The sequence below is a fragment of the Marasmitruncus massiliensis genome, assembly GCF_900186535.1.
GTDB lineage: Bacteria > Bacillota > Clostridia > Oscillospirales > Ruminococcaceae > Anaerotruncus > Anaerotruncus massiliensis_A.
On record NZ_FYDE01000005.1, the window covers coordinates 571,690 to 629,360 of the forward strand.

Annotated in this window: 53 protein-coding genes, 1 tRNA gene and 1 pseudogene (2 of these 55 only partly in view); 32 read left to right on the top strand and 23 right to left on the bottom strand. The window is 48.5% G+C overall.

The genetic code is table 11. From position 1 onward, the window contains the following. Positions 1-2, top strand: partial view of an AbrB/MazE/SpoVT family DNA-binding domain-containing protein gene (locus C1A10_RS10810; RefSeq protein WP_101910273.1) — a 2-nt sliver only. The gene continues 310 nt to the left of window position 1, outside the view; just 2 of its 312 coding nucleotides fall inside the window; its start codon lies beyond the left edge, outside the window; the stop codon is cut by the window's left edge — 2 of its three bases fall inside, at positions 1-2. Between the two features lie 151 nt (positions 3-153). On the opposite strand, the gene C1A10_RS10815 is transcribed toward C1A10_RS10810, so the two are convergent. Then, positions 154-230, bottom strand: a tRNA-Arg gene (locus C1A10_RS10815). 240 nt (positions 231-470) lie between these two features. On the opposite strand from C1A10_RS10815, the gene C1A10_RS10820 reads away from it, so the two are divergent. Together C1A10_RS10820 and C1A10_RS10825 are read left to right on the top strand one after the other, a co-directional pair. Further along, positions 471-893: a bis(5'-nucleosyl)-tetraphosphatase gene (locus tag C1A10_RS10820; RefSeq protein ID WP_101910274.1), complete on the top strand. Its 423-nt coding sequence runs from the start codon at positions 471-473 to the stop codon at positions 891-893. A 33-nt stretch (positions 894-926) separates the two neighbouring features. After that, on the top strand, positions 927-2,300 hold the full coding sequence (locus tag C1A10_RS10825) for a TrkH family potassium uptake protein (protein ID WP_180951096.1): 1,374 nt from the start codon (positions 927-929) through the stop codon (positions 2,298-2,300). 48 nt (positions 2,301-2,348) lie between these two features. Here C1A10_RS10825 and C1A10_RS10830 read toward each other — a convergent pair whose 3' ends face one another. Beyond that, a complete protein-coding gene (locus C1A10_RS10830) occupies positions 2,349-2,531 on the bottom strand; it encodes a hypothetical protein (RefSeq protein WP_101910276.1) in 183 nt (60 codons plus the stop codon). Positions 2,532-2,680: 149 nt separating this feature from the next. On the opposite strand from C1A10_RS10830, the gene C1A10_RS10835 reads away from it, so the two are divergent. Next, positions 2,681-3,544 (top strand): pyridoxamine kinase, encoded by an 864-nt coding sequence (locus tag C1A10_RS10835; protein WP_101910277.1) that lies wholly within the window; start codon positions 2,681-2,683, stop codon positions 3,542-3,544. Between the two features lie 55 nt (positions 3,545-3,599). Here C1A10_RS10835 and C1A10_RS10840 read toward each other — a convergent pair whose 3' ends face one another. The 7 genes from C1A10_RS10840 to iolD form a co-directional block, all read right to left on the bottom strand. Beyond that, complete coding sequence (locus C1A10_RS10840) at positions 3,600-4,115, bottom strand: hypothetical protein (protein ID WP_145997728.1); 516 nt, start codon at positions 4,113-4,115, stop codon at positions 3,600-3,602. Further along, a complete protein-coding gene (locus C1A10_RS18495) occupies positions 4,102-4,266 on the bottom strand; it encodes a hypothetical protein (RefSeq protein ID WP_180951097.1) in 165 nt (54 codons plus the stop codon). Before C1A10_RS18495 ends, C1A10_RS10840 begins: the two co-directional genes overlap by 14 nt. 202 nt (positions 4,267-4,468) lie before the next feature. After that, the gene (locus C1A10_RS10845; RefSeq protein WP_101910279.1) at positions 4,469-5,464 is read right to left on the bottom strand and encodes an ABC transporter permease; all 996 of its coding nucleotides are present in this window, start codon (positions 5,462-5,464) and stop codon (positions 4,469-4,471) included. After that, entirely contained in the window at positions 5,446-6,963 is a 1,518-nt protein-coding gene (locus C1A10_RS10850) for a sugar ABC transporter ATP-binding protein (RefSeq protein WP_101910280.1), read from the bottom strand. The genes C1A10_RS10845 and C1A10_RS10850 overlap by 19 nt, the downstream gene beginning before the upstream one ends. Positions 6,964-7,053: 90 nt before the next feature. After that, positions 7,054-8,085: a sugar ABC transporter substrate-binding protein gene (locus C1A10_RS10855; protein ID WP_101910281.1), complete on the bottom strand. Its 1,032-nt coding sequence runs from the start codon at positions 8,083-8,085 to the stop codon at positions 7,054-7,056. A gap of 71 nt (positions 8,086-8,156) precedes the next feature. Continuing rightward, a complete protein-coding gene (gene iolE, locus C1A10_RS10860) occupies positions 8,157-9,053 on the bottom strand; it encodes a myo-inosose-2 dehydratase (RefSeq protein ID WP_101910282.1) in 897 nt (298 codons plus the stop codon). 28 nt (positions 9,054-9,081) lie between these two features. Continuing rightward, a complete protein-coding gene (iolD, locus tag C1A10_RS10865) occupies positions 9,082-11,013 on the bottom strand; it encodes a 3D-(3,5/4)-trihydroxycyclohexane-1,2-dione acylhydrolase (decyclizing) (RefSeq protein ID WP_101910283.1) in 1,932 nt (643 codons plus the stop codon). A 380-nt stretch (positions 11,014-11,393) separates the two neighbouring features. Between iolD and iolG the strand changes: the two genes are divergently transcribed. The 4 genes from iolG (at position 11,394) to C1A10_RS10885 (ending at position 15,185) form a co-directional block, all read left to right on the top strand. Further along, positions 11,394-12,407, top strand: a complete 1,014-nt coding sequence (gene iolG / locus C1A10_RS10870; RefSeq protein ID WP_101910284.1) for an inositol 2-dehydrogenase — start codon at positions 11,394-11,396, stop codon at positions 12,405-12,407. An 86-nt stretch (positions 12,408-12,493) separates the two neighbouring features. Then, entirely contained in the window at positions 12,494-13,354 is an 861-nt protein-coding gene (locus C1A10_RS10875) for a class II fructose-bisphosphate aldolase (protein ID WP_101910285.1), read from the top strand. Next, the gene (gene iolC / locus C1A10_RS10880; RefSeq protein ID WP_101910286.1) at positions 13,341-14,357 is read left to right on the top strand and encodes a 5-dehydro-2-deoxygluconokinase; all 1,017 of its coding nucleotides are present in this window, start codon (positions 13,341-13,343) and stop codon (positions 14,355-14,357) included. The genes C1A10_RS10875 and iolC overlap by 14 nt, the downstream gene beginning before the upstream one ends. Positions 14,358-14,402: 45 nt before the next feature. Further along, the gene (locus tag C1A10_RS10885; RefSeq protein WP_101910287.1) at positions 14,403-15,185 is read left to right on the top strand and encodes a 5-deoxy-glucuronate isomerase; all 783 of its coding nucleotides are present in this window, start codon (positions 14,403-14,405) and stop codon (positions 15,183-15,185) included. Positions 15,186-15,253: 68 nt separating this feature from the next. Here C1A10_RS10885 and C1A10_RS10890 read toward each other — a convergent pair whose 3' ends face one another. Continuing rightward, a complete protein-coding gene (locus C1A10_RS10890; RefSeq protein ID WP_101910288.1) occupies positions 15,254-16,015 on the bottom strand; it encodes a DeoR/GlpR family DNA-binding transcription regulator in 762 nt (253 codons plus the stop codon). 256 nt (positions 16,016-16,271) lie between these two features. Here C1A10_RS10890 and C1A10_RS10895 point away from each other — a divergent pair, with 256 nt between their 5' ends. Then, a complete protein-coding gene (locus tag C1A10_RS10895; protein WP_101910289.1) occupies positions 16,272-17,783 on the top strand; it encodes a CoA-acylating methylmalonate-semialdehyde dehydrogenase in 1,512 nt (503 codons plus the stop codon). A gap of 151 nt (positions 17,784-17,934) precedes the next feature. Here the strand turns inward: C1A10_RS10895 and C1A10_RS10900 are convergent, their stop codons facing one another. Together C1A10_RS10900 and C1A10_RS10905 are read right to left on the bottom strand one after the other, a co-directional pair. Next, a complete protein-coding gene (locus C1A10_RS10900; protein ID WP_101910290.1) occupies positions 17,935-18,693 on the bottom strand; it encodes a GntR family transcriptional regulator in 759 nt (252 codons plus the stop codon). Positions 18,694-18,840: 147 nt separating this feature from the next. Further along, positions 18,841-19,575: a sugar phosphate isomerase/epimerase family protein gene (locus C1A10_RS10905; protein WP_242968913.1), complete on the bottom strand. Its 735-nt coding sequence runs from the start codon at positions 19,573-19,575 to the stop codon at positions 18,841-18,843. A 338-nt stretch (positions 19,576-19,913) separates the two neighbouring features. Here C1A10_RS10905 and dctP (C1A10_RS10910) point away from each other — a divergent pair, with 338 nt between their 5' ends. The 3 genes from dctP (C1A10_RS10910) (at position 19,914) to C1A10_RS10920 (ending at position 22,996) form a co-directional block, all read left to right on the top strand. Then, entirely contained in the window at positions 19,914-21,026 is a 1,113-nt protein-coding gene (gene dctP / locus C1A10_RS10910; RefSeq protein ID WP_242968915.1) for a TRAP transporter substrate-binding protein DctP, read from the top strand. A 183-nt stretch (positions 21,027-21,209) separates the two neighbouring features. Then, entirely contained in the window at positions 21,210-21,698 is a 489-nt protein-coding gene (locus C1A10_RS10915; RefSeq protein ID WP_101910292.1) for a TRAP transporter small permease, read from the top strand. Positions 21,699-21,715: 17 nt separating this feature from the next. Next, positions 21,716-22,996, top strand: coding sequence for a TRAP transporter large permease (locus tag C1A10_RS10920; RefSeq protein WP_101910293.1), 1,281 nt, complete (start codon positions 21,716-21,718; stop codon positions 22,994-22,996). Between the two features lie 121 nt (positions 22,997-23,117). Here the strand turns inward: C1A10_RS10920 and C1A10_RS10925 are convergent, their stop codons facing one another. Further along, on the bottom strand, positions 23,118-23,516 hold the full coding sequence (locus C1A10_RS10925; RefSeq protein ID WP_101910294.1) for a sugar phosphate isomerase family: 399 nt from the start codon (positions 23,514-23,516) through the stop codon (positions 23,118-23,120). A 95-nt stretch (positions 23,517-23,611) separates the two neighbouring features. On the opposite strand from C1A10_RS10925, the gene C1A10_RS10930 reads away from it, so the two are divergent. Continuing rightward, positions 23,612-23,761, top strand: a complete 150-nt coding sequence (locus C1A10_RS10930; protein ID WP_423241419.1) for a sporulation transcriptional regulator SpoIIID — start codon at positions 23,612-23,614, stop codon at positions 23,759-23,761. Between the two features lie 288 nt (positions 23,762-24,049). Here the strand turns inward: C1A10_RS10930 and C1A10_RS10935 are convergent, their stop codons facing one another. After that, a complete protein-coding gene (locus C1A10_RS10935; protein WP_101910295.1) occupies positions 24,050-24,907 on the bottom strand; it encodes a damage-control phosphatase ARMT1 family protein in 858 nt (285 codons plus the stop codon). 57 nt (positions 24,908-24,964) lie between these two features. Further along, positions 24,965-26,224: a sn-glycerol-1-phosphate dehydrogenase gene (locus C1A10_RS10940; protein WP_207654726.1), complete on the bottom strand. Its 1,260-nt coding sequence runs from the start codon at positions 26,222-26,224 to the stop codon at positions 24,965-24,967. Positions 26,225-26,571: 347 nt separating this feature from the next. Between C1A10_RS10940 and C1A10_RS10945 the strand changes: the two genes are divergently transcribed. From C1A10_RS10945 to C1A10_RS10980, 8 genes are all read left to right on the top strand, one after another. Further along, positions 26,572-27,354: a DeoR/GlpR family DNA-binding transcription regulator gene (locus C1A10_RS10945; protein ID WP_101910296.1), complete on the top strand. Its 783-nt coding sequence runs from the start codon at positions 26,572-26,574 to the stop codon at positions 27,352-27,354. A gap of 363 nt (positions 27,355-27,717) precedes the next feature. Next, entirely contained in the window at positions 27,718-28,845 is a 1,128-nt protein-coding gene (locus C1A10_RS10950) for an ABC transporter ATP-binding protein (RefSeq protein ID WP_101910297.1), read from the top strand. A 4-nt stretch (positions 28,846-28,849) separates the two neighbouring features. After that, positions 28,850-30,508 (top strand): ABC transporter permease, encoded by a 1,659-nt coding sequence (locus C1A10_RS10955; protein ID WP_101910298.1) that lies wholly within the window; start codon positions 28,850-28,852, stop codon positions 30,506-30,508. A gap of 68 nt (positions 30,509-30,576) precedes the next feature. Continuing rightward, entirely contained in the window at positions 30,577-31,680 is a 1,104-nt protein-coding gene (locus tag C1A10_RS10960; protein WP_101910299.1) for an extracellular solute-binding protein, read from the top strand. A 277-nt stretch (positions 31,681-31,957) separates the two neighbouring features. Next, positions 31,958-32,644 (top strand): response regulator transcription factor, encoded by a 687-nt coding sequence (locus C1A10_RS10965; RefSeq protein ID WP_101910300.1) that lies wholly within the window; start codon positions 31,958-31,960, stop codon positions 32,642-32,644. 2 nt (positions 32,645-32,646) lie between these two features. Next, positions 32,647-34,080, top strand: coding sequence for a HAMP domain-containing sensor histidine kinase (locus tag C1A10_RS10970; RefSeq protein ID WP_101910301.1), 1,434 nt, complete (start codon positions 32,647-32,649; stop codon positions 34,078-34,080). A 16-nt stretch (positions 34,081-34,096) separates the two neighbouring features. Then, the gene (locus C1A10_RS10975) at positions 34,097-34,945 is read left to right on the top strand and encodes a DUF3919 family protein (protein WP_101910302.1); all 849 of its coding nucleotides are present in this window, start codon (positions 34,097-34,099) and stop codon (positions 34,943-34,945) included. 89 nt (positions 34,946-35,034) lie between these two features. After that, positions 35,035-36,114 (top strand): ABC transporter substrate-binding protein, encoded by a 1,080-nt coding sequence (locus C1A10_RS10980; protein WP_101910303.1) that lies wholly within the window; start codon positions 35,035-35,037, stop codon positions 36,112-36,114. A gap of 1,236 nt (positions 36,115-37,350) precedes the next feature. Here the strand turns inward: C1A10_RS10980 and C1A10_RS10995 are convergent. Further along, positions 37,351-39,492, bottom strand: a complete 2,142-nt coding sequence (locus tag C1A10_RS10995) for a helix-turn-helix domain-containing protein (RefSeq protein ID WP_180951098.1) — start codon at positions 39,490-39,492, stop codon at positions 37,351-37,353. A 314-nt stretch (positions 39,493-39,806) separates the two neighbouring features. On the opposite strand from C1A10_RS10995, the gene C1A10_RS11000 reads away from it, so the two are divergent. Next, entirely contained in the window at positions 39,807-40,676 is an 870-nt protein-coding gene (locus C1A10_RS11000) for an extracellular solute-binding protein (RefSeq protein ID WP_180951099.1), read from the top strand. A gap of 63 nt (positions 40,677-40,739) precedes the next feature. Here C1A10_RS11000 and C1A10_RS11005 read toward each other — a convergent pair whose 3' ends face one another. From C1A10_RS11005 to C1A10_RS18500, 5 genes are all read right to left on the bottom strand, one after another. Next, entirely contained in the window at positions 40,740-41,429 is a 690-nt protein-coding gene (locus C1A10_RS11005; protein WP_101910308.1) for an MgtC/SapB family protein, read from the bottom strand. Between the two features lie 35 nt (positions 41,430-41,464). After that, the gene (locus C1A10_RS11010; RefSeq protein WP_101910309.1) at positions 41,465-42,985 is read right to left on the bottom strand and encodes a tripartite tricarboxylate transporter permease; all 1,521 of its coding nucleotides are present in this window, start codon (positions 42,983-42,985) and stop codon (positions 41,465-41,467) included. 13 nt (positions 42,986-42,998) lie between these two features. Next, entirely contained in the window at positions 42,999-43,445 is a 447-nt protein-coding gene (locus C1A10_RS11015; protein WP_101910310.1) for a tripartite tricarboxylate transporter TctB family protein, read from the bottom strand. A gap of 84 nt (positions 43,446-43,529) precedes the next feature. Then, complete coding sequence (locus C1A10_RS11020) at positions 43,530-44,564, bottom strand: tripartite tricarboxylate transporter substrate binding protein (protein WP_101910311.1); 1,035 nt, start codon at positions 44,562-44,564, stop codon at positions 43,530-43,532. A 317-nt stretch (positions 44,565-44,881) separates the two neighbouring features. After that, positions 44,882-45,109, bottom strand: coding sequence for a hypothetical protein (locus tag C1A10_RS18500; RefSeq protein WP_180951231.1), 228 nt, complete (start codon positions 45,107-45,109; stop codon positions 44,882-44,884). Between C1A10_RS18500 and C1A10_RS18980 the strand changes: the two genes are divergently transcribed. Next, on the top strand, positions 45,046-45,243 hold the full coding sequence (locus C1A10_RS18980) for a helix-turn-helix domain-containing protein (RefSeq protein WP_101910312.1): 198 nt from the start codon (positions 45,046-45,048) through the stop codon (positions 45,241-45,243). The two genes, C1A10_RS18500 and C1A10_RS18980, sit on opposite strands and share 64 nt — an antisense overlap. Positions 45,244-45,348: 105 nt before the next feature. On the opposite strand, the pseudogene C1A10_RS11030 reads toward C1A10_RS18980, so the two are convergent. Together C1A10_RS11030 and C1A10_RS11035 are read right to left on the bottom strand one after the other, a co-directional pair. Further along, a pseudogene (locus C1A10_RS11030) lies at positions 45,349-45,963 on the bottom strand (IS5 family transposase). A 349-nt stretch (positions 45,964-46,312) separates the two neighbouring features. Further along, positions 46,313-48,232, bottom strand: a complete 1,920-nt coding sequence (locus C1A10_RS11035; RefSeq protein WP_101910313.1) for a sigma 54-interacting transcriptional regulator — start codon at positions 48,230-48,232, stop codon at positions 46,313-46,315. A 430-nt stretch (positions 48,233-48,662) separates the two neighbouring features. On the opposite strand from C1A10_RS11035, the gene C1A10_RS11040 reads away from it, so the two are divergent. From C1A10_RS11040 to C1A10_RS11080, 9 genes are all read left to right on the top strand, one after another. Then, positions 48,663-50,039: an MmgE/PrpD family protein gene (locus C1A10_RS11040; RefSeq protein ID WP_101910314.1), complete on the top strand. Its 1,377-nt coding sequence runs from the start codon at positions 48,663-48,665 to the stop codon at positions 50,037-50,039. Continuing rightward, complete coding sequence (locus tag C1A10_RS11045; protein WP_180951100.1) at positions 50,014-50,850, top strand: N-acyl homoserine lactonase family protein; 837 nt, start codon at positions 50,014-50,016, stop codon at positions 50,848-50,850. The genes C1A10_RS11040 and C1A10_RS11045 overlap by 26 nt, the downstream gene beginning before the upstream one ends. A 37-nt stretch (positions 50,851-50,887) precedes the next feature. After that, positions 50,888-51,994: a TRAP transporter substrate-binding protein DctP gene (gene dctP / locus C1A10_RS11050; RefSeq protein ID WP_180951101.1), complete on the top strand. Its 1,107-nt coding sequence runs from the start codon at positions 50,888-50,890 to the stop codon at positions 51,992-51,994. Positions 51,995-52,117: 123 nt separating this feature from the next. Next, entirely contained in the window at positions 52,118-52,645 is a 528-nt protein-coding gene (locus C1A10_RS11055; protein ID WP_101910317.1) for a TRAP transporter small permease, read from the top strand. After that, entirely contained in the window at positions 52,642-53,931 is a 1,290-nt protein-coding gene (locus C1A10_RS11060) for a TRAP transporter large permease (RefSeq protein WP_101910318.1), read from the top strand. Before C1A10_RS11055 ends, C1A10_RS11060 begins: the two co-directional genes overlap by 4 nt. A 38-nt stretch (positions 53,932-53,969) precedes the next feature. Further along, positions 53,970-55,118 carry a 2-methylaconitate cis-trans isomerase PrpF family protein gene (locus tag C1A10_RS11065; RefSeq protein ID WP_242968916.1) on the top strand — a complete coding sequence of 383 codons (1,149 nt, stop codon included), beginning with the start codon at positions 53,970-53,972 and terminating at the stop codon, positions 55,116-55,118. Between the two features lie 26 nt (positions 55,119-55,144). Then, entirely contained in the window at positions 55,145-56,047 is a 903-nt protein-coding gene (locus tag C1A10_RS11070) for an isocitrate lyase/PEP mutase family protein (RefSeq protein WP_101910319.1), read from the top strand. Between the two features lie 63 nt (positions 56,048-56,110). Then, positions 56,111-57,370 (top strand): 3-isopropylmalate dehydratase large subunit, encoded by a 1,260-nt coding sequence (leuC, locus tag C1A10_RS11075; protein WP_101911635.1) that lies wholly within the window; start codon positions 56,111-56,113, stop codon positions 57,368-57,370. A 1-nt stretch (position 57,371) separates the two neighbouring features. Beyond that, positions 57,372-57,671, top strand: partial view of a 3-isopropylmalate dehydratase small subunit gene (locus tag C1A10_RS11080; RefSeq protein ID WP_101910320.1) — the 5' portion only. It continues 195 nt past the right edge of the window; 300 of the gene's 495 nt are visible here — the first part of the coding sequence; its start codon is at positions 57,372-57,374; its stop codon lies off the right edge, out of view.

A 57,671-nucleotide genomic window follows, 5' to 3' on the forward strand; every position in this document is an offset into this window, starting at 1 on the left:
AATGTATCTCAGCCTGCAGAAAAAGAAGCCCTGTAACGCTTCGGTTACAGAGCTTCTTTTTTGACAAGTCAGGTGAATATAGGTGCCCCGTTATCGGGTGCAAAACAAAGAAAAAACGCTGAACCCAGATGCGAATTGGGTCCAGCGTCACGTTGGCGCGCCTGAGGGGATTTGAACCTCCGACCTACCGCTTAGGAGGCGGTCGCTCTATCCTGCTGAGCTACAGGCGCATAGCCTAATTATTATAGTGCAGGCCATGCAGTTTGTCAACCTGAACCCGATTTCCCATTATGAAATTATTATGAAAAAAATGGGTGGGTACTTTTAAAAGCATCCGCATCGTGGTATATTATTAATTGTGTATTCCGCGCTTATGGAGAGGCGGATGTGGTGCCGGAAGCGTGTTGGCAGGCACCGCCTGAAAAAGAGGGCGTCGTTTTGCGGCGTCCGCGAGAGGATTGTGAAACTGATTGATCAAAGAAAAATCATGCGGGGCGCTGGTTTTCCGAAAAAACGCCGGAAATACGGAGCTTCTGCTTATAAAGCACCGCTGCGGCGGGCACTGGTCTTTCCCGAAAGGACATGTGGAATCCGGTGAAAATGAGCTGCAGACCGCGCTGCGGGAAATTAAAGAGGAAACAGGGCTGGAAGTTTCGCTGATGGATGGGTTTCGCCAGAGTGTTGAATATTTTCCGAAGCCTCATGTAAAAAAACAGGTTGTATATTTTTTAGGAACACCGGATGGGGACGATACCGTCCGGCGGCAGGAGGAAGAGATCAGCGAATATCGCTGGTGCCTGTTAGAGGATGTCGAAGGGATGGTCACTTTTAAAAATGATAAAAAACTGGTAAACGAAGCCAAGCGTTATCTGGAACGGCGAGACGACCTGTAAGGCGAACACCACAATAAGGGAAGGCGATTCATTTTGAGCAACCCCGCGTCGGCCAAAAAGTTTTTGTTTTCGTCTCCCACCAGAACGATTACGTTAAGCTTTGCGGCGGTCATTTTATTGGGCACACTGCTTCTTATGCTGCCGGTATCCAGCCGGCAGCAGGCGGCGACGCCGTTTCTTGACTGCCTTTTCACCGCGACTTCCGCTACCTGTGTCACCGGGTTGGTTGTTTATGACACTTATATGCACTGGTCTTTATTCGGCCAGAGTGTGATTCTCTGTTTGATTCAGATCGGCGGGCTCGGATTGGTCACCTTTACCGTGTTTTTTCAGGTTCTGATCCGCAGAAAAATCGGGCTGCGGGGGATGCATCTGGCACAGGAGTCTGTGGCTTCAATCGACGCGGATATTGCTTTCCTGCTTAAAGTTGTCGTTTCAACGGCGCTGCTTGTGGAACTGGCCGGCGCGCTGGTTTTAATGACCGCATTTATTCCTGCTTATGGAGCGGACGGAATTTATATCTCCGTCTTTTTGGCGGTTTCCGCTTTCTGCAATGCAGGCTTTGATGTCCTGGGGCGCGAGGCGCCCTATGTTTCCCTGTCAAACTATAACAGTCACCCCGTTGTTCTGATTACGATCGGGCTGCTGATCATCATCGGGGGGATCGGCTTCATCGTGATTCATGATATGATTGCGGCGCATAAAAACCATCGTCAGCCGACATTGCATACCCGCATTGTGCTTGTGATTACAGGGATTTTGATTGTGCTGGGAATGCTGATGACCGCTTCGCTTGAATGGGAAAACCCCGCAACGCTGGGTGCTCTGCCGTCTACGGGGCAAAAGCTGCTTGCTTCCTGGTTTCATTCGGTGACCTGCCGGACGGCGGGCTTCAATACGATCCCCACCGACGCGCTCTATGATATTACAAAATTATTATCGAGTCTCCTGATGTTCATCGGCGCTGCGCCCGGTTCGACGGGCGGCGGCATCAAGTGTACTACCGCCGCGGTTATTTTTATGACCGTTTACTGTGTGATTCGCGGCGACGAGGATACAACTATTTTTCACCGCAGGGTGGGGAAAAGTGCTGTTTATAAATCGCTTGCCGTCGGAATCCTCGGCGGGCTTGCTGTCGCAGTCACTACCGGCTGTATGGTTGCCACAATGCGTGAAACCCATGCGGTAGGCGGGGTAGACGCATTGTTCGAGAGTGTGTCGGCATTTGCAACCGTTGGCCTTTCCACGGGGATCTCTGTGGTAGCAAATACCCTGTCAAAAATTTTGCTGATTTTCTTAATGTATATCGGCCGGCTTGGGCCGGTTACGTTTTTTCTTTCGCTGGCCATGCGCCCGACCGCAAAGCGGAGGGAAATTCTGCCCGAAGGCAAAATCCAAATCGGATAATTTATGTAAGAAACGCGGGAAGCCTTCCCGCGTGCAAAGGGTTGGCTGTCAGCGCATCATATACTCCACGCTGTCCAGCATGCTTCCGAGTGTTTTGATGGCTTTCGCTGCGTTTTTTTTGATTTTTCTGCCTGTGTTTGGTCCGCGGTGACCGGACATCATATAAGCCGCGGTGCCGGCTGCCATAGCTACGGCCAGTCCGGTAACGGCAGTGGTTGCTGTTTTGTTCATAATTTCCCACCTCCCGGTTTTTTAGCGATTGCTCGCTTTTCTATTGTAACCCGCGGCCAAAAAATCATTACGCAACTTTCTGGAAACGGGATTTCCTCACTCCTCCGATTTCTCAAAAAATTTCAAATTTTAAAAAAGCAGGTGAATTCATGCAAAACCGTCCGCCGCGCGTTGCCGCTATTCACGGCCTTGCTGGCTTTGGAAGAAGCTCACTGGCCGTCGTAATTCCCACGCTTTCTTCTATGGGGGTACAGGTCTGCCCGGTTCCGACCGCCGTCCTTTCCACCCACACAGGCGGCCTTGGGGATGTGGAATACCGCGACCTGACCGACTACATACGCCCGTGCGTGGAGCACTATAAGCGTCTGAATCTGGAATTTGAAGCGATCTATTCGGGGTTTCTGTCCAATCCGTCCCAGGCGGATGATATGAAAGCTTTTATCGCCGAGTATCCCCATGCGCTCGCGGTGGTGGACCCTGTTATGGGGGATCACGGGAAGCCCTATCGCACCTGCACTCCCGCGCTGAGGGAAAAGATGCGGGCGCTGGTACAGTCGGCGGATATCATTACCCCCAATCCAACCGAGGCCTATCTTCTGCTGGGCGAAACCTATCAGCATGAACCGTTTACAAGGCAGAAGCTGAAAAGTATGCTTGCACGCCTCTCGGAGCTCGGTCCGCGCTATGTCGTCATTACCGGCGTGGAGATGACTTCCGGCGAGTGCGCAAATGTTGGCTATGATAAAGGCCAGAACGCTTATTGGTATGTTGGTTATGACTACGTTCCCATTGCCTATCCCGGAACCGGGGATATTTATGCCAGCGTGCTGACCGGTTCAATGGTTACCGGCGACAGTTTCCCCATCGCGATGGACAGGGCAACCCGTTTTGTGGAGCTTGCTATTAAAATTACATTCAGCTACGGGACAGACACCCGTTACGGCGTTATGCTGGAAAAATGCCTTGAATGGCTGACGCACCGGGAAATTCTGAAAAATTACCAGCTTCTGTAAGACAAAAATAGCCGGCCGCTTCACGCGGCCGGCTATTTTCAAACCGGATATCATTTTAAACAGCTGAAAGGTGTTTTTTAAGTTCGGCTTCCGCCTCAGCCAATCCCGAGTAAAAGCTGGTGCGAAACCCCCAAACCCGGCCGTCGCTGAGAGACAGCGAAAGCGTCTGAACGGGAGCCGTCCTGCGGTACATGGAAAAGCCATAGCTGCCCGCGGAAAAACCCTGCCCTTCACCCAAATCGAACCGCACGGATTTTATTTCCGAATAAGGGGACTCCAGCTCAAAAAACGGCGTATGATAGCGTACGCCGTTTTCCAGCAGGACCAGCCGCTTGCCGGAGTTGAAAACAAGGTGCAGCCCGAACGCGATGCCGATAATCGGAAGGCAGACCGGAACCAGGATCCGATACCAGGGGGCCGTTCCTGAAAAGACGCCGAATTCTCCCCAGTAAAAAATAAACAGAGCGGAAACGGCAAAGCAGAGGAATGCTTTAAACAATAACAGGACGCGTTTCGCCCGCACAGTCATAATCGGGTTTCCCAAGTGCCCGGTGTCGTTATGCGAGTCCACAGTCGTTATAGTCCTTCCATCTTTCGTGGTAGGCGCGCTCGCTGGCATAACGATAAATGGAATAACCCGCCGTAATGCAGAGCACCAGAAGCGCGGCCGCATATGGAAGCATCATAGAAAACAGAGATTTATATTTGTGATTATAGTACATGATTAAGCCCTCCTTCGCGGGTGCGTGTTTTAGTTATCATACCGCAAAAACTTTAGTCCGTCAACCGGACAAGCGTTATTTGGAAGAATTAAATCATTCCCGGATGAGCGGGCAATTATTCAAACAAAGCAATGAGCCGGATACTTCAAAGAAATACCCGGCTCATTTGCGTTTAGCCATAAGAACTTGCAAAGAGGGACGATTACATTGCCGCCAGCCTGCGTGCTTTGGCTTCCATTCTGCCGCGGGAAACATCGATAAAGACCGCAAGGACAATGACGGCGCCGATGACGATATACTGGATATCATTCTGTGCACCCAGCAGGTTCAGGCCGTTGCGGATAGTGCCCATGATCAGCGCGCCGATCAGGGTTCCCCAAATGGTCCCCTTTCCGCCGTTGAAGGAGGCGCCACCGATGATACACGCGGCGATTGCATCGGTGTCAAAGGTGGTCCCGGCGGTCGCGTTGGCGGTTGAAACACGCCCGATTAAAACAATCGCAGCGATTCCGCACATAAAGCCGGACAGTCCGTATACAAAGGTGAGCACATTTTTGGACCTGATACCGGACAGGCGCGCGGCTTCCGGATTGCCGCCCACGCAGTAAATCTGGCGCCCAAGAGCGGTCTTGTTGAGGAAAATGTGGAATCCGGAAAACAGGATCACCACAACGATAAAGCTGATGGGGAAACCGGCGATTGTAGCGGAACCAAGATAGAGCACCGGATCAATGCCGGTATTGAAAAAGCCGACGGGAGTCGCGCTGGTGATCAGAAGCGCGAGCCCGAGGGTGATGTTTTTCATCCCCAGTGTGGAGATGAACGGGTGGGGAAGGTTCAGCCGTGTGAGCAGAAGCCCGTTGGCAACTCCCGCGAGCAGGCCTGTCACAAGAGCCGCGATAATCAGTACAAGGGGGTTCTTGACGCCGAAATTCTGCACCAGCACGCCGACCACACAGGCGGCGAGCACGCAGTTTGAGCCGACGGAGAGGTCAATGCCCGCAGTGATCAGTACGACCAGCATTCCGGAGGCGATCAGGCAGTTCACAGAGGTCTGCTTAAAGATGTTCATGAGATTGATGTAGGTTAAAAACCTTCCGGAAGTGACAGCCGTTAAGATGGCGCATAAAAAAAACAATGCCATCAGAGGCCCTAGTTTCATCATAAAGTCTTTCAGATTTATTTTTCTACGAGACATGGTATTGTTCCTCCCCAAGCAGCTTTCATAATGCCTTCCTGATTAAAATAGCCGCTGTTTTTCTCGATTTCTGCCATCATTCTGCCGGAGCGCATAACCAGTACGCGATCGCTCATACCCAGGATTTCCGGAAGTTCCGAAGAAATCATAATGACGCATTTTCCTTCTTTTACGAGGTTGTTCATGACGTGATAGACTTCTATTTTTGCCCCCACGTCGATACCGCGGGTAGGCTCATCGAATATGAACACTTCGGCGTCCGAATTCATCCATTTGCCGATGACCACTTTCTGCTGATTGCCGCCGGAGAGCTGGCCGGCGATTTCATCAATACTGGGCGTCTTAATGCGCAGAGCCTTCACATTTTTTTCTCCCAGTTCTTCGATCTTTTTATCATTCAGAAAAGGGCCGCTGCAAAACTCCCCTATATTGCTCAAAATCAGGTTGGTCTTGACGGACTGGGAAAGAATCAATCCCTGATTTTTTCTGTCCTCTGTTAAAAAAGCAATTTTATGCCTGATTGCGTCCGTGGGGCTTTTGATTACCACTTTTTTCCCTTTTACAAGCACCTCTCCGCTGTCGTACGGATCCGCTCCGAAAATTGCCCGGAAAGTTTCCGTTCTCCCCGAGCCGACAAGTCCGGCCACCCCGAGAATCTCTCCGCCATAGGCAGAAAAGCTGATATCGTGGAGCAGGCCGGCGGAATTCAGATTGCGCACTTCCAGATAAACGTCTCCTCTGGATGTACACTCCTTCGGGTAAAGGTTATCCAGAGTGCGTCCGACCATCGCTTCAATCAGCTTGTCATTATCCAGTTCACCGATGTCCCTGGTAATGATATGCTCGCCGTCCCGCATAACGGTTACCCGGTCGCAGATTTCAAAAAGCTCTTCCAGCTTATGCGATACGAACAGGACGGCAACCCCCTTTTCTTTCAGGGCGCGGATTGATTTGAAAAGCTGCTCTACTTCCTTTTCGCCGAGACTGGAGGTCGGTTCGTCCATGATGATCAGCCGGGCATCCAGGGAAACCGCCTTGCCAATCTCCACCATCTGTTGAAGCCCCATTCCGAGTTTGCCGCACTCCTGAGCGGGGTCGATGTCGTGCCCCAGTGAAAGCATCGCGTCATGCGCCTGTTTGTGCATCGCTTCATAATCCAGCAGACCCGATCTTTTTTTAACGCTTCTTCCCATAAAGATGTTATCCGTTATCGAAAGCAGCTTTACGATATTGAGTTCCTGATAGACACAGGCAATACCGGCCGAACGTGCGTCAACCGGATTATGAAAGACTACTTTTTGCCCGCCTGCCAGAATTTCCCCCTCATCCGCCAGATGTACACCGGTCAATACTTTAATCAGGGTGGATTTCCCTGCACCATTTTCGCCAACCAGCCCATGAATTTCGCCGGGCTTTATTGCAAGGGACATGTTTTTCAGCGCGATTACGCCCGGAAACCGCTTGGTGATATTTCTCAGTTCTACCACATATTCGCTCATTTTGTTCCACCGCCTGTTTCTTACACTTAGCCTTTTTTAGAGAACGCGGGAGAAGGGGGTTTGTTCTTCTCCCGCGTTGTTCAGTGCCGATTATTTGTTCATGCTGGCCAGTTCATCTAAATATGCCTGTGCATTGTCTTTTGTAATCAGTTTTGCCGGAACAGGGATGACCGGGTCTATTTTTTCGCCGTTAATCGATTTTACCGCGGCCTCGACCGCCATATAGCCCATCTGGAACGGCTGCTGCGCGATGGTGCCTTCCAGTTTTCCGGCAAGGATTAGATCCACCGCGGATTTATTGCCGTCAAATCCGATGATCTTGATATTGTCGATGCCATTTTGCTCGCAGGCCTGCTGGGCGCCGATTGCGGTATCGTCGTTATGGCAGAGGACAGCCTGGATTTCGTTGGGGAAACGGGCGAGCAGGTCCTCCATGGTTGCCATGGATTTATCCGCGGTATTCTGCCCGGAAAGCGTATCCAGCACAGTAATTCCGCCGGCTTCCAAGGATTCTTTATAACCGCTCAGTCTGGATTCGCTGGTTGCCTCGCCGAGCTGGCCGCAGATGCAGACCGCTTTACCGCCTTTGCCCAGCTTGTCGGCAATGTATTTGCCGCCGAGAGCCGCGGCTTCTTTATTTCCCGTTCCGACGAAAGAGGTTTTCCCCTCCAGCTCGGCATCGGTGTCCACAAACAAAACCGGGATTTTTCCGATCGCCGGGGCCAGAGCGCCGGCTGCCGCACTGGATTCACAGGGCGCCACCACGATTGCGTCCACATTTGCGCTGAGCTGTTGCTCAATCTGTGCTACCTGTTCAGAAATTTCGCTTTCGGCCGCCGGTCCCAGTACATTTACGGTAATGCCGAAATCCTGAGCGGCCTTGTCGCAGCCGGCTTTGACATAGCCCCAGTATTCGCTGGAGAGGGTTTTGAGCACAACGCTTACGGTATAATCCTTTTCCGCCGGTTTCGGCGCGGGCTGCGAAGAGGAGGCAGGTTCACTGGAAGCAGGGACTGAAGAAGGCGCAGCCGAACTGGATGCCGGCGCGGGCTGGCTGGAACCGCAGGAAGCCAGAGAAATGGCCAGGATTCCCGCAAGGACAAGCGATATCAGTTTTTTCATGATTTTTCCCCTTTCAGATTATAAAATTTTTCGTAAATCCTATTCACCACAAATACTTGTGGAGAGAGCCGTTATACACCTGCCGCCTCGCGGATAAAGCGGCGCGCCTTTACCGCATACTCGAACGGATTTGCCACGGCGGGGTCCTGTTCTGCTTCGACAAGCAGCCAGCCTTCATATCCGCCCTCCGCCAGTTTTTTGAAGATCGGACAAAAATCGATTGCTCCGTCGCCCGGGACAGTAAAGGCGCCCTGCCGCACACCTTGCAGGAAGCTGCCTTTTTCCTCCTTGATTTTTTTTACCACGGCCGGGCGGATGTCCTTAAGATGCACATGCTTGATGCGGGGGAGGTAACGTGACAGAATATCCAGAGGGTCTTCGCCGGAATAGACCAAATGCCCCGTATCATACAGCAGAAAAACCAGCCTGGGATCGGTCATCCGCATGAAACGGTCAATTTCCGGCGTCGTCTGCACAACAGTCCCCATGTGGTGGTGGTAGACCAGTTTCATTCCTTTTTCCGCCGCCAGCCTGCCCAAACGGTTCAGCCCATCCGTAAGCAGCTGCCAGTCCTGTTCGTTCATTCTGTATTTTCCGTCAAATATCGGCGTTTCCATCTGCCCTTGGATGCTGTGCCCCTGCTCGGAAACGACAATCACTTTTGCCCCCATGGCATGCAGGAAATCGCGGTGTGCAAGGAAGGCCTTTTCTGTTTCCGCATACGGCTTCGTAGTCAGAAACGAGCTGAACCACGCGCTTGCGATCTCCAGGCCGCGGAGATCCAGATAATAGCTGAGCCGGCTTGTATCTCTTGGGTATTTGTTGCCCACCTCGCAGCCGGTATAACCGGCGAGCGCCATTTCGCTGATGCACTGCTCAAAGGTGTTTTCTTTGCCAAGGTCCGGCATATCGTCGTTCGTCCAGCCGATGGGCGCAATGCCGACTTTTACTTTGGATGAATCAAACATAGGTAATCCTCCTTTAATCTTCGGCATATCAGTACATTCTGGCGCTGTCCAAATGCTCCATGCGCCGGCGGTAGGCTTGTTCGACCGCCGGATTTTGGGACTGTCCGGCGATTCCCACATGCCACCAGGATTTATAGGAATCGGTCATTGTTTTCGGGAGCGCCTTAATATCGATCAGTACGGAAGTCTCCTGTTTCTTGGCGTCTTCCAGCGCGGTCTCCAGTTCCTGCATGTTTTTCGCCGTGTAAGTCTTCAGCCCGTAACCGCGTCCCACCATGGCATAATCAATGGGGATCAATTCCCCGTCCTGTGCGCCGGTCTGCGGGTTCCGGTAGCGGAACTCTGTCGCGAGGCTGCCCATACCGTTGCCCATCTGCAAATTGTTGATGCAGCCGAACCCGCAGTTGTCAAACAGCAGGATGGTAATCTTTTGGCGTTCCTGAAGGGAAGTTACCAATTCAGAATGCAGCATCAGGAAGGCTCCGTCGCCCACCATGCTGTAAACCGGCTGTCCGGGGCGCGCCAGCTTTGCACCCAGCGCGGCCGCAATTTCATAACCCATACAGGAGTAACCATATTCCATTAAATAAGTATCTTTTTCGTCGGTCGTCCACATGCGCTGCAAATCGCCGGGCAGGCTGCCTGATGCACCGACAATAATCGCATTTTCCTCGATATGTTCCCTGATGGAGGCAATTGCCGCTGTCTGGATAATGGTACCACCGGTCGTACGTACATAATCTTCAATCGCGTGCTCGCCTTTTGCCGCAATCAGTGGTGAAAAATCAGCGCCGTACCCAATATTGCGCAGATTGTCCATTTCCATTTTCCAGGCTTCACGCGCTTTTGCGATCTCATTTTGATAGCCGGACTGATACCCCTTTTCCTCTAACCCTTTCGTCAGAAGTTCAATCGAGGCTTTCGCGTCGCCAACAATCTGCCTGGCGTCCAGCTTATAGGCGTGGAAGCGGGATATGTTCACTGACAAAACGGAAACCGAGGGATTCCGGAACAGCTCCTTGGACCCTGTTGTGAAATCACTGTAGCGTGTACCGACCCCAATCACAAGGTCGGCCTGTTCCGCGAGCGCGTTGGCAGCCAGATTCCCCGTTACGCCGACACCGCCGACGTTCAGCGGCTCGGAGGATGGAACGGCGCTCTTTCCGGCCTGTGTTTCCAGAATCGGGAGGTTAAATTTCCGGCACATGACGCGCAGGGCCTCGCCCGCTTCGGAGTAGCGCACGCCGCCGCCGCAGATGACAACCGGTTTTTTCTTTGCGCAGATCAGCTCAATTCCCTCTTTGATTTCATCGGCCTCCGGTGCCGGACGGGCAATCCGGTGCACCCGTTTCTGGAAGAACTCGGCAGGGAAATCAAATACCTCTCCCTGCACATCCTGCGGAAGGGAGATGCATACGCCCCCTGTCTGTGAAGCGTCGGTCAGGACGCGCATAGCGCCGATCATGGCCGACATCAGCTGTTCGGGACGGCTGACCCTGTCCCAATAGCGGGTGATGGGTCTGAATGCATCGCTTGTAGTAACCGAAAGGTCATAGGGCTGTTCAAGCTGCTGAAGAACGGGGTCGGGCTGCCTGGTCGCAAAAGCGTCCCCGGTAAAAACAAGCAGCGGGATGTGATTGACAGTGGCATCTGCGACCGCGGTAACCATATTGGCTGCACCCGGGCCGATGGAGGACGCACAGGCGATGATTTTCCTCCGGTTGTTCTGCTTTGCAAATCCGGCTGCGGCATGGCACATTCCCTGCTCGTTGCGCCCCTGATATACTTTCAGGGAACCGGGGTTTTCATCCAGCGCCTGTCCCAGGCCGCAGACAATGCCGTGCCCGAAAATGGTAAAAATCCCGTCTACAAATTTTGATACCTGATTGTCGAAACTTACATACTGATTATCCAAGAATTTCACCAAAGCTTGCCCAACAGTCATGCGGCTTTTTATCATATGTATCCCCCTTGTTTTCTCCGGATTTGCACTTCCGTCGCCTTGGAAGCGGATTTAGGATAGTGGGATTTAAACTTAAGTTGTCATAAGAATACCATCACGTTTTTGTAAAGTCAACAATAATATCAGCAAAAATTGAATAATTTTATATTATTTTTCCTTTTGCATAAATATATGATGCAATTTACTATCATGTTGACAAAACGCAGGGGCGACAAAAATAAATTGTTTTTTATAATTGACAAAAAATAAAGATTGTTTCAGTGAATACTATGATTTTTTTAAATTTAACTTGAAAATGAGAAAATTCGATGTTATACTGTGAAAAAAGTTAACCAAGATATTATATTAACTTAATAAACTTTGAAAGGGCGTTATGTATGTTGAATCTGGGTATTATCGGAATCGGAAGAATCGGCAAAGTTCATGCGCAAAGCATTACATACCACTTAAAGAATGCGCACGTAAAAGCCATTGCCGACCCGCAGATGAACGACGGAAACCGCCAGTGGGCAAAGGAACTGGGGGTGGATGCCTGCTATGAGGATTACCGGCAGATTCTTGCCGATCCGCAGATTGATGCTGTTTTGGTATGTTCCTCAACGCCGACGCACGCAGATATCTCAATTGAAGCAATCCGGGCGGGAAAGCATGTGTTCTGCGAAAAGCCGGTTTCTCAGGATGCATCCAAAATTGTGGAGGTTATGCGTGCGCTGGAAGGTACCGGACTGAAGTTCCAGGTGGGATTCAACCGGCGCTTCGACCATAATTTTGAGGCTGTCAGGGGTGCGGTTGCTTCCGGAGCAATCGGCGATCTGCATATTGTAAAAATCACCTCCCGCGACCCGGATTCCCCGCCGATCGAATATGTGAAGGTATCGGGCGGGATGTTTTTAGATATGACAATCCATGATTTTGATATGGTTCGCTATCTGTCCGGCAGCGATGTCACAGAGGTTTACGTCAACGCGGCTGTTCTGGTGAATCCTGAAATCGGCAGGGCAGGCGATGTGGATACCGCAATTATTACCATGAAACTGGCCAGCGGAGCGCTAGCGGTGATTGATAACTCCAGGCGCGCGGCTTACGGATATGACCAGCGGGCGGAAGTGTTCGGTTCAAAAGGGCAGGCGGCGGTTTCCAACGATACCGCTTCCAGTGTTGTGATCAGTTCGGAAAACGGTGTGACGGGAGAAAAACCGCTCTATTTCTTTCTGGAGCGGTATATGGATTCATTTTCCAAAGAAGTGGGCATGTTTGTGGATGCAATCCTGAACCATACCGAGGTGCCTGTCAATGTCAATGATGGCCTCCAGCCGGTGCTGATTGCGCTGGCGGCGAAGAGGTCCATGCTGGAAAACCGCCCTGTGAAGCTTTCCGAAATTGCTTATTAAAAAGCGGACAGCGCCTGATCATTTTGAGGCCGGCGTGTCCGTAAAAAATCTGTGATGCTGAAAAACCAGAGAAAGCGGGTGAGGCAATGTCTTTATGTACGATGAAGGAACTTCTCGAATCTGCTCAACGGCAGAACCGGGCGGTCGGGGCCTTCAGTGTCGGAAATATGGAAATGGTGGCCGGGGCGGTAAAAGCGGCGGAACAGAGCAAAACCCCGATCATCCTGCAGATCGCGCAGGTGCGGTTCCCTTATTCGCCTCTGCACCTGATGGGTCCTATGATGATTGAAGCGGCCCAGAACGCATCAGTAAAGATTGCGGTTCATCTGGACCACGGAACCACAATGGATGCTGTTCAAGCCGCACTGGACTATGGCTTTACGTCGGTCATGTTTGATGGTTCTCTGCTGCCGTTTGAAGAAAACGTTATGAAAACCTCTCAAGTGAAAAAAATGGCCGACCGTTTCGGCGCAACGGTCGAAGCAGAGCTTGGCATTGTCGGGGGCAGTGAAGACGGCGGAAAATCCCACGGAATCCGCTGTACCGACCCTGCGGAGGTCCCGGAATTCTGCCGGAGAACAGGGGTGGATGCGCTTGCCGTGGCAATCGGAAACGCGCATGGAAACTATCCTGTCGCGCCCGTACTTTGCTTTGATGTGCTGGAAAAAATCCGTCAGGTCTCTCCGGCGTATCTTGTTTTGCATGGCGGCAGTGGTATTTCTGATCTGGATTTTCGTAAATCAATTGAGCACGGGATCCGAAAGATCAATATTGCAACCGCAAGTTTTCAGGCGTTGACCTGCAAAGCGGAAGCGTATTTTACTACCCAGTCAGGCTGCGACTATTTTGGACTCAATGAAAAAATGGTGGAGGGCGTCTACGAAAATGTGTTGCACCACATTATGGTGTTCAACAATAAGGAGGATTTACAGGATGCAGTATCTTAAGTTTGATGAGAGCAGGCCGTTTGACATGGTCCTGCTCGGCCGTGCAGCAATTGACCTGAACCCTTCCGATTACTATCAACCGCTTCCACAGTGCACCACTTTTAAAAAGTATCTCGGCGGTTCACCCGCCAATATTGCTGTCGGCCTTGCGAGGCTTGGTAAGAAAATCGGATTCATTGCAAAGGTATCCGACGATCAGTTCGGAGATTTTATTTACGAGCGGTTTGGGGAGGAAGGCATTGATACCTCGCATGTAACCCGCTGCACCGGGGGTCAGAAACTGGGGCTGACCTTTACGGAAATTTTATCGGAGCATGAAAGCAGCATCCTGATGTACCGCAACGATATTGCCGATCTGCAGCTGACGGTGGACGACGTCGATGAAGACTATATCAGGAACAGTAAGGCACTGCTGATTTCGGGAACCGCGCTGGCGGAAAGCCCATCGCGTGAGGCGGCTTTGAAAGCCGCCATCCTCGCCGAAAAAACAAATACACCGCTGATTTTTGATATTGACTACCGCAGCTACAATTGGAAAAACGCGCAGGAAACCGCAATTTACGATTCGATGGTTGCATGCCGAAGCAGTGTGATTCTCGGGTCGCGCGAAGAATTTAACCTCACAGAGTCGCTGATCAGGCCCGGCATGACCGACCAGGAAAGCGCGTCCTACTGGCATGGGCAAAAGGCCAGGGTGGTTGTCATTAAGCATGGGAGGGAGGGCTCTTCCGCTTATACCTGCGACGGGAACCACTATACCATTAAACCGTTTCCGATCAAGGCGCTGAAATCGTTCGGCGGCGGGGATGGCTATGCCTCCTCCTTCCTGCGCGGGTTGCTGGATGGCTGGGAGATTCCGGACTGCCTGGAATTTGGAAGCGCCTCCGCCTCTCTGCTTGTGGCGAGCCATGGCTGTTCGGAGTTTATGCCGACCGACGCCATGACCCGCGAATATATTGCAAGCTGCAAAGCGGAATACGGGGATATGGTTGCGCGCGGATAGGCGCCGGGATGATTGCGCCAGAAAGAATGGGGGAAATACATAAAAATGGAAAGCATGTTTGGCTATCCGGATTTTAACGAAGCCGGGGAAAAGGTTCTCACCGCAGCAGACGGCCTTTACCGTGATATGATGATGAATATTTCCGTATTCAGGTTCCAAAAGGGCGAGAAGCGGATTTTCCTGAAGCCATCGGAGGAGATGGCGCTTCTGCTCCTGCGCGGGAAGCTTTTGTTGAGCTGGGACGGGCAGAGCAGGGAGACAAACGAACGGAACGACCCGTTTGAGGACGGCGCGAGCTGTCTGCATCTGCCCTGCGGCAGCCCTGTGGAAGTCCGGGCGCTTGCCGATTCGGAGTTCCTTTTGCAGAGTACGGAGAACAGCCGAAAATTTGAGGCCCGCTTTTATGGGCCGGAAGATATTGCAGTAGAGACCTTTGGAAAAGGACTGTGCGCAGATACCGCCGTCCGGGAGGTGACAACCATTTTTGATTACGACTCGGCGCCGTATTCCAATATAGTGATGGGGGAAATCTTCAACCGTCAGGGTAGCTGGTCCAGCTATATCCCGCATTCCCATGAACAGCCGGAGGTCTATTACTACCGTTTCGACAGGCCGCAGGGCTTTGGCGGATGTTTTATCGGAGAGAATGTATTTCAGATTCGGGACGGCAGCTTTTGCGCCATCCCCGGGGGGCTGACCCACCCGCAGGTTGCCGCTCCCGGCTACCGGATGACATATGTTTGGATGATCCGTCATCTGGACGGCAATCCGTGGACCAGCCGGGAACAGGACCCTCAGCACACATGGATGACGGGCAAATCCTTCTGAGATCAATTAAAGAAACAGACCTCTCCCGGAATATGGGGAGAGGTCTGTGAAAATCGGATGTGGTCCAACTATTTGGCAAGAAGAATCTGATGTTTGCAGCCTGCAAAAAAGTCCGCATATTCTTTTGGCGGAGTGCTGTCGGTCACAAGAATATCGATTTCATCCAGTCCGCAGTAGGTCATGAGAGAGGTGGTGCCAAACTTTGAGCTGTCCGCCAGCAGGCAGACCAGCTGGCTTTTTCTCACGACTGTCCGTTTGATGTCATATTCCAGCGGGGAGGAATTGGTGGCACCGTTCTCAATTGACAGCCCGGTGCAGGCCATAAACGCTTTGCTGATGTTATAACTTTGCAGAACATTTGCGGCGCTCAGCCCTGTAAAAGAAAGCGTTTTGCGGTTCAGCGATCCGGAAAGGGAGATCACCTCGATGTTCCCGTAAGGTACTGCCTGATTAATTACATCGAGGCTGTTTGTCAAAATGGTCAGATTTTGCCGGTCTTTGATAGATTCAAGCAGGTGGCAGGTCGTTGTACCGGAATCAATAAAGATGATGTCTCCATCCTCCACGATTTCGGCTGCTTTCAGCGCAATCCGCTGTTTCAGAGGAAGATTCTTGATTTTGCGTTCGTCAAAGGAAATCAGCTCCTTCGCGCTCTGCCGGATACACACTCCGCCGTAGATCTTTTTGAAATTTCCACGGGATACAATTTCTTCCACGTCACGGCGCACAGTATTTTTTGAGACGTTGAATTCCGCGCATAACTGGTCCAGTGTAACGGATTTATGATTAAAAATATAGTCTTCCATCGACTCAATTCTTTTTGAACGCATAAGGATTACCCCATTTTCTGTATAACTCAGCCCGATAAAGGTCAAGTTATCTGTATTTTTGTGATTATTATACTATTTATTGTGGGTAAATGCAAATGTTATTTCAATATTTTAAGCGTTTCTTGATATTGTTTTTAAAATTTTTGTTCTGTTTGTGCTTGACTTATTCAAATAATACTCTTATTATAAATTATAAATGGTTAAGTTAATAATAAATTAACTTGTAAATTGATTTAGTTTATAGGAGGTTTGTCAGATGGCTAAAGTAAAAAAGCTCAAACCGTTTATCAATGGGCGGTTTGTGGAATCCGCAACCGAAAAATATACGAATGCGTATGACCCCAGTACCGGAGAGGTAATCGCGAAGGTACCCTGCTGCACGAAGGATGAAGTTCTTGCCGCGGTTGAAAGTGCAAAGGAAGCGTATCCTGCGTGGTCGGCCACACCTGTGCAAAAAAGAGTTCAAATTCTCTATAAAATGCGTGAACTGATCGTCGAGCACATGGATGAACTGACCTATCTGGTTGCGCTGGAAAACGGCAAAAACTGGGCAGAAGCGCAGGGGGATGTCCTCAAAGCCAAGGAAGGAACCGAACAGGCCATCTCCGCACCGTCCCTGATGATGGGGGAAAGCCTGATGGATGCCTCAAAAGGCTACGATACGGTTTTATACCGTGAGCCGCTTGGTGTGTTTGCAGGGATTGTTCCCTTTAACTTTCCATCCATGATTCCAATGGGCTGGATGACCCCGATTTGCATTGCCTGCGGCAACACCATTGTACTGAAAGCCGCAACCTTTACCCCGCAGAGCGCGCTGCGGTTTGCTGAGCTTTATCAGGAGGCAGGCTTGCCGGACGGTGTTATCAATATTGTAACCTGTTCGAGAAACGAATCGGAAATTTTACTCACACATCCCGATATCAAGGGGATCACCTTTGTCGGCTCCACTTCTGTCGGGTTACATATTTATTCGACGGCCGCAGCGGCCGGGAAACGGGTACAGGCGCTGTGCGAAGCGAAAAATCACGCGCTTGTGCTAAATGACGCGCCGGTAAAAAGAGTGGCGGCCGGAATCATCAATTCCGCATTCGGGTGCGCGGGGGAACGCTGCATGGCGCTGCCTGTCGTAGTTGCACAGGATGGGATTGCAGATGAACTGGCGGCGGAGATAGTGGAGCAGGCCAAGCTGCTTCGCATCGGGCCCGCGTATGAGAAAACAACCAAACTTGGTCCGGTGATCAACGCCGCTCATAAACAGTCGGTTTTAAACTGGATTCAAAAAGGCATTGACGAGGGAGCAACTGTCGCGCTGGATGGCAGAAATGTCGTAGTTCCCGGCTATGAGAACGGATTTTATCTCGGGCCGACAGTTCTTGACCACGTGCGGCCGGGTATGGCAGTCGGCGATCAGGAAATCTTCGGACCGGTGCTGTGCATGAAACGGGTAAAAACCTTTGAGGAAGGCCTTGCCCTGATGAACAAAAATCCGTTCGCCAATGGCTCTGTAATCTTTACACAGAACGGACATTATGCGCGTGAATTTGTACGCCATACGGATGGGGGAATGGTCGGCGTAAATGTAGGAATTCCGGTTCCGATCGGCATGTTCCCGTTTTCCGGGCATAAACACTCCTTCTTCGGAGATCTGCATTGTCTGGGCAAAGATGCCTATCGGTTTTTCACGGAAACCAAGGTGGTTACTACGCGCTGGTTTGATGAGGAGGAAAGCAAAGTCACTTCTGTTTCCACCTGGGATGGAACCATCTGAAATCAACTTTGTCAGTTTATCCGAGCATATAGGATCAGAATGGGCCGGATGTTTCATCTGAAACATCCGGCCCATTCTAAAATTTAATAACTTTTTAATAGCTTGCCTCGCGTATCAAAAGATATCCGCTTTTTCAGGGACATGAGGAGTATTATTCTTTTTTTACCGCTACATCTTGCTCCAATTCGTCATGGCTCAACACGCCGCTGTCTTTTACAAAGAAGTGCAGTGCGCGCATAGAGTTCATTGAAAAATCGTTTTTCAGCAACGCAATGTAATCATCACGCGACGTGCGGATATGACGAATAAGCACCTGTGTGCCGCGCTCACAGTCCCCCTGTTTAATAGCTTGCAGGAGTTCCTGATGGTCATTACAGGCCTTGCTCTGAAGTGAACGCTTTAAAAAAGTTAAAAACCGCATGCGCGTCAGCTGCAGCAGCAACTCGTCGTGTGCCTTGATGAGCCTGCGGTTGCCCGAAAGAGATACTAGGCTGTTGTGGAATTTCTGATCCCACACAAAATGCTCCGTTACCCGGTCATCATGATTCGTATCCACCATGGATTTATAGATCTGTTCCAGGGCTTGTACCTGCTGTGGTGGGATTGGGTTCGCTTTTTGAAATGCCAGCCTCAGCGCAGTAGCCTCAATGCCCTCGCGGAAATCAAACAGATCCCGGATTTCCTCAGCGGTGATATCGGCTACCCGGTAACTTGTTTTGCCGGACTCCAAAGGCTCCAGCAAACCGTCGCTGTGCAGACGCTGCAGGGCCTGACGGATAGGAGTTCGGCTCATTCCCAGTTCTTTGCTCAACAGGTAATCCGACACGACCTGACCCGGAAATAATTCAAAGGCGAAAATCTGTTGCTGAATAATGGAATAGGCTTTGTCTGCCAGGCCGCTTTTAACCATGCATACATCCTCCTACCGATGGCAGATGCCTCAGAGGCTGTATGCCTCCTTAAGGCCCTAAACTAGTTGACTGTTTACTTTATCATAAAGTATTTTTTATCAAAAGTAAAGTACACTTGACAGGTACGAGTATGTAGATTGAAAGGCCTATGATTGCTGCGCCTGCCGGCTGGCCTGATGCAGGTAGCGGGCAGAACGGATGGTATCTTCCAGCTGCGAGACCTGAATATTCCCCTCAATTCCTACCGTCCCGTGGAAATGGTCTTGAAGCAGTTGGCGGTATATCTCTGAAAAGTCCAGTGAGCCAAGCCCGGGAAACGCCCGGTTGTCATCCGACAGGTGCAGCCGGGAAAAGCGGCCTGCAAATTGCGCCAAAGTATGTACAACGGGTGCTTCTTCAATATTGATATGGTAGGTGTCTGCCAGTACCTGCACATAGGGGCATTGCAGCTGTTCGACCAGTCCAAGCGTTTCCGGTATCGTACAAGCTATGCTTGACTCTCTGTGATTGGTTGCTTCCAGAAGGATAGAAACTCGCAAAGATTCAATAGCAGGTTTCAACAATTGCAGCGAGGACAGGAGCAATTGTCTTGCCGACTGTTCGTTCTGGCCGGGCCCCCCTTTAAAAAATCCGATAATCACGCCGCAACCGGCTTGGGCAGCATATTCCAAATTCTTTATGCATCCGTCCACAGCGGCCAAACGGTGTTTTTCATCCGAGTCACTCAGAGAAAAACCATGGGCTTTCGCATATGCGCCTGTAGCCAGCATATCCAGCTTTAAGTCAAATTGAAACAGGAGTTCGGTCAGTTCCCGGGGAGTGAGGATATCCAATGCAGGCAAATTCAGCTCTACGCCATAAAAACCATATTCCTGCAGCACTGCAAGGAGTTGCTTGAATTGAGGTAATTGATCCCGGCTTTCCAAAGTACATTGTAAACAGGTATTGAGCGGGTACGAACGATATGTCTGGGAGTGCATCGCAGTTTATTCCTTTCTGTTGGCTGGTTTGTGCCATGTTGATCATTATGACTATGATAACATATCATTTATATGTATACAATCATTGAATTCAAAAATTGTATACAAATTTTGAATTCAATATTTGTTCCAATTTTCAATTGAAAGCCGTATACACATTTGCTATAATCTAGTTAACAAATTTGACAGTGGTTATTTATAACCATAGGAAATTGAAAATGGAAAGGAAATTTTAACTTATGAACACGATTACAAAACGTTTTGTGGCCGGGGGACTCGCAGCCGTCATGGCTATGATGACTTCCGCCTGCGGCGGCAGCTCCGCTGCAAATACTTCTTCCACAACTCCCTCCGCCACTGATTCTTCCAGTGTTTCCGCTTCCGGTACTGATTCTTCCGGCGCAGCTTCCAGCGGCAGCGCGGCCCCCACCTACACCTTGATGTATGGTCACGCACAAACGGAAACCCATCCTTATCAGGCGGCTTTCCAAAGCTGGGCAGATGCCGTAAAGGAACGTACCAACGGGGACCTGGTGATTGATCTGTACCCCAGCAATACCCTGGGTTCTGAAGAAGATATCATCAACTCCTTTAAAGATTCCGACACCAACTGGGGCTATAATACCGATTTTGCCCGCCTTGGTACCTATGTGCCCGAGCTTGCCCTGTTCAATTTACCTTATTTTGTAGAGGATATCGATGATATCGAAGCAGTCAAAGAACTGGACAGCGTGCAGGGTTGGCTGGAAAAACTGGAAAAGGATTTCGATGTAAAAGTTTTGTCCTTAAACCTGGTACAGGGCTACCGCAATGTTGTGTGCGGTAAAGAAGTCAAAAAACCGGAAGACCTGAATGGCCTGACCCTGCGCAGCCCCAATACCGATATCTGGCGTGCCGGCGTAAGCTCGCTGGGATGCAGCGTTCAGGGGATGGGCCGCGGCGACATCTATAACAATCTGGTTAACAAGGTTATTGACGGTTACGAGGATGTTTACCCCTGCATTGTATCGGAAAGCTACTATGAGATTGATAATGTGAATGTGATCAGCGAGACCAAGCATATCCTGCTCCTGAACCCCACCGTCGTGGATGCGGGCTGGTTCAACAGCCTGCCTGAGGACTATCAGAACATCCTCATGGAAGAATGCGATAACGCCAGCACCGCCTGCTCCGGACAGATGCTGGGCGCATACACGGAAGAGGCAAAACAAAAATGCATCGACGAAGGCATGACCGTGCTTTCCAACTCTGAAATTGATGTAAACGCGTTCAAAGAGGCTTCCATGAAAGCTTACGAACAGTTGGGCCTGACCGAAACTTATAATGAAGTAAAGGCCGCTCTCGGCAAATAAGCTGCCCTTTTACAATCCACAGGTGCATCATGCCGCATCATGCGCATGCCATGATGCACCAATTTTTATTGCCCGGCGACATAAAATGACCGGTGCCCTGAGGGGATGCAAAGAACCGGGCCGGATGTTCCTCTGATACAAAAAATAAAGAGATAAAATATAACTTGAAAGGAAGTAACACGCATGAAGACCTTCTTTGCCGCGTTGAACAAGGTGGAACTTGCCATCACGATGACGTGCGTTGCGGGATTTACCTCCGTGCTAATGTTGGGGGCGGTATTTCGCCTGTGCGGTCATCCCTTGAACTGGTGCAACGATGTGGCCCTGCTGATGCTGGCATGGACAGTATTCTTAGGCGGAGATGTAGCTTTCCGTGCCGGCCGCATGGTCAATGTGGGATTGATGATTCAAAGATTGCCAGTCAGGCTGCAAAAATGCATTGCTGTCCTGGTCTATTTGATATTGCTGGCTATGATGGGTGCCATGGTAGTTCAGGGGCTTAAGCTTTGTACGAATGTAGGCGCGCGCACATTGGAGGGGATTCCGGGTGTAAGCTATGTCTGGGTCGCGGCGGCCATTCCGGTGTGCTTTTCGCTGATGATCCTCACCGCTGTCAACCGCCTGATGGATCTGCTGAAAAGCAACGACCCGGTGTTTCTATCAAAAATGTAAAGGGGGCAGTTTAAACAATGATTGCGGTATTTATTACATTCCTGGTTTTGCTGGCTATTGGTGTGCCTGTTGCCTACGCCATCGGTGCCTCCGGTATGGTGTTCTTTTTTCTTAATACACAGTTTCCCTTTACCCATATTGCCCAGCTGCCCATTACGCAGACACAGAATATCACCATGCTGGCTATCCCGTTGTTCATCCTTGCCGGAAATCTTATGAATAACGGCGGTGTGACCAAACGTTTGGTCAGCCTGGCAACCATGCTCACCGGCCACATGCGGGGCGGCCTGGCCCAGACCAGTGTGGTTCTGAGCACCCTGATGGGCGGATGCTCCGGTTCGGCAACCGCGGACGCCGCGATGGAAGCCCGCCTGCTGGGCCCGGATATGCTCAAAAACGGCTATTCCAAGGGCTTTTCTGCCAACGTGCTTACCTTTACCTCGCTGATCACCGCTACGATCCCGCCCGGGGTCGGACTGATTATCTATGGTACCACCGGCAGCGTATCCATAGGGAAGCTGTTTGCCGCGGGTATCTTCGTGGGGCTGTTCATGATGATTGTGCTGATGGTCACCGTCGCAGTCACCGCACGAATGAGGGGATATAAGCCCGTACGTGAAACCCGTGCAACCATCAGGGAGATCATCTTAAACCTGAAAGAAACCATCTGGGCTGTCATGTTTCCCGTTATCCTGCTGGTGGGCATTCGTATGGGCCTTTTCTCTCCGTCGGAAGTAGGAGCTTTTGCCTGCTTTTATGCCGTGTTTGTCGGGATCTTCATCTACAAGGAGCTTACCTTTGAGACTTTTTTAGCTGCCCTGCGCGACAGCATTTATGATATCGGCTCCATTATGATGATCGTCTCTCTTACCGCGCTGTTTGGCTACGGTATTCCGGTGGATAAGATCCCTCAGAAAATGACTTCCTTTATGACCGGCATTACAAACAGCCCCGCGCTCATTCTACTTATGATTATTCTGCTGCTGGTATTTATAGGGATGTTTATGGAGGGCTCTGTGGTGATTCTGCTGCTCACTCCGATTCTGTTGCCGATGTGCAAAGCGGTCGGAATTGACCCGGTACATCTTGGCCTTTTGATGTGTACCATTGTTACTATGGGCGTCAATACTCCTCCTGTCGGCATGAGTATGTACACGGTGAATACGATTCTGGGTTGTTCTCTTGAAGAATATTCCAAATCGATGGTCCCGTTCCTTGCCGCGATTCTTCTGGCAATGGGCTTACTGGCGTTCTTCCCCAATGTAGTGCTGTTCCTGCCCAATTTGCTGTATAGATGAATACCCAGTACGATAAAGTCCTGTTGTAAGCAAAAAACAAGGAGCGATATAGGCGGTTACGCCTATATCGCTCCTTGTTGTATTTTGTCTGCTTTTTAACTCCATATAACTGTGAACCGATTTATTTTAATAGTGTGCTGCTGTCCGGGTCAAGATAAAGCACAGCATTTTGGGCGCGGCGGAGGATTGATGCGGGACAATGCTCGCCAATCGAACCGTGGATTGTGTCATGAACCGCCTGTGCTTTTGTTTTGGCGGGAACCATGCAGAAATGATAATCCGCATGAAACAGAGTCGGTACCGTTAGGGTCAGCGCCTGGGTGGGTACATCAGCGAGGGAAGAAAAGCATCCGTCATGCACCTGCTGCCTGCGGCAGATTTCCTCAAGAGTTACGGCTTTGATGATTTTTTGATCTGAGAAATCGGCGGCGGAAGGGTCGTTCGGACTATGGTCATGGGGAACACGGTGTTTGAACAGGAAAATAGCCTCTTCTGCGCACCGCAGATAAATAGGAAGCAACTACTCTATGCTCCTGAAAGATAGGTATAAGCCGTTCTTTTAACTACCCCCTCTGCATATAGATGAATAGACAGAATAGCAGGGGAGGCTTTGTCTTGAAAGGATTGCCGGAGGAACGCGCCATTACGTTCGCACATTATATCATTGACCATAACACCACTGTTCGGGCCGCCGCTAAGGAATTTCATATCAGCAAAAGTACAGTACATATGGATGTAACAAAATGGGCCGGATATTTCAGATGAAATATCCGGCCCATTTTGTTTGGTTTGTTAGACTATTTACAAATTCATATATTGCTGTAACCGTCCAATGGAATAATATGCTGGATAAAAGAGGCTCACATTTGCTACTTTGTCAACAGGTCCATCTCGGGATACACCCTTTCTTTGATTCGTTTAAATTGACAATAGGAGCATAACGCTTGTTAAAGCGTTATGCTCCTATTGTCTTTCTACTGCTTTATCTTATTTGCATGTTTGGACACTTTTTGCTAAAAATTAAGAATCTGCACAACTGTTGCCATATGGGTATCACAAAGCAATAAAGACAAGGTCGTTCAGAGCTACTCCGGTTTCCGCAGCTACTAAATCACATTTTGCTTTGAGAATACAGAAGGTTTTCCCCCTAGCTTCCGTCTGGTTGCCAAGGGTTTCAAAGTTTGCCATTCCCTTGGCAATCACAAGCGGGGCCGCATCGAAAACACTGATCGCTTGGGGAGACACCACATGCCGCTCAAAGCCGATCAGCTTTGCGCCGGTTGTTACTACCTCGGTGAGCTGCGTCAGCCCTGTTTCAACGGCATCCTTCATAACCGCGTCATTCAGGATCGGTTCACCCTTTACCATATAGGTGACTTTTTTCCCGAGGGCTAAGAGTTCTTTTACCAACAGCTTATCAAACACGATTTCGCCGGAATTGTCCGCAAGGATTAACACGCTGCCCACCTTTTGCAGTTTTTTCCGAAAGTCTGGGTAATCACTGCGGGAAAATCCGGTATTTATGCCAAGCTGAAGCTCCTGCTTGATGTTATAGCTGTCACGAATTCCAAGGTCGATAATATTGCCTGCCACCGAGGCCTGAAAAGACATCAAAAGATTGTCGGATGCTTCATTAACAATCCTTTCCAAATAAGGGTAGTAAACCTGCGCTTCCCGGTTGGAAATTTCCTTCACTTCATAGAAAGGGTCGTCATTTTCGATCAATCTGTAGATTTCGCACAATGCCAGCGAGGAGTTGTAGGCCGGCGAATCTTCTTTGCTGTATGTTCTAATGCTGTCAAGAAGTCTGCATGTATTCCCGTAAATCAGATCTTCATCGTATTTTCCAAAGCGCATGGCGTTCACAACCTGTGTGACCATACAAGACAAGCACTGTGCGTGGGTTTTCATGCGATGTACCTCCGTCTGTACGAATTGTTTGACTTCGCGCGTATCCCCTGACACTGCTCAACGCATGGAGCCGATCATCCGGCGAACACGCATCAGCGTCAGCCGGTTGCGCACAAAGGGGGAGTAGTCCAGAAGCTGCGGCAACACCGATGGGTCCAGGTTCAGCTCCTCCAATGTGCTTTTCGCGCCGATTTCCCGGAACAATTTTTCCAGTTCCTCCTGCGTTGGCAATTCCTGAATCAGCTTACGGATGGCCGGCCAGCATTCCGTAACCTTTTCCGGCGAAAGTCCTGTCATGCAGTCGTCTTGGTTCTCTTTTGAGACAGAGGGCTGCAAGCGGACGCCGAAGATTTGGGAAAAGAAGGCATCGGACGCAGGCACGCAGGCATGCAGCAAAGGACGGATATCTTCCGCTTCGGCGAGTTTGTGATAGACTCCCGCGGCAATTGCGGTCCCGACACCCACTTTTTCGCCGTGGAGTGCCATGGTATGCAGCGGGAGACTTTCCGGTTCCATTTCAATAAAATGGGAGATATGGTGCTCCGCACCGGAGGCAGGGCGGGAATTCCCCATCATCTGCATCGCCAGACCGGACAGCAGCAGCCCGTAGGTAAGCCGCTCAAAAGCTTCGGGATCGTGTTTTGCTACCTGATGGCAGGAGTCGTGCACCGCGACGACAGCCTGACGGGTCATATCCTCGATGACCGGGCAGATAAATTCATCTGTGAGCAGGTGGGCAATGTTCCAGTCCAGAAGAGCCGTGTATTTGCCGAGAATGTCCCCGACGCCGCTCAACGCCAGATGAAGCGGAGCCTGACGAATGACCTCAGTGTCGGCTAACACCATTACGGGAGCAACACCGGGCATCGTTTTTTTGAACCCTTCCCATGTCATCGCGGAAACCGTGGAACAGAAGCCGTCGACACTCGCGGCGGTGGGGCAGGATATGAATGGGATGCCGCGCTCCTTCGCACAATAGCGGATGGTATCATGGATTGTGCCGCTGCCTACGGCAATCAGCACCTTGACGTCTTCCTCCAGCTGCGCTAAGACCATACCGGTCGCACGTTCGTTGGCATGAAGATTTTTTGGCGGCAGAACAATTTCCTGCTGCGCGGCCGGCCGCCTTAGCCCCTTGGCAGCATACGTGTTTTCGTCATATACTGCAGCGCGTTTTCCGGTCAGTCCAGCCTGGTTCATCCATTCGTCGAACCGTTGCAGGCAACCGCTTTCAATCCTCACCAGCCTGGTAAACATCTTGTGGTTATGCCCGCAGCGGCAGGGGCCACTAAGTTTCTTGCTATCGATCGATATCATCTGTATAACCTCCTTTAGCACCCGTAGAATAATTTTCTAATCAAATATTATTTAATTAAATCGAAACTTAATTCAAAAATAAAAACTTCGATTTGTTTCATATTATACAGCCGAATTTTTCCGAAGTCCAGTAGATATTGCAAAAAATTACAGCAATTCAACAGTACAGACTTACCGATAGTATATTATTTTCATTATATCAACCAATTGTAATATGGTCGAACTGTTGACTCAATCATAAATGGAGAGTAAAATATTAATATAGAATCGTAATTTACGAGTATTTTTTGAATTGCCGATAGGCGAAAATGATTTGAAAGATAGTTGACAGAGAAAGGTGAACGCCCATGCGGATTGAGGAAAGAAAGGATTATATTTTACACCAACTGGATAAAAAATCAGTGGTGACGGTTGCGGAACTGAGCAATGCCCTGGCGCTTTCCGAGGTAAGTGTCCGTAAGCTTTTGGCGGCCATGGAAGCGGATGGACGATTGAAGCGGACTTGGGGTGGCGCCATTTCCGCCTACGGGTCTTTGCGGGAATTCTCCCATAAGGAAAAAGAACCCCTGCATCTGCCGGAGAAAATGGCCATCGCGAAAGCCGCCTATGAACGCATCAACGACGGAGAAGCAATTTTTCTGGATGTGGGCACTACGACGCTGGAACTTGCGCGGCTGATTGTTGCAGGCCCGCTGCGCAATCTTCTGGTCAGCACGAATTCTATCCATCTGGCGATGGAATTGAGCAAGGCGTCTGATATCCACGTAATCGTCATCGGGGGCGAACTGCGCAGCAACATCTATTCCTGCGTGGGGTCTATTGCCGACTGGTCGCTGAAGCAGCTCTTTTTCGATAAATGCTTTATCAGCGGCAACCGCTTCTCCTTAGAGCACGGCGTTACAACGCCCATCTTTCAAGAAGCGGATGTGAAGCGCCTGGTACTTTCCGTATCGAAAGAAAAATGCTTCCTGCTTGACAGCAGTAAGTTCGGGGACGATTCGCTGGTACTGGTGGCCGCTCCCTCCCAGATGGATTTGCTGATCACGGACTGGAAAGCGCCGCAGGAACTGGCGGATGGTTTTATGGAAAAAGGCGTAGAGGTAGTTACCGCCAAACCGTCGGAAGAATAACCGCCGGGAACCCTGACAGGATCAATACCGCCAAAACAGAAGGCCGGGATATGCACCATTATGGTGCATATCCCGGCCTTCTGTTTTTATGGTTTGTTCTCGGATTCACAATTGAAAGAATCGAAATAAATCGCGCGAAGATTTTCGATTTGAAATCGAATGTTACAATTACGAAACATTTAGAAGCAAAATTATGAATTATTCATTCTTTAAAATAACATTGACGATAAAAAATATGGAAATGTTACAAACACGCTGTTTTTTACGGCTAAACCGAACGGATTCGGATGTAACTGTTTGTCATTTGTACTGAAGTTCTTACCGTGAGGATATGATCAATAGTCAGATGAGAGGAGAGTACATGTGAGCGTACGCATCAATATCAAAAACGCAAGGAAACAGTTTGGAGAGGTTGTCGTGATCCCAGATTTAAACCTCAATATCCGGGAAGGAGAATTTTTCACCCTGCTTGGGCCCTCCGGATGCGGAAAAACGACCCTGCTGCGCATGATAGCGGGCTTTAACTCGATTGAAGGGGGGCAGTTTTATTTTAACGATACCCTTATCAATCATATGGACCCCGGAAAACGCAATATCGGCATGGTGTTTCAGAATTACGCCATCTTCCCAAATATGACGGTTCGCAAAAATGTTGCTTATGGGCTCACAAACCGGAAGATACCGCCGGCCGAAGTGAAGAAGCTGACAGACGAATTTCTCGGGCTGGTGCATGTGGATCAGTACGCCGATCGTATGCCCGACAGGCTGTCCGGCGGTCAGCAGCAGCGTGTAGCGCTTGCAAGAGCACTTGTGATCCATCCCGACGTGCTGCTGATGGATGAACCACTGTCCAACCTGGATGCAAAGCTGCGTGTAGAAATGCGCACGGTGATCAAAAATATCCAGAAAAGCGTAGGGATTACCACCGTTTATGTCACACACGACCAGGAGGAGGCTATGGCGGTTTCTGACCGTATTGCTGTTATGAACGGCGGCGTGATACAGCATGTCGGTACGCCCAAGGATATCTACCAGCGCCCGGCCAATCTGTTCGTTTCCACTTTTATCGGGCGTTCCAATGTGCTGAAAGGCGAACTTATGGTAAAGGATGAAATCCCGTACATAAAGCTGAATTCTTTTGAAGTGCCGATGCTGAACATCCGCCCGGAGTATCTAGGAAACCAGAAAATCACGATTTCGGTCAGGCCGGAAGAATTGCTCATGCAAAAGGGCGAAGGCGATGGAATCAAGGCCACTGTGGATGACAGTGTGTTCCTCGGGTTGAATACACACTATTTTATGCATCTTGAAGATGGCACTGAGGTGGAGTCCATTCAGGAATCAACCATTGATAGCATCATACCAAACGGTTCTGTAATCCGCCTGATGATCAATACACAAAAGGTAAACCTGTTTACAGAAGATGGATCCGCCAATATCCTGATCGGCGTTCAAAATGACATTGAGACGCAGACACGCGAGGAGGGATAAGGCTATGGTGGTAAAAACACGCAAAAAACCCGATGTCTGGACAACCGTCAGCGGATTCTTCCTGCTGTTTTTCGCTTTATTTCTGCTATATCCGCTGTTTGGAATCCTCAAAGAGTCGATCATAAATCCCGGCGGGGAGTTTACCATCTCGGAATTTACGAAATTTTTCTCCCAGCCTTATTACAGTAAAACCATCCTGAACAGCTTTAAGGTTTCCATTGCCATTACAGCGGCCACACTGCTGATTGGAATTCCTTTTTCCTATTTCTACACCTTCTACCGTCTCAAGGGGGCAAAAACACTGTTTGTTGTCAGCATTCTATGCTGCATGTCTGCTCCATTTATTGGCGCTTACTCATGGATTCTTCTTTTGGGGCGTTCCGGGGTGATTACTCAGTTTTTGAAAAACAGTCTGGGCATCAATATCGGCAGCATTTACGGGTTTGGCGGCATTTTGCTCGTGCAGGCGCTCAAGCTGTTTCCGCTCGTGTTTGTATATATGAACGGCGCTTTCAAAAACATCGACAATTCCCTGCTGGAAGCATCAGCGAATATGGGCTGCACAGGCGTAAAACGCTTTTTCCGGATCATTTTGGGGCTGTCGATGCCGACGATTCTCGCGGCGGCCCTGGTGGTATTCATGCGGGCTTTTGCCGATTTCGGCACACCGCTGCTGATTGGCGAAGGCTATCGCACCTTCCCGGTGGAAATCTACAACCAGTATCTGGGCGAGGGCGGCGGCAACCATAATTTTGCGGCGGCAATCAGTGTAATTGCTATCTTTGTAACAGCGCTGGTGTTCTTTCTCCAAAAGTATGCCACCAGCAAGTTCAACTTCTCCATCAATGCGCTTCATCCGGTGGAAAAGAAAGAGCCAGCCGGGGTAATCGGCGTGCTAATGCATGTATATTGCTATCTGCTGGCGGCAGTTGCCTTCCTGCCTCAGCTGTATATCATTTATCTGTCGTTCCGCAACAGCAATCAGGGGGTTTTTCTGGAAGGGTATTCGCTGGCGAGCTACGAAATGGCTGTTAAAAAGCTGCTGGGCCGCTCAGTTAAGAACACCATTGTGATGGGAATCGGCTCACTGGCCATTATTATTGTTTTTGCAATACTGATCGCTTACCTTGTAGTGCGCCGCGCCAGTTTCGTCAGCAACACAATCGACACCATGTCCATGCTGCCATACATCATGCCGGGCTCGGTAATCGGTATAGCCCTTGTCATCGCTTTCGGCAAAAAACCGCTTGCTCTCACCGGCACCATGATCATCATGATTCTGGCGCTGGTAATACGCAGGATGCCTTATACCATCCGTTCGGCCACTGCCACACTGATGCAGATTCCGATGAGCATTGAAGAGGCATCTATCAGCCTGGGGGCTTCTAAAATGAAAACATTTTCAAGAATTACGGTCCCCATGATGTCCAGCGGTATTATTTCAGGCGCTATTTTAAGCTGGGTTTCCATTGTAACAGAGCTTTCAAGCGCCATCATCCTGTATAACAACCGGAATATCACGCTGACTATGTCAGCCTATGTGGCGATATCCCGCGGCAATTACGGCCTGGCAGCCGCGTTTTCAGCCGTGCTGACCGTACTGACCAGTGTGTCGCTGCTCATCTATCTGGCAGTAAGCAAATCCGAGGACATTCAGCTCTAGCGGGTTATCCGCCGTGCGGCAGTTTTGCCGGGCGGAAACAATATAATACAAAAGGAGTAAGAGAGAATATGAAAAAATTCATTACAGCCCTGTTAAGCGTATCCCTGCTCTTATCGCTTGCCGCCTGCGGAGGAGGGAGCACAGCCGCTCCGTCCGCACCGGCCAGCCCTGCTCCGGCAAGCAGTGCGGCCTTTGAAGCAAGCAGCGAAGAAAGCGCTGATCTCGGCGATTCGCTGGTTCTATACTCTTCCATGACTGAAAATGACCTGAACAACCTGATCGATGGATTCAATTCTGTATATCCCGACATCAACATTGAAGTAGTCAACGGCTCGGCCGGTGAGCTTACCGCACGTATCGCCGCGGAAGCCAATGCCCCTCAGGGCGATATCATGTGGGGCGGCCTGAACTCCGGTGACGGTGACGTTCATTCCAATATTTTTGAACACTGGGTGAGCGATTACGACAAGGATCTCCCTGACGCGTACAAATCACCAAACGGATTCTATAATTTGGACCATCTTTCCACCGTAGTTCTCTGCGTCAATACAGATCTTGAAAAGGAGCTGGGGCTTAACATCACCGGGTATGAAGATCTGTTCAACCCCGCATTGAAAGGCAAAATTGTTCTTTCCGATCCGAACTCCTCTTCCGCCGCATGGAACAATGTCGCAAACATTATGACAGTCTACGGTCAGGACAGCGACAAATCCTGGAGCCATCTCGAAAACCTGCTCCGCAACGACCTCGTTATTTCCACGTCCTCTTCTGTCTGCTTTAAATCGGTCGCTGACGGGGAGTACGTTGTAGGGCTTACTTATGAGGACGGCGCTTCCACACTGTTGAAATCGGGCGCTAAAAATGTGAAAATGGTTTACCCCAAAGAGGGCGCTTCCGGATTTGCCTTCGGCTGTGCCGTTATTAAAAATGCTCCGCACATGGAAGCCGCAAAAGCAATGGTAAACTATCTGATGAGCCCCGAGGGGCAGACCTATCTGGGCAATGCTCTCGGTACTCTGCGTTTCACAAACCCCAACGCATCTTATAAGAGCCCCTATCTGCCGGCCGACAGTGAGATCAGTTGGGTTATCCGCGACAATCAGTGGCTGACTGAAAACAAGGAGAATATCCTGAAACACTGGAATGACCTCTATACCTCCATTAGCGGTTAATATCAGGGCATAGCGGCAAATAAGTTTCTGCGCGGCAAAAGTCGCGCAGAAACTTTGTGCATGTTCCATCTAACTGTCAGGAATGAAGTGCTGTTGCCGCGCGGATTCTTATCGGGGCAGGAGATTGATTCTAAACACCTGATATGGTATCCTGAAATAAAGGAAAGCATAATGCGGATATCTCCTGAAGCGGCGGGAAAATTTATGATGCCAAAATAGTGTTGGGTTTTCCAAACCGGGCAAGTGTTTAGCTCGCATCGAAAGAATGGGCATGATTATGAAATTATTAATCGTTGATGACGAAAAAGATATTGTAAATCTGATTCAAAGAAGTCTTGAGATGGAGGGCTACGAGGCGTTCTGCGCATATAACGGTGCGGAGGCTCTCCAAATGCTGAGAAAGGTGAACCCGGACATCATTCTGCTGGATATCATGCTGCCCGATATTGACGGCTACGGCGTATTGGAGCAGATTCATGAGTATGACAGCGCAAAACCCGTCATTTTTATTTCGGCTCAGGACAAGCTGACCAACCGGCTTTTAGGCCTTGAACTGGGGGCGGATGATTACATTACAAAGCCTTTCAATACCAAGGAACTCGTTTTAAAGGTCAAAGCGCTGTGGCGGCGCATGCATCAGACCCGTTCTTCGCATGAATGCAGCGGACAGACGATCCGGTATGGCAGCATGGAAATACACCCGGTGCTGCGCAAGGTTTTCGTGGACGGGAAAGAGCGGGTGCTTACCTATAAAGAATTTGACACCATCTATCTTCTGGCCTATAACTACGCCCGCGTCTATTCTAGGGACCAGCTGCTCAACGAAATATGGGGGTTTGACTATATGGGGAATACCCGCGCGGTGGACATTCTCATCAAACGGCTGCGCAGCAAGATTAAGCCCTGCGACAGTTACATACACACTCTTTACGGCGTGGGTTACAAGTTTGAGGTGGTGGAGTAGGAATGACCGAACATTCACTCAGACGAAAGAAGCTTCGCTCGCAGTTTGTGCTTGTTAATCTGTGCGCTGTTTCCCCAATTATTGTGCTGCTTAGTGTAATCATGCTGGTCAGCTTCTTTCGTCAGATGCATGATTCCGCCGTGGAGGCAATGCTCGACAAGAGCTACAATTCCCAACTTTACGCCATGCGCTATTTTTCGCAGAACACCGAAACGGACAGCGGTACCTATCTGCGTAAAATCGCCCCCTATTTTGCATCCCATATGGCAGATGCCGCCGGGCTGGATGTGGAGATTTATTCCAATTCCGGCATGCTCGCCAGCTCGGCAAGACGAAAGGAGCCGGCCTTTCTGAGTCAGGACATCTGGCAGGCCTTCAAGAGCAAGTCCTATATGTTTGTCACTCGAAAAGACGGCGTTGTCCTTTCCTTTTCCAGTCCAATCTATACTGCGGACGGTGAAACCGCAGGCGTCATTCGATTTCTGTATCCAATGGCGGAGCAGTATCAGGAGCTATGGAGGATGGGAGCCATTCTGTGCGGACTCACTGCCGCGGCTTTTGTGTTGATTTTTGTAGTGGGGTTCCTGCTGGCGCGTGAAATCACGTGGCCGCTGTATGCGCTGCGTGACAAGGTGAACCATATGAAGGAGGGCGACCTTCAGCAGCGCATACCCCCGGTCGACAATGCCGAAATGGATGAGCTTAGCAGTGCTTTCAACCTGATGAGTGAACGTCTGAACGAATATATCACGATTCTGGGTACCCAGCAGCAGCAGTTGAAGCAGTTTTTCAACAACACCACACATCAGCTTAAAACTCCACTGACATCCATTATTGGATATTCCCAGATGATTCAGCTCAATTCGGATAACGACCAGGTATGCGAGGACGCGTTCATCATTGAAGAAGCGGGGGAGACGCTGCTGCATTCCATTGAGACCGTGCTTGAGGAATCCCGCTCGCAAACGCTGTGGTACCCGTTGCAGACTTCCTCCTTTTCACTGCATGAATTGATCGGGGAAAGTGTCAACCTGCTTAAGCCCAGATTGCTGAAGTGCGGCATCACGGTAGAAAACCGGGTGCCGGAAGATTTAAAGCTGATCGCGGACCGTACCCTGTCGCAGGAAGTTGTGCTTGCGCTTTTAGATAATGCGATTCTGCACAGCGGCTGTTCACAGATCTGTTTCTGGTGCGGCGAGGAAAAGGACGGAAGGATTTGCCTGCATATCCGGGATAATGGGAGCGGGATTTCAGCGGAAGACGCGCCCTATATTTTCAAGGCATTTTACCGCAGTTCAGCCACTGCCGGAAATGGATTGGGGCTGTCCGTCTGCGACAGTTTCATGCGGCGTATGGGCGGTTCTATCCGGCTAAGCAAACCAAACGAGAATCGGGGCGCGGAATTTGTTTTGGATTTCCCCAAGCAATCATCTTGACGGGAAGAAGGATCATATGAATCACTTTCGTAAAAATGAGGAACAGCCTCGAAAGGGATCTCTTCTGAAAGTTATTTGGCTGCTACCTTCGCTCACGGTTGTTGGCACAGTGATCATTGTATTGACTTCAGGGCTTCCTTATAATAAACTGCACACGATTGAAGATGCCTCCTATGTCCAGCAGCTGTCACATCAGGCTGTGCCTGAATCTCTGACATTGCTGGATCCTGTGTGGGGATCGGTGATTATTGAACAGCCGGATAAGGTTCTCGCCTGTTACGACCTGCTGACCCGTCTCCCCTTTGTAGAGAAGGAAGATAAGAGCCAGGGGCGGATACGAAACCGCGAGTTAAGCGGCACAATCAATTTTCTGGATCGACCCAACATTCACTTCAGTATCTTTGACAGCGTGGTTGTTGACGGAATTACCTACGGTGACGCGAATACACAGCTGGAGGCTTCGTTTCTTGCACAGGAACTGTGCGAAGCGTTTTACACGCCGGAGAATTTAAGCAGTCTGATCGACCGGTATACGCGCATCGTGCTCCGCACCGATTCCTCGAGAATCAATCTTTCCACGACTGCCAAAAAACAGCTGAAGGAGGAGATTCTGGCGTGTAAGCTTCTGCGTGACAATGATCAACTGTCTGAAGTGCTCAGAGGAAAAGGGAATGCCCTGTGCCAGATAGAAATTTACACGGATGATACCCAGACGGAAAATAAGCCCAGACAAATACCGCAGATCTACATCGCGGTATATGCAAACGGGCTGTTGGCTGTGTACGACGTGGATCATTCCGTAGGAAGCGACATGCATCTGCTCGGGGACTTGCAGTCAATCCACTCTATACTGCGGCAGAGGTAAATACGCGCAGTTTGCCGTTCTCAGTAAACGCCTATGGGCAATCGGGGCTCTTCTGCATAAGTTTAGCGATTTGATAGGGGGAGTGCCATATGAAAAAAGCAGTTTCACTGTTGCTCACATTTACGCTCCTGATTGGATGCGGCTGCAGTTCAGCGTCTTCGGCAACTACTTGGAACAACGTTTCCACGACGCCTTCCTCGAATGCTGATCGTAATGGCGTTAATGCTCTGTCTGGTATGCACTTAAACATACTGGGCTCTTACCACGAGGACATGGTCAGACGATTAGCCGAGATGTTTGAGACCGAGAGCGGCTGCACTGTCTCCTACCTGCGTATCCCTACCGGTGAAGGGGTTACCAAACTGACGGCTGAAAAAGACAATCCAACTTTTAACGTCTACATAGGGGGTACGGTTGATGCCCATGAAAGCCTGAAATATCAGGGTATTCTGGCCGCTTACCACTCCCCGGTGGAAAATGAGCTTCCTGTCGAATATATTGACCCTGACGGTGTCTGGAAAGCTCAGTATATCGAGACCCTTTCAATCGGCGTGAATACGGAACGATGGGAGAAGGAGTACCCTGGAGAAAAAATCCCTACCACCCTGCAAGACTTGTTGAATCCGGCCTTGAGGGGTGAAATTATCACTCCCGACCCATCGACCTCCGGGACCGGCTACACGTTTATTTCTTCTGTGCTTCAGCTGATGGGAACGGAGGAAGGCTGGAAATATATCAGGGCTTTTAACGAGCAGGTCGGCCAATATACCATCAGCGGCTATACTGCAGCAGAAAAAGCGGGCCTTGGGGAATACCTGATTTGCGTCAATTTCTTAGCAGATCAGCTGATTGTCAATATCTCCGGCTACCCGTTAAAAAGCACCGTCTATGAAGGTGCCGGATGGTCAATCTGCCCCGTGTCTGTTGTTTCAGGCTCCGAAAAAAACATTGCCGCTCAAAAATTTATTGACTTTTGCATTAGCAAAAGAGCCCTTGATGCTTTGGTGGAGCTGGCGAACTGCGTAGCAGTCCGCAACGACTGTATTGCACCGCAGGATGGCAACAGACTTTCAGAGCTGAACGTCAACCACAACTACAGTCCCATTAAGGCCGCCGCGGATAAAGCTGATATTCTCAAGCGTTTCAGCATCCTTGTGGATGACGAATGAGTAGAACAAATCAGCGCAACTTTACACTGCGCTTCAAGAGTTTTGACCCCCGGCAAGCCGGGAGCTTGGCTAAGCCCTGGAAGGGCATAATACCGATCACCCTCTTAAGAGGCGCCTAAAAGATTTGACCAACGCATCGACTTTTTCAGGCCATCTCTCAAGGGGCTATTTTATACCTTTAAAGTCTTGCTACCCGTAAGCGGGTCTATAAACTTTTTTAAACTCATAGCATCATAAAGATATTCAATACTATCAAGTCAAATTAGCGTGTCATCATATATTTTTTCTATAGTTTCATCCTCTACATTATGAGGCAAAAGAACAGTTCCGAGCCGTTTTCGAAACTCTATAACATTAAATTCATTACTATGATATCGATGACATAACTTGAGTAGATTCTCATATCTTTCCATAAAAAACGCCTTAACCTAATGTGTTATAATCGTGACAACTTGACCTTGCGGATTTGTGATAACCTGAATCGAACCAAGACTCTGTGCTGTTTTGCTTCCTTTATGATACGCTGGATATCCGCCGGTACGATTTGATGCAGAGTTATCACCTTAGCCACTTTTCCGGGCGGATTGGTCTTTGCTTTTTACTCTTGAAAGAGGGGGTATACGCCCTGCAATTTACGGTTGACCGATGTATTTCTCATGTTCCAGCATATCAGCAATTATCCTGCCACACCAATCGTAAGGCTTATTGATATTCAGGGGGGATGTCCTATGCCGTTGATCTGGTATCTTCATTTTGGACAATCCATTTTGGATTACCGAGGCCTTTTCTGTAGCCATAAGGCGGTTCCAAGTCAATATTCTCACCTCGCCGATCATCAACCTGAACAACAGCTTTGATTTTTTACTAGTATCCCGCATGTACTACTTGTTTCTTCTACTTCGACGATTCTCTTGCCCGAAGTACTACCATGACGACTATAAGGTGGATGAAACCGGCAAGCCTAATTATATCTGTGAACTCAACAATAACCTCGCCTCTGGTAATAGTTTCGGAAGGCGCAGGTATTATTTTTGTGCCCACCCTTTATACGCAGGGAATTGAAAACATACGCATTTTCCGGCTTGACTCCGCATTATACCGCCGTAACATCTTGGTCTGCCGTAAAAACCAAGGCAGTTTGGAAGCCGAAAAGTTCCTTGTTGAACTAATCAAGGGGCAGCCGCTGTTTCGCTTGGAAAACACCGATTAATCTCCGTTGTTTTTTCTGTCAGAATTTTATATTTCATTTTCGGCTTTGCCATTCCTGAGATGGGCGGCGCGGTATTGCAGCGGGGTTAGCCCGGTTGCACGCTTAAATAGAACAAAAAAATACTTTGGATTTTCATAACCGATTGAACGCACAATTCCCGTTACTGTTTGATCAGTGTCAATTAATAAGTCTTTCGCGTGCTTAATGCGTACCTCATTAATATAATCGCTGATTGCTTTCCCGTTGATCGCACGAAATATCCTGCCAAGATAGGTGGTTGACATCCCCATTTTTTCGGCAATCTCCTGGGCGGAAAGCTTAGGGTCATCAAAGCTGGATTCGATGCGCCGTACAATCTGCTGGGCAATCAATTGCATCTTTTGCTGTTTTTGTGCTGTTTGCAAATCCGCAATCTTCTCAAACAATTCTCTGAAATACTGATGAAGCTGGTCGCTGCTTTTAATATCGTGCAAGCGGTCTTCAATCGGTGTCTGTTCCATGCAACCCAAATCTAGCTTTCTCATCATTTCTATAGAAAGTTGTTGCAGCTTATTCAAGGCCAGGCAAAGGTCTGAGTAGCGATCACATTTTATAGATTCAAAAATTGCATGATAGGTATCAATAGCTTCTTTTAAATTTCCGGCGTGCAGGGCGTTTGTCAATGCGACAGCATCCTTTTCTGCAAATCCGGACACTTTATTCCGGTTTTCTATCATCTTTTCAAAAATGACACGTTGTCCGGGGAATAAAAAATGAAGTTTCCGCAATTCCAGTAAGTTATTATAGTGAAAATAAATACGATCAGGGTTTTCGATAATTTTACTGTAGTAGCAGATGCAGTTAAAGTAGGATGACAGCTCGATGCACAAGGAGCACGGTGTGACTGGGACCGGAAGGTCAATAAGAAGAATCGCCTGGGCGCCGCCGATTGTTGTTATGACAGCATTGATTTGCAATGACAAAAGGAAGGAACGCAAATTATTTGAGTCTGCGCATTCTGCCAGCACCAGCGCCATTTTAGTATCCGGTTTTATCTGGAGAGATACAGACTTTCCGTTCAGCAACGAAATCAATGCTCGTTCCTGTCTCAATTTTAAAGAGCTTTCTATCAGTTGATCCATCTGATCTGATACTGATATGGAAGTCTCCTTTGCAGCAACAGATGAATCAGTTCCTCCCTGAACGAGTCTGAGTGAAGAAATCATTTCGCGGAAAGGAAAGTAAATATAGATCAGCACAGCTAAAATCCCCACAACAAAAAAAACAAGGATTACTGTAAGTATAGACAGTGCTTTATTACGCAGTGAAACAAGGCCCGGCAAACAATCGTCGTATGTAAGCACACGGATGCAAGACCAGTTGTTGCTTTTCATTCGTGTATATAAACACACCATTCGATCTGTTCCATGACCTTTTCCGATCAGATATCCGCTTTCATCACCGTTTTGAGCACTTTCATTCATACGGTTCCAAAAAACAGCGGCCTGCACTGCCCTGTCTTCCGACTTTGCCGCGACCAAACCGCCATTATGATCCATAATAACGTATGAGTCAGTTGAATCGAACCCTAAAAGCTGCGATACATACCAATCAAAAGGAATGTTAATCATAATTGCGCTGTCGCCGGGATTCCCGTTATTATCCAATTCGTAAAACATAAAGGAATAGCAGCCTTTCACAGAAGCGTTTTCATTGCTGGGCAGCGGTCTCCAAATGGGGCGGAGACGGTTTTCCGCAGTTCGGTTAAAAAAAAGTTGTGCCGTCTCAATGTCGTAAAACTGATCCGCAGGCGCACTGATATTCTTGCTTGAGGTTGTATAAATATATTGATTTTTTTCGTCATAAACCGTGATACAATCGGCAAAGACACAGGAACTCATATAGGAACTGAGTTCGCGCAAAGCAAATACGCGGTCATTATGACTCAACAATCTGTTTTGTCTCAATTTTGTCGCGGCAGAGGAATAAAATACCTGCATACTAAAACTGCAAAGAGTTGCCTGCAAGGAATTTGAAATCGTATCAACCTGAGCGGAAAACTCTTTATTCAACTGGGCAACCGCTTGCAGTGTAATTGACTGGAACACATGGTAAAGGGAAAACAGGATGGAGAATGAGATAGACAATATTACAATTGATATACTCAGCCAACGCCGCAAATACAGCACACCGCGCCTCTTCTTCCGATTTACCGTTTGCATTGTATACATACAGCTCGCTTTCTAAGACAACTAATTTTTTATTATAGCATATCAGGTGTATCTTTAAAATGATGCGTTTGCTTTACTTTCTCTGATAGAAATATTAAAATGGTATAAACAGAAAAAATGCAGGTGAAAGTAACGTGAAACATATCATAAAAAGTTTGCTTATAACAATGATCCTTATGATATCGCAGACTGGATGCATCTCTTCGACCGTCCAGTTTATTTCAACAGAAGCACCGCAAAATACATTAAAAACAGTGAGGCTGTATTCGTCAATGCAGGAAGAAATTCTTCTGGACATCAAAAAAGGGGTTGAATCAAAGAACACAGGCCTGACAATGGAGTATTACTTTGCAAGCACTCCGAAAATACTTACAAAAATTGCCACAGAAAGGCAATCAGGCCAGATCGGTGCCGACATCGTCTGGCTCTGCGATGCCGCAGACTGCCTCTGGTTAAAATCTGACGGCATCCTTCAAAAATACGCATCGCCGGAGTCGGAATCGATTTCGCCTGCTTTTCTTGATCCCGACGGTTTTTTTGCCGGAACCGCCCTTGTAACGGTTGGTATCGGATACAACACGGACGAGTTGGCAGGAAATGATGCCCCGAAAACATGGGAGGAATTAACAGACAGAAAATGGCGCGGGCAGATTGCCATGACCGACCCCGGCTCTTCCGGATCAACCATGTATGCGGTAAGCAGTTTGATGCAAAGTGAACAATATGGGCCTGCTTATTTTAAAAAGCTCCATGACAACCAGATAACATTGGAATGCAATACAGCGGCCACACATTCTGCTGTTGCAAAGGGAGATTTCAAACTTGGGGTTATGTTAAGCCATATGACAGAGGAACTATCCGCGCAGGGTGCGCATGTTGCTTTTCAGCCCTTACAGGAAAACTGCCGCATTACAACGATCAGCCCGGTTGCGCTGATTTCAAACGGGGGGTTGAACGAACAAAACAGTAGACTGTTGTATGATTATATTCTGTCTGAAGATGGCCAAAAGATCTTGACCGATCATCATATGATTCCCGTGCGGGAGGCTTCCCCCGATTATCCAAGAATGCCGCTAGACAGCAATGAACTAATGAAAAAATCAAATGAGTCAATCAGCGCGTTTGATGAAATTTTCGGATAGAATGCAGGCAAAAGGCATTCGAAACCGCCGACCGGCAGTTCCGAAATGCCTTTACTTAGTTATCTATAATTCTTCTACGAACTGAACACATTTAAGTTCGTGTAAGGTGTTAAGAATATAGGGGCGCCCGTTTGGGGTTTCGAGCGTGATAAGAGCGGTAGGGCCTCCTCCTTTCAACTGAGGCTTATTCAACTCCATATTTTGAATTTTAATATTTCTTTGCCGCATTTCCCGCACAAAAACCGATACATTTTTGCTGGTATCAAATTCCAGATAAAGATCGAACACCTTTGAGTGCTGGTATATTTCGACATCCAGCTTTGTAATCAGCTTAAGTGTCAATAGAACCAGCAGCAGGCAAATGACGGCACCTTCAATAAAGCCGATTCCAATGGCCAATCCGATGCAGGCACACGCCCATAGCCCAGCAGCGGTAGTAAGGCCGCGAACTTGATTCCGGCCGGTTACCATAATCGTTCCGACTCCCAGGAAACCAACCCCACTGATCACCTGCGCACCTAAACGAGAAAGATCTGTACCACCGCCAAAACGGCGATAAATGAACTCAGAAGTCATAATAACCAGCGCAGAACCCAGACATACCAAAACATGCGTCTTGATACCTGCCCCCCGTCGCTTCATTTCACGATCGATGCCGATTGTCATGCCTGCAACCAGCGCAAACGTCAGCCGAAAAATGATTGCAATGTGTCCCCAACGGTTTAATTGATTCAGAATGTTTTGAAATGGCATGGTTTGCTACTCCTTTTGCTATGCCTTTGAATCATTTAGTTGCTGGATATGCAGTCAGCCGCTGCATCCTCTCCGAGGGCCTGCTTTTCAAATTTCTTCATGAAAATAGGACTGAAAATTCCGAATATGCACAAAATGATTAATACAATGCTGACAACGCTGGAGCACAAGACCATCGGGTTGCCGCCGCTGAGCGCCAGAGAACGTCTTAATCCGCTTTCCCCCGTCGGGCCGAGAATCAATGCCAGAACAATGGCGGCAGGATTAAGATCAAATTTTTTAACAAAGTAGCCAATGATACCAAATAGCAACATGACAATTACATCAACCATATTGTTGCGGATTGCATAGGAACCTACAACGCTTAATGCAAATATTGCGGGAATCAGGATGCTGTCGGACAAACGGGAAACCTTGGCAAACCAACGCGAACCAAACAAGCCCAATGCTGTCATGACAATCTGTACCAGTACGAAGCCGGCAAAAAAAGTATAGGTTACGTCTGCATATTTGTTGAAGAGATCGGGGCCCGGCTGCATGCCTTGAATCAGCAGTCCGCCCATTAATACTGCCGTTACACTTTCTCCGGGGATTCCCAGCGTAAGAGTCGGTATCAGCGAGCCACCGGTAACGGCGTTGTTTGCTGCTTCTGATCCGGCAATGCCTTCAATACTGCCGTGCCCGAAGTCCTCCTTATGCTTGGAAAACTGGCGCGCTTCATTATAGCCGAGGAAGGAGGCAATGCTGGCTCCGGCACCCGGGAGAATCCCAATTAAATTACCTATAATCCACGAACGAATAATTGTAGGGCTGATCAGTTTCAGTTCTTTTCTGCTAAGCATGACGCGGTCGTCAAATTCGATCATATTTCCTTGTTTACGGATTTTGCGTTCGGCAAGGATTAATACTTGCGACATGGAAAACAAACCAATCAGTGTCGCGGTAAAGGGCAGACCGGAATAGAGAGAAGCACTGCCCAACGTATAGCGCATAACCCCATCCATAGGATCCATGCCGATACAGGCAAAGAGTAGCCCCAATGCGCCTGACATGAGGCCTTTTAATATAGAGTTCGTGCTGACGCCCGCAATAATTGTAAGACCAAACAGCGAGAGCCAAAAATATTCCGGTGAGCCAAACGCCATAGCAAGCTTGGCCAGAACGGGAGCAAAAAAGTATACAGATATACAACTCAGCAAACCTCCGATACCAGATGCTATTACAGCGGTACCGAGAGCCTTTCCTGCTTTTCCCTGCAATGTCAGCTGATAACCGTCGATTGCAGTAGCGGCAGACGCTGGAGTTCCTGGCGTATGTATTAATATTGCGGAAATCGAACCACCGAAAATAGCGCCGCAGTACATACCCCCCAGCACGATTAATCCGGTGCTTGCCGGCATGCCAAAGGTCAGCGGAATCAGCAACGCAACTCCCATTGCGGCAGAAAGTCCCGGCATGGCACCAATAATAATGCCGCCTGCCGTGCTGAGAATCATTGCCAGAATATTGATGGGAGCCAATGCATTTAGAAAACCATTGATAATTTCTGTTGCCATTTCAATCACTCCTTCACATGAGAATTCCGGTTGGCAGCGGAACATTCAGAAACAGCGTGAATGTTGCATATACCATTGCCATAAAACATACTAATGTTATGATAAGAGGCTTTTTGGATACTTTTAAGAATGCCATGGTGCCCAACATATAAAGGAATGTTGCGGAATAAAAACCCAGTATCGACATCAAGACAATGTACAGGATGCAAAGACCCAGCACAACAAAAAACTGCTTGTGCTGAAATGACGCAAAAATGATGGGGTAATCGTTTGTGATTTTCTTTACTTTTGCGAACTTCATTACACACTGTATGAGGTATAACGTATTCAGGAGTGCTAAAATCGCCATGACGATCATCGGGTAAATCTGCGCGTCAGAAGGGAAAGCCAGCGTGGAAACAAAGAATATAAATGTGATCACATAGATCACAACAATTACGCTAATATCACTTTTTTTCATGAAAGACCGCTCCTAATGCGTGATAAAGGAAAGGTGTCATTGCAGATGCAGATGGCACCTTTCCTTTTCCATTTAACTCATTATTTAAAATAAGTCCGGTAAAATTGTATTGACGAAATCAAATTGGGAATGGATAAAGGTTTTAAGTTCCTCCGGATCCATGTAATTGATGGTAAGACCCGCATTCTTGGACTTTTCAACATTATCCGGATCTTCCATTGCATCTTTGAATGCTTTCGCATAAAAGTCGACCATTTCCTGAGGCATTCCTTTCGGGCCGACCAGAGCGCGGTAAGAACCATAGATCAGATCGTATCCCTTTTCCTTAAGGGTCGGAACATCCGGATAATCATCAAGACGTTTTTCTGTATAAGTTGCCAGCATCTTCAATTCGCCGTTTTCTCCGATCAGGCTGGAAACATCGCCGACCTTGGGTACAGAAATATCAACTTCACCCTGACGTAAAGCAAGCAGCTGGTCGGCTGTGCCGCCGTAAGGAACATTGGTAACCTCAAAATTTGCCATTTTGGCAAGCAGCTGAATTCCAATATGGTTGGAGGCTTTTTCTCCGTTTGTGGAGCATTTTATTTCATTGGGATGTTCCTGACAGTATTTAACCAGATCTTCAATTGTATTGAATTGACTATCTTTGCGCACTACAACGCAGGATGGCTCAGCCAGATGATTGCAGATTGGTGTAATGCTGTCCTCTTTAAAGGGAGAGTTGTCCTCTGTTGCAAGGCTTGCATAGGTAGGCAGATTAATAAATCCAATTGTATAGCCATCAGGTTTAGCATTTGCAAGTTCAGTATAACCGATTTTGCCGTCGGCGCCTTCTTTATTGACAACTACCAGTGTTTTCCCAGTGTACTTTTCTGCTGCCGCGCATAGAATCCGGGCTCCGGTATCGGTGCCTGAACCGGCCTTATAGGCAACCACGACATTAATATCTTTCTCTGGTTTCCATCCGGTCGATTCCGTCTCAGAGCTGGAAGCCGCGGAGTTGGAAATAGTGGGATTGGAAGCAGCAGCCCCTTTATTATCCGGAGCGGTACTGCTGCAGGCAACAGTTGATGCCAACAACAAAGTTGTTAATGAAAGACTGATTAGTTTTTTCATGCTATTTTCCTCCTTCAACTTTATAAAGTGCATGCAAGCGATTGACTTGTGCAATTTACACAGTTCATGATATACATGTCGCTTAAAAAAGTAAAGTTTAAATAATTTAAACTATTTATATATACATATTTTAAACTATTGATTTTCGATGAACTGCTATTAAATAACGTTCGCGAGGTCCGATTGGATTCATTGAGGACCTCTGGAAAATAGGTTTATATTCTTTAATACATTCTCCATGCTCATGGAAAACAACAGGGCGTTCAGAATCACCCGTACCCGGCTTTTTGGCACGGGAAGCAATGTCACCGGAACGCTTACCAGTATGGCGGCAATCCTGTAACCGTGTTGATCATGCCGAGAGCCATTTCTCCGCCCCCAGCCTGTGAAATCCGAATCAGGAGCAGCAACGCCATGAAGGCGGTGACAAAAGTGAACAGATCGAACAGGATGACGATTTGAAGATTGGTGAGATAATCTAATGGACTATTTTCTGGCTCTTTCCACTCAGCAGAAGTCGAAATCCGTGTTGTTGCCCGTAACAAAAAAACAGCTTGCCAACTATTTCGGTGTACAGCGCCCCTCATTTTTTCGGGAGCTGAAACGAATGAAGGACGAAGGCTTAATTGATATTACGAACAAGAGAATTCCGATCAAATTTCTTAATGGACAGAGCTGATTTTTAAGGTAGCATCGCACAACAGCATAAAAAGGGCTGCGCGGCCCGCCGAAAACAGCGAACAGCGCAGGATAGGTTCTCTTTTGGTTGCACAGGCAAACTAAATCAGACCAGCAAGCAGAGCCTGTCAGTCAAGATTAAATTCGCCAGTGCGAACATGATATTCAATTTAGCGATTTGTTTTGACAGACCTCGGTATCGTGTTTTTCGGTATCAGAGCAATTTCTTGACTACGCCAAAGACATGCTCCACTTTTGCCCGGACGGATAATTTCCAGTGCTCTGCTTTTCTGGCCGTATATTGTTTGCTGGGACTCAGCTTTCGGAGCTGAGATGGACGGCGGTTGATCCGGTATTTGATTTTCTTGCCCTGATCATTGTACACAACAGCGTCCCCGCGTTTTTTAGCGCCGAGATAGCCACTGTCGCCGTAGGCGGATTCTTCACTTCCGGTTAACAGCTCAGAGACAACCGAAACATCGTGGACATTAGCGAAAGTCACTTTCAGCGTATAAACCAGTCCGCTGTCTTTATCTGCACCGATATGTGTCTTATACCCGAAATGCCATGTATTGCCCTTTTTCACCTGATGCGTATCCGGATCATAGGGCTTGTTTCCACGTTTTCCTTTATAGTAGCACAGTCTGATGATCGTTTCCCATTCGCCCCACGGAATGAGCTGTTCAATCTGCACCAGAAATTCTTTTTTCTTTGTCCGTATCTAGGCCAATTCGTCGCTCAAACTGGACAGGCTCATTTGTTTATCCATGCTCTTATTTTACCATATCCATGGCAGATATAACACTCTGTTTTTGTGCAGTATTGCCTTAGTTAAAACCCAAACCATAATTAAATTTTTCTTTATTAATTGATGAGGGAAATGGCTCAATATGCCCAGTTCCCTCATAGATGTTTTATTGTTGTGAGTGCCTTTATAATGTTATATAGAAAAATTGAAGGCCATTCCTATTCTTGTTCTAAGCGACAGATTATCAGGAATAAGCAGCAGAGGAGGCGTTTGTGATATTATTATAGAATACGGTTTCGGAATTCTATGAAATATTGATTTTTCAAACGCCCTGAAAAAGTTTAATTTTGCGCCATAGCGTGACCCGGCTGATTCCAAGCAGTTCGGCAGCGCGGGTGTAATTTCCATCAGTCGTGGCCAAAGCTTTTCGAATGCGATCTTCCTCCGTTTCGGTAAGTTTGACTGTTTTCGGCATAAATACAGATTCTCCATTTTCCAAAGGGGACTGTACCATAAGCCTACGCCGCCGCTTTTCGAGTTCTTTTGCGATTTGCAGATAAATTTCTTCATTGGGCTGGGTCAGGTCGCAAGTAACGCATATTATTTTTGAAAAGTTTTCCAATTCTCGGATGTTGCCGGGCCAACTGTATGAACACAGCGCCTGAATCAATTGTTTGGAGATCATGTTCAGATGCATCACAATGGATGGGCTCTGCTTGGAGACAAAATTCAGAAATAATGGGTAAATGTCCTCAACACGGTCGCGCAATGGAGGAAGATTCAACTCTAGCACGTTTAAGCGGTAGTAGAGATCCTCACGAAACTTTTTCTGCTGCACCAGTATCCACAGATCCTGATTGGTTGCGGCGATAATGCGGATATCCAGATCAATCACCCGGCTTCCGCCGACGTGAATCACTTGCATCTCCTGTATCACACGCAACAGCTTGCTTTGCAAAGACATGCTTAATTCACTGATTTCGTCCAGAAAGATTGTTCCGGTATGTGCCATTTCAAAGTAGCCTTGTTTTCCGCCCTTTTTTGCACCGGTGAACGCACCCTCATCATAACCGAACAACTCGCTTTCGAGCAGAGCCTCGCTGATCGCGGAACAGTTTACTGCCACAAAGGGCCGTTTGGCGCGGGGGCTGTAATTGTGGATGGATTGTGCGAGGACTTCTTTACCTGTCCCGGTTTCTCCCAAAATAATGATATTGTCATTGCTCTGCGCAAATTTTTTTGCCGTTTCAATCATTTGATTAAACAAGGGACTGTTGGAATTGTAATCTTTAAAATATTTATGTGCAGAAAAGCCTCTTTGCGCCAGAGAACTTCGGATGTGATATTCCTGATTCTGGATAGACTTGATATTATCGATTGTCAGCATAACATTGCAGAGGTTTCCCCTGCGAAGGATCGGAACCGCAGATAGAATACATGTTACTTCTCCAAGCGAACAGATCAGATGATTGACAGGTTCTTTTTTTTCGTAAACATTTTGCAGAGCCTTCTCATTTAACAGCTCGAATATTTTTGTGCCAACCACACTTTTCCCTTTTTGAAAAAGAATCTGCTGCGCGATTGGATTGCAGATGGAGATGATGCCTGTTTCATCAGTAAAGATGATGCCGCTGTGCGAATGGGAGATTACGCTCGCCATACGCTGGTTCTCTGCGGCTTTTTCACAGATTGATACGCCCATATCATAAGCAAGCTTGATAAATGAGCGCAGCGATTCCTTGGGATATAAAAAAATACTTTTCAGCCCGGCAGCCTGTGCCTTTTCACATACCAGGCCGCTGCCAATAATGCATTTGCATCCGCGGGCCTTGTAGGAACTGATCATACGGTCGATGGCATCCACCTCGTCATACCAGCTGGAAATGATATCGAATGCAAGAATGTTGCGGATATGGTCGATCATGGGGGTGGAACGTTTGAGCGGAAAGATAATGACCGGTTTTGAGTCATAAGAGACCGCGGTGCTGTAGGCCAAGAGAATGTCATAGATGCTTGGCTCGATAGTAATGATCGGGCGATCCGTTTTGGCTCGTAAAATCTTGGCCAGTTGGCCGCTGGAAAGGAATACATCCGCATTGCGCACTTCACGCGGCAATTCCATATCGTCGGTCAGCATCGTATCCGAATATAAAAAGTCCGCCGGGAGATTCATAGCGTCAATCTCATCCGAAAGGGACTGCTTTAAAAGGCCGACGCTTAAAACTCCAATTTTACAGCGCATTTCAAGTTCCTCCTATATTTCCTGATTTGTCAATTTACAGGAAGGAAAAAGTTTGATAATATAGTCAGTAATCCGTTTAAATATTTTGATAATAGTATACTAAAATGTGAGCAATAAGGCAAGAAGCGTTACATGTGAAACCGAAAATTGTTTCATATGTAACACTTCTTTGAAGAACAGTGAAACAGTTAAGCGGAAATGTATCATCAAGGTGGGTCTGTAAAAATATGTTTTCAGGAGGAATACAGTAAAATTTGATCTAAACGTAGTAAAACCTGACAAATGCTGTCAAGTCAATTTGTGGGAGCATCCAAAAGAGTATATAGGCAAAATGCATTGTCCCAATTTGGCACGTTAATTGCTCATTATATTGGCATAACATAGCGGCATCACGAAGCCAATATGGAAATGAAAAAAGGAGCAGTGCATTATGGAAAAGTCTTTATCCCAGCAAGTTGCAGCGATCGGCGCAAATTTGAAATTTGAGGATCTTCCGGAGCGAGTCGTCAACAATTCCAAGATGTTTATTCTCGACCTGCTTGGAAACATCATTGCTTCCCGCCATATTGAGTCCAGCGAGATTGTATTGGAGACTGCGAAAGATCTGGGGGGAACCCCCACCAGCACGGCGGTAGGATGCAATTACAAAACCTCGGCGCAGATGGCGGCATTGATCAACGGTACATTCGGCCATGCATTCGATATGGACGACGACCACCGTTATGGTATCCAGCATCCGTCGGTCGTCGTTTTCCCGGCAGTTCTGGCACTGGCAGAACGCTTTAAAAAGAGCGGCAAAGATGTAATCACCGCATTCGCTTACGGCTCGGAAATCACCATTCGCCTGGGTGAATCCTTTGAAGGACAAACCTATTATCAGGGCTTCCATCCCACCGGAACCTGCGGCGTATTCGGCGCGACCGGCGGCGCGGCTAAGCTGTTGGGACTGGATGAAGAAAAGATCACCTACGCGCTGGGATTGGCGGGCAGTCAGGCGGCGGGTTTGCTGGAATGGAAAGCACAAGGTACCTGGTCCAAACGTTATCAGGCGGGGCATCCCGCGATGTGCGGCGTTATCAGCGCACTGATGGCCAAGAACGGTTACACCGCTCCCACTACTGTTTGGGATGGCCAGGACGGTTTCATCCGCGCCTATTCTTACAAAGATATTTACAATTATGAAAAGGTCAGCGGCGAGTTCGGAAAACGCTGGGAAATGGCGGATACCTCGATCAAAGTCCATGCCTGCTGCCGCTTCTCCGCCCCTCTGGCGGATGCCGGCGTAGAACTGTACAAACGTGGGATTGATTACAAAAATGTCGAGTCTGTTCTGGCGCGTGTCAACAAGTATTCCATCAAAGTGCTGACGATTCCCACCGAAACCAAGGCCGATCCGAAAACGGTTGTTGACGCGCAGTTCTCGCTGCCGTATGCGATTGCCTGTGGCATGGTCAAGGGGCACGAGAATATCGATGATTATACCAATGAGTCGATCCGTGATCCTGAGGTGCTCGGTCTGGCGAAGAAGGTCACCTGGATGCTCGACCCTGAAATTGAAAAGGTTTATCCGAAGTATTATCCCTGCACGGTTGAAGTCACCATGAAAGACGGTTCTAAAGAGATCACGCACATCGAGTATCCGAAAGGCGATCCTGAAAACCCGGTTTGCTGGGACGAGGCAGTTGAGAAGTTCCGCTTCATGGCCGGCCATGAGATGGGCTCTTACAAGGTCGAAAAGATCATTGATCTGTGCAGTCGTCTGGAAACGCTGGATAACCTGGATGAACTGGCCGACATGCTGTACTGATCTTAAAATAAAAAGTATTGTTGGAATGAGGCGTTCTGGCCGGCGCATTCAAACGCCGGCCAGAACGCAAAATCAACTAGAAGCGGTGAAAATAATGAGGAATTACAAAATCTATCCGCTGCATCTTGGAACGATCAACCGTGATAATACAAACATGATGTATATGTGCGAGCCCGGCAAGAAAATAGATATTCCCTTGATTGCATGGCTGATTACGGACGGAAAAAGCAATATTCTGGTTGATACCGGAGGAACAGCTGCGGATGGGATTCATTATATGCCATATATGCAGGAAAGCGGGCAGGATATTATTACGCAGCTCGCAAGACATGAAGTAATACCAGAAGATATTCAAATCGTTGTTATGACACATTTACACTGGGATCATGCAGGGAATAACCGGCTGTTTCAAAACGCCGTGTTTTATACGCAGCGAAAAGAACTCGAATATGCGGTGGCTCCACTTGCCATTCAGAAAAATGCATACAACTATAAACTGATTTTTCAAACTCAATACTGTGTGCTGGATGGGGCAACGCAAATCCTTGAAGGAATTTCCGTAATAGAAACACCTGGACACAGCCCCGGAAGTCAATCGGTCATTGTTGAAACTGAAAAAGGGCCTTATATTATTGTCGGTGATTTAATTGGGCTGTATGCCTGTATTGAGCATGATCCGATGATCGTTAATGGACTGCATACAAATCTGTTTGAATACTATGATAGCTTGAATCGGGTAATAGCGTCTGGATGCACCATCCTTCCAGGGCATGATCCTAAAGTACTAGAACATGAAGCTTATCCAATGTAAATTATTTCACGCAGTAAGAAGAAAAGGGGAAGGCAATATGCAAAAATTCAGGGGAGCGATTTCTTTTGTAACAGTATTGTGTATGGTATTCTCGTTTTGCGCTTGTGGCAACAGCAATACTACGCTATCTTCTTCCACAGAAAAAAGTCCGGATGCGGGGTCTGCTGCGGCGAGCGCACAGTCGGGCTCTCAAGAGACCACAAAAGACTTGTCTGGCGCAAAATATATTTTAAAGGCTGGTCACGTCCTAAGTACGGAGCATCCGTACCAGAGCGGATTGGAAAAACTGGATGAACTGCTCAACGAGCGAACCAATGGAGAGGTTCGAGTGGAAATTTACCCGTCTTCACAATTGGGAAATGAGCGGGACTTGTTTGAAGGTTGCCAGCTTGGAACTGTTGATTTAGCGCTTGGAGCGACTGCGCCGCTCGCTAATTTTATAGAAGGGTTTACTGTATTCGATTTGCCATACCTGTTTGCTTCTAAAGATGAAGCATATAAAGCATTGGATGGCGAGTGGGGCAAAAACAAAATGGATACGTTGGAATCAGTGGATATGATTGGGTTGGCTTTCTGGGAATGCGGATATTTTGATGTTATTAACAGCAATCGGTCGATCAAAGAAATTAAAGATTATGATGGCCTGTCCATCCGTGTTATGGAAAATAATGTATTCATGGCAACGATGTCGGCACTTGGAATTAACCCGGTTCCGATGGCCTGGAGTGAAGTATTTACTTCGATTCAGAATGGTACGGTAGATGGTACGTCGAACCCGATAGCGACCATTTATAGTTCCAATATTCACACAATTGCAAAATATTTTACGATAGCAAATATGATTTATAGCCCTACGCCGCTGATCATGAGTAAAGCGACCTATGATTCATTACCGGCTGAATATCAGCAAATCTTAAGGGATGCAGCGCAGGAAGTTGCACTATATGAGCGTTCACTTGTTTCGGATATGGAGGATACTGCACTGGTTGAAATGGAGAAAGCCGGTACTGAGATTATAAAATTTGATGATACACAAATCGCAGAGATGAAAAAGCTGATGCAGGAAAAAGTGTGGCCGCAATTCATTGGAAGCAGTGTCGAACAAAACGATATCGATCAGATTCAGAGCATTATAGGCGGATAATTGTACAATAAGCGTAAGGAATCAAAATGAGGCATATGCGATTCAATTTGCCGGCTGTAGATAAAGGTTTCCTACAGTCGACGAAATTGAATCAACTCACTGAACTTCGAGTTGGAGGTTGTTATGAAAGGCAACGAAAAAAAGAATTTGCTTCGCCGGATCAGCCGCTCCTTTGATATGGTCGAATCAACCGTGGCACTTCTCAGCTTTCTGGCAATGTTTATTTTCGTGCTCATCACCATTATATACCGGTATCTGTTGCATCTGCCGCTTTTGTGGACGGAAGAAAGCGCCCGATACATGATGATCACGGGAATCTTTTTTGGAATGAGTATTGCGGTACGTGAGAATGCGCATTTAGGTGTGGATATTTTTATCAATCTTCTTCCCAAACAATCTAAGAAATCTGTACGGTTATTTTCAGATATCATCACGCTGATTGCATATCTTGCAATTTTGTATTCGACTTATCTGTTTATGGCAAAAACCTTTGCAGGAAATCAAACCTCGCCTGCGTTGAAACTGCCAATGTACATGATTTATGGTGTGATCTATGCAGGATTCCTTTTGGCCACAATTGAACAGATTATTAAAATCATTCTTCCTATGACGGAAAAGGGGTTCCCCACGCATGAGGAGGTGGAAAAATGAGTTCAACAGCGATTGTTTTGTTTGTGATTTTTATATGTTTACTAATTGTTGGAGTTCCGGTTGCGGTATCGCTTGCGTTTTCTTCTTTTGTCTATTTATTTTGTTTTACAAATATTACACCTATGGTGGTTGCACAAAAGTTTTTTACGGCTGCTGATTCCTATAGTTTGATGGCAATTCCATTTTTTATGATTGCGGGGGGATTGTTGGAAAAGGGCGGCGTTGCAAAACGGCTGGTCGACTTTGGCAGTTCTATTTTAGGATGGCTTCCGGGTGGACTTGCAATTACAGCATTTGTCGCCTCTGCTTTTTTTGGAGCGATTTCCGGATCCTCTGCGGCGACAGTTGCCGCGATCGGAGCAATTATGGTACCGATTATGATCCGAGAAGGTTATCCGGAACGGTTCGCATTGGCAACCTGCGCTTCGGCTGGCTTTTTAGGGATCATTATTCCGCCTAGCATTCCAATGGTCATCTATGGAATGGCGGTTGGCATTTCTGTCACAGATGTGTTCCTTGGCGGTATTTTTCCAGGAATTATTCTGGCGCTTGGAATGGCAATTTATTCTGTAGTATATGGATTCAAACATAAAAATGAGATCGTTATCCATAAATTTTCTTTGCGTAAAGTCTGGCAATCTTTTAAAGACGCAGTGTGGGCTCTGCTGATGCCAGTAATTATTCTAGGGGGTATTTACGGTGGGATTTTTACTCCTACGGAAGCGGCTGCGGTAGCAACCCTTTATGGCGCTGTAGTTGGAACTTTCGTTTACAGGGAGTTGGATCTGAAAAAAATTATCGATATTCTGCGCGGTTCCGTAAAGACCAGCTGCGTCATCATGTTTATTGTATGCGCTGCAACGGCTTTTGCATATGTATTGACCCGCGAAAATGTGACGACTTCCATTGCAAAATGGATCATTGGTATTGCTGGAAACCAGCTTACATTCTGGATTCTGGTCACGGTTCTGTTGCTCTTTGTCGGAACTTTTATGGACACCGTTCCTGCAGTTATGATCCTTGCACCGATTTTTGCCAACGTTTTGAACGATTATGGCATCAGTTCAGTAGTATTTGGGGTCGTCATGATTATCAATTTGGGAATCGGTTTGTGCACACCGCCAGTAGGTTTGAATCTATATGTTGCAGCTGGATTGCGTAAGGTTGGAATCGAAATAGTTTGTAATAAACATCTGCTCATTTATCTCATATTAGCTACGGCATTTTTAATTTTATTGATGGCTTGCCCGAATATTATTACATGGCTCCCATCAATGGCTGCATAAAATTGAACTGAGCAGCAAAAAGAAGGGAAGTGGTTTTTATGTATCATCCGGCAATGGAACGTATTCCCTGCGTGATCATGCGCGGCGGAACGAGCAAGGGTATTTTTCTGAAAGGCAATGATTTACCGTGCGACCCCGCAAAGCGGGATGCGGTGATTCTGTCAATTTTCGGCAGCCCTGATACCCGCCAGATCGACGGTCTGGGCGGCGCGGATCCACTCACCAGTAAGCTGGCGATCATCAACCGGTCCAACCGGCCAGACGCGGATGTGGAGTACACGTTTGGTCAGGTGGATATCCACAGTGCATTCGTGGATTATTCCAGCAACTGCGGCAATATTTCTTCCGGAGTTGGTCCTTTTGCGATTACGGAGGGCCTGGTGCAGGCGCAGCAGCCGGTTACTACTGTGCGTATCTATAACACTAACACTGATAAAGTGTTCATTGCGGAGGTTCCGGTGGATGACAAGGGACCGCAGGAGGTTGGCGAATATAAGATCCATGGCGTACCTGGAACGGGTGCCCGTATCGGCTTAAATATGGCAGGGACGATCGGTGCAAAGACCGGCAGGCTCCTCCCCACCGGGAATCCGATCGATACAATCCAGATAGATGGATTCGGACCGCTCACAGTCTCAATGCTGGATGCGGGCAGCCCGATGGTGTTCGTCCGGGCGCAGGATCTGGGGCTTGTCGGGACGGAAAGCCCGAATGAAATCGACAGTGATCCAAAGATGCTCGAATTGCTGGAACATATCCGCTGTATTGCAGCGGAGAAAATGGGAATCGCTGATCGGGCGACCGCACATGAAAAAGTGCGCGCAGTCCCAATGGTAGCATTCGTTTCCAAACCGCAGGCATACCGGGGCTACACCGATGGAAAGCGTATTGAACCGTCGGAAATCGATTTTGTCTCTCGCGATATGTTCATGGGAATTATGCATAAAACCTATTCCGGTACCGCAACGGTATGTACCGGTTGCGCGGCAATGACCCCCGGAACGGTTGTGCAGCAGCTTATGGGGGACAAAGGGGACGATTATACCGTTCGTATCGGCCATCCCAGCGGAATTATCGAGTGCAACGTCACCCGTGAGAACGGCCGGATCGTCCGCGCGGTTTTCGGGCGCACGGCACGCCGCATCATGGAAGGCTACGTCTATGTGCCCAGAACGGTTCTGGATTGAAGTGAGTTTGAAAGGACGAAATACATATGAAAACAAAAGGTCTGAATGGGGCGAAACTCCTGCGGGAGCGTCTCAAAAATCCGGAAATCATTGTTGCGCCGGGCTGCTATGACGCCCTTACGGCGCGTCTGGTGGAACAGGCAGGATTTGAAGCGGGCTTTATGACCGGTTACGGCGCGGCGGGGTCCTTTTTGGGGCTGCCGGATTACGGCCTGATGACCATGAACGAGATGTCCACCATCTGCGCCAACATGAACGCAGTGGTTGATATTCCGCTGATCGGAGATATTGACACCGGCTACGGCAATCCGTTGAACGTACAGCGTACCGTCCGGGAATTTGAGCGTGCGGGAATGGCGGCGGTCCATCTGGAGGACCAGGTGTTCCCGAAACGTTGTGGACATATGGAGAATAAAGCAGTTATTCCGATGGAGGAGCATATCGAGAAAATCCGCGCGGCGGTGGAAGCGCGGGAAAATATGCTGATTATTGCCCGCACCGATTCCCGCGCGACCCACGGAATCGACGAAGCGCTCAAGCGTTTGGAAGCTTACAGGGATGCCGGAGCGGATATTGTCTATGCGGATGCCCTGCGCAGCCAGGAAGAGATGAAGCTGGTCGGTTCCATAAAAGGCGTTTATAAATTTGCCAACCAGGTCGAATTTGGAAAGACCCCAATGCTGCTCACCGAGGAGATTCAGTCGCTGGGCTTTAATATTGTGATCTACCCGACCAGTTCGGTATTTGTTGCCGCCAAAGCTGTACAGCGCCTGTTCAAGGACTTGAAAGAAAAGCATACGACCCGTTACTTTATGGAAGACAACATGACAAAGTTCGACGAATTCACCAATATCGTTGGCATGCCGGAGCTGATGGAGATGGAGCAGCGTTACAAGGTCGACGAGTTTAAAAAACACGATCAAAACTGATCTTCAGGGGCTCCGCGTCGGATTGGGGCGGAGCCCCGATTCTTTAAAACCGAGGTGTTTTTTGTGGGCATGACAATGACTCAGAAGATCTTTGCAAAGCACTGCGGGCGTGAAAGCGTGGCAGCGGGGGAACTCGTTAATGCGAGGCTCGATCTGGTGATGGGCAGCGACGTAACGACGCCGATTGCCATTCAGGAGATGGAGAAGCATCATCTGAACAGCGTATTCAACCCGGAGAAAATCGTTCTGGTAATGGATCATTTTGCGCCGAACAAGGATATCCAGGCCGCCAAAAACTGCGCGCTGGTACGGAAATTTGCACAGAAGATGGGAATCCGGAATTTTTATGACGGCGGACACATGGGAATCGAGCACGCGCTGCTGCCGGAACAAGGGTTTGTAGCGCCGGGAGAACTGATTATCGGCGCAGATTCCCATACCTGCACCTATGGCGCGCTGGGGGCATTCTCCACCGGAATCGGCAGCACCGATATGGCGGCGGGGATGTACGCCGGTAAGAACTGGTTCAAGGTGCCATCCGCGATCCGGGTGAATCTGACTGGAAAATTCCGGCCGTTTGTAAGTGGGAAGGATGTTATTTTGCATTTGATCGGCCTAATCGGCGTGGACGGCGCGCGTTACCAGTCGATCGAGTTTTCCGGCGATGCACTCCCGTTCGTCTCTATCGACGATCGGTTTACGGTCTGCAATATGGCGATCGAGGCAGGCGCCAAAAACGGGATTTTCCCAGTGGATGAGGTCACAAAAGAATATCTCAGCGGCCGCGTCAGCCGGGACTACGAACCGGTATACGCGGACGAAGACGCCGAATATTCCAGAGTGGTGGAGATCGAGCTGTCCAAACTTGAGCCGCTTGTTGCCGCGCCGCATCTTCCGTCCAACGTGAACGCTGCGGCGAACTATGCAGGACTGCATATTGATCAGGTGGTTATCGGATGCTGTACCAACGGACATATTTCCGACTTGAGGCAGGCGGCGCAGATTCTGCGCGGCAAGCATGTTGCCTCCCATGTGCGCTGCATTATCATTCCGGCAACGCCGCAGATTTATTTGCAGGCAATGCAGGAGGGACTGCTCGAATGCTTTGTCCGGGCAGGCGCAACGGTCAGCATGCCTACCTGCGGTCCCTGCAATGGTGGACACGTGGGCGTTTTGGCGGATGGGGAACGCTGTGTTTCCACCACGAACCGCAATTTTGTCGGGCGGATGGGAACCAAGGATTCGGAAATCTATCTTGCAAGCCCGGCTGTTGCCGCCGCGTCCGCACTGAGCGGTGTAATCGCAATTCCGTCGGAGGTGTGATATGGGAAACAAAGTTTTTAAATATGGAGATAACGTTGACACGGACGTGATTTTGCCTGCACGCTATCTGGCGCTGTACCGGCATGAGGACCTTGCCGCGCATTGCATGGAGGATATTGATGCTTCGTTCGCAAGCACGGTCCGTTCGGGCGATCTAATAGTAGGCGGAGAAAATTTTGGCTGTGGCTCTTCGCGGGAGCATGCGCCTACTGCAATCAAAGCCAGCGGAATATCCTGCGTAATCGCGGCTTCTTTTGCGCGTATTTTTTATCGAAACGCAATCAATATTGGGCTTCCGATT

Coding starts and splice junctions, on each gene's coding strand:
- C1A10_RS10850 (WP_101910280.1), bottom strand. CDS start 6,963: ATGAGCGAATATGTGGTAGAACTGAGAAATATCACCAAGCGGTTTCCG.
- C1A10_RS11000 (WP_180951099.1), top strand. CDS start 39,807: ATGCAGGAAGAAATTCTTCTGGACATCAAAAAAGGGGTTGAATCAAAG.
- C1A10_RS11070 (WP_101910319.1), top strand. CDS start 55,145: ATGAAAACAAAAGGTCTGAATGGGGCGAAACTCCTGCGGGAGCGTCTC.
- C1A10_RS10935 (WP_101910295.1), bottom strand. CDS start 24,907: ATGAAAACCCACGCACAGTGCTTGTCTTGTATGGTCACACAGGTTGTG.
- C1A10_RS11005 (WP_101910308.1), bottom strand. CDS start 41,429: ATGCCATTTCAAAACATTCTGAATCAATTAAACCGTTGGGGACACATT.
- C1A10_RS10970 (WP_101910301.1), top strand. CDS start 32,647: ATGACCGAACATTCACTCAGACGAAAGAAGCTTCGCTCGCAGTTTGTG.
- C1A10_RS11045 (WP_180951100.1), top strand. CDS start 50,014: ATGAACTGGCCGACATGCTGTACTGATCTTAAAATAAAAAGTATTGTT.
- C1A10_RS11020 (WP_101910311.1), bottom strand. CDS start 44,564: ATGAAAAAACTAATCAGTCTTTCATTAACAACTTTGTTGTTGGCATCA.
- C1A10_RS11060 (WP_101910318.1), top strand. CDS start 52,642: ATGAGTTCAACAGCGATTGTTTTGTTTGTGATTTTTATATGTTTACTA.
- C1A10_RS10965 (WP_101910300.1), top strand. CDS start 31,958: ATGAAATTATTAATCGTTGATGACGAAAAAGATATTGTAAATCTGATT.
- C1A10_RS10890 (WP_101910288.1), bottom strand. CDS start 16,015: ATGCGTTCAAAAAGAATTGAGTCGATGGAAGACTATATTTTTAATCAT.
- C1A10_RS10955 (WP_101910298.1), top strand. CDS start 28,850: ATGGTGGTAAAAACACGCAAAAAACCCGATGTCTGGACAACCGTCAGC.
- dctP (WP_242968915.1), top strand. CDS start 19,914: ATGAACACGATTACAAAACGTTTTGTGGCCGGGGGACTCGCAGCCGTC.
- iolG (WP_101910284.1), top strand. CDS start 11,394: ATGTTGAATCTGGGTATTATCGGAATCGGAAGAATCGGCAAAGTTCAT.
- iolE (WP_101910282.1), bottom strand. CDS start 9,053: ATGTTTGATTCATCCAAAGTAAAAGTCGGCATTGCGCCCATCGGCTGG.
- C1A10_RS18980 (WP_101910312.1), top strand. CDS start 45,046: ATGGACTATTTTCTGGCTCTTTCCACTCAGCAGAAGTCGAAATCCGTG.
- C1A10_RS10885 (WP_101910287.1), top strand. CDS start 14,403: ATGGAAAGCATGTTTGGCTATCCGGATTTTAACGAAGCCGGGGAAAAG.
- C1A10_RS10830 (WP_101910276.1), bottom strand. CDS start 2,531: ATGAACAAAACAGCAACCACTGCCGTTACCGGACTGGCCGTAGCTATG.
- dctP (WP_180951101.1), top strand. CDS start 50,888: ATGCAAAAATTCAGGGGAGCGATTTCTTTTGTAACAGTATTGTGTATG.
- C1A10_RS10835 (WP_101910277.1), top strand. CDS start 2,681: ATGCAAAACCGTCCGCCGCGCGTTGCCGCTATTCACGGCCTTGCTGGC.
- C1A10_RS11010 (WP_101910309.1), bottom strand. CDS start 42,985: ATGGCAACAGAAATTATCAATGGTTTTCTAAATGCATTGGCTCCCATC.
- C1A10_RS10875 (WP_101910285.1), top strand. CDS start 12,494: ATGTCTTTATGTACGATGAAGGAACTTCTCGAATCTGCTCAACGGCAG.
- C1A10_RS10895 (WP_101910289.1), top strand. CDS start 16,272: ATGGCTAAAGTAAAAAAGCTCAAACCGTTTATCAATGGGCGGTTTGTG.
- C1A10_RS11015 (WP_101910310.1), bottom strand. CDS start 43,445: ATGAAAAAAAGTGATATTAGCGTAATTGTTGTGATCTATGTGATCACA.
- C1A10_RS10960 (WP_101910299.1), top strand. CDS start 30,577: ATGAAAAAATTCATTACAGCCCTGTTAAGCGTATCCCTGCTCTTATCG.
- C1A10_RS10980 (WP_101910303.1), top strand. CDS start 35,035: ATGAAAAAAGCAGTTTCACTGTTGCTCACATTTACGCTCCTGATTGGA.
- C1A10_RS10975 (WP_101910302.1), top strand. CDS start 34,097: ATGAATCACTTTCGTAAAAATGAGGAACAGCCTCGAAAGGGATCTCTT.
- C1A10_RS11040 (WP_101910314.1), top strand. CDS start 48,663: ATGGAAAAGTCTTTATCCCAGCAAGTTGCAGCGATCGGCGCAAATTTG.
- C1A10_RS10855 (WP_101910281.1), bottom strand. CDS start 8,085: ATGAAAAAACTGATATCGCTTGTCCTTGCGGGAATCCTGGCCATTTCT.
- iolD (WP_101910283.1), bottom strand. CDS start 11,013: ATGATAAAAAGCCGCATGACTGTTGGGCAAGCTTTGGTGAAATTCTTG.
- C1A10_RS10945 (WP_101910296.1), top strand. CDS start 26,572: ATGCGGATTGAGGAAAGAAAGGATTATATTTTACACCAACTGGATAAA.
- C1A10_RS18495 (WP_180951097.1), bottom strand. CDS start 4,266: ATGTACTATAATCACAAATATAAATCTCTGTTTTCTATGATGCTTCCA.
- C1A10_RS10845 (WP_101910279.1), bottom strand. CDS start 5,464: ATGTCTCGTAGAAAAATAAATCTGAAAGACTTTATGATGAAACTAGGG.
- C1A10_RS10940 (WP_207654726.1), bottom strand. CDS start 26,224: ATGATATCGATCGATAGCAAGAAACTTAGTGGCCCCTGCCGCTGCGGG.
- C1A10_RS10915 (WP_101910292.1), top strand. CDS start 21,210: ATGAAGACCTTCTTTGCCGCGTTGAACAAGGTGGAACTTGCCATCACG.
- C1A10_RS11055 (WP_101910317.1), top strand. CDS start 52,118: ATGAAAGGCAACGAAAAAAAGAATTTGCTTCGCCGGATCAGCCGCTCC.
- C1A10_RS10920 (WP_101910293.1), top strand. CDS start 21,716: ATGATTGCGGTATTTATTACATTCCTGGTTTTGCTGGCTATTGGTGTG.
- C1A10_RS10900 (WP_101910290.1), bottom strand. CDS start 18,693: ATGGTTAAAAGCGGCCTGGCAGACAAAGCCTATTCCATTATTCAGCAA.
- C1A10_RS11065 (WP_242968916.1), top strand. CDS start 53,970: ATGTATCATCCGGCAATGGAACGTATTCCCTGCGTGATCATGCGCGGC.
- C1A10_RS11035 (WP_101910313.1), bottom strand. CDS start 48,232: ATGCGCTGTAAAATTGGAGTTTTAAGCGTCGGCCTTTTAAAGCAGTCC.
- iolC (WP_101910286.1), top strand. CDS start 13,341: ATGCAGTATCTTAAGTTTGATGAGAGCAGGCCGTTTGACATGGTCCTG.